Origin of the sequence: Eubacterium ruminantium, from assembly GCF_900167085.1 — a bacterium.
Taxonomy (GTDB): domain Bacteria; phylum Bacillota; class Clostridia; order Lachnospirales; family Lachnospiraceae; genus Eubacterium_Q; species Eubacterium_Q ruminantium.
Window position 1 is genome coordinate 1 of the sequence record NZ_FUXA01000016.1, and the last position, 47,707, is coordinate 47,707.

Genomic DNA, 47,707 nt, shown 5'->3' on the forward strand with positions numbered 1-47,707 from the left:
TGAAGTGCTGTGGAATCAACTTCTTTAAGCCACTCTAGTTCTGTTTTAAGTTGTTTCATATCGTTTGCACATTGAACATATGAGAAAGTTATTTTACTTTGCTCATACATCTCGATTCTTTTAGCAAGATACTTATTGTATACAAAACGACAACATCCAAATGTTTTAGTTATTATTTCTTTCTGTTTTTTATTTGGATATATTCTATATTTGTAAGCCTTTTCCACATTTTTCACCTCGCTTATCACATATTATTATGGCGATTCATCTCACTACTAAAGTGGTGAGTGTTCTCGCTTAATCTATAAAAAAAAGAAGCCGTTAGGCTTCTTCAAAAATACGGTTAGACATAAAATTCTTTCATATCTTCCAATCTTAAACATGCTAATCTAGCATTAACATATGTTTTTTTATACACACATCCACAATCAATATTTATATAAGTACTGTTTAATTTACCATTATATTTCTTATAGATATATCCATTATTAAATGAAAATGAATCTTTTAAAATTGTCGGAGTATGTCCTGCTATAATTATGCTATTATTTACAAATGTCGCTTTTCTTGAATATATATAACAATCAATACTACTAACATCACAACCCGCATGTGTAATAATATGCTTGATGCCATTAATCTGCTTTTTATATATATAAGGCATTTTCCTCATAATATCTGACCAACATTTTAACTGGTAAAGATTTGTGAGATTGTTATGTATTAAATCAAAAATAGTATTATAATAATCAAAATATGCGTTTTTTATTTGTGGAATTGTAACAATTGTTTGATATAATAGTTTTGTACTATAAATATCAGTTTTATCAATGTTCAACTCATTTGCAAAACTATCTAATATCTCTATATTTGCAATAAATTCATCCTCATGATTTCCTCTAATTAACAAAATATTATAGGGATAATCTTCAATCCATCTTAACATTTCATAATTCTGACTTCCACGATCAATATAATCTCCAACGCATATAATTTCATCATTATTATTATAATTTATTACATTTAACATTTGTAAAAAATCTTCAAAACAACCGTGTATATCACCAACAATATATGTTCCCATACAATATTTACCTCCGCAATGTATATATACCATTGATAGAAATAAATAACAATATATACGGTTTCGAATAGTAACTATTATAATTTATTTATTTCTGCAATCCAATATTTACTAAAAATATCATCAATATGTTTGTGTGTTTTTATTTTACTAAACATGCTTTTAAATTCTTTCTCTGGAGAAGGACGCGTATTTGTAGGAAATCTTCTATAATTCCAACTGACTTCATACTCAGTTCCATTTCTCCTTTTCTTTCTTTTAAACCTTCGATTATTTTTATTTATACCATGAATACCCAAATGCCACGTTCTATTAAATACCCAATCCGTATCTGCGCGATATGGATCTCCCCTATTAGATTGTATATTTGCTGGATCTATATTTATTCCTGCTTGATACTGCAAGTCACCCAAATATGTACTCCATGATTCATAATTTCTATATCCGCTAGAAGCCCACCACGTTGAATTAGTTCTCTCATATAGAATAGGAGTATAATCATTATAAAATCTTGTTATTTGTGACTCATAAGCTTTTTCAATTTCTTTTCCTATTTTTTGAGCAGTTTTTTCAAGCGCAGTTTTATAAGATTTTTTAAATATTTCTATATCAATAATATTATTATCACTCATAAATTTCTCCTTTCAGAAATCTTTAATAACTTATTACCTCCGATAAGCTTACTCCAAACATTTCAAATATAAGTTGTGCCTCATTAGGAGTGGGAGATAAGTCGCGTAAAACAATATCTTCAACTCTTTCAATATTACAACCAGTAATATTAACTACATCACTGATAGTTTTTTCATGTTCTATCATTAAATCTCTTATTAAATCATTTATAATCATAATAATTTCCTCCATAATGAAATACATAACCTGTTCAGTTATGCTATGGTAAATATGCTACAAACAACATATTTTTTAATACCTTGTAAAAATATGCTCTTGGTGACATATTTAAAAAAAGCCCTCGAGTGACTAAATCACGCAAGGGCTATAATCACTTATTATTTAATTGTTTATCTCATTTCCATCTGTTCAATAAGTCGCATAACGGCTTTTCTATCTTTTTCGTCCATCGCCATATCAGCTACTTCTTGAAGATGATTAATCATTGTATTTTTACTTTCATCCCGAGAATATCCTCCGGTCATACTACGTCCGTAAGATCCACGTCCGTACATACCCATTGTTCTCCCAAAACGATTGCGACCATAGGAAGCTCCATTACCATAACTTCTTCCGTTTCCTTGCGAAAATCCACCCATATCATCCATAGAATCTATTTCGTTAATATCTTTGATAATATCTACAAATTTATCTACAAGTTCAACGTCCTTACTATCTAATTTTTCTTTGTTTGAAATCTCCTCTAATTCACAATACATTTTGTCATAGATTTTATCTAATGTATCCATAGTGTTCCCCCTTTCTTACGCCACTCTAACCAAATCTATAATTGAATTGGTTAATATAATTGGTTGCGACGATGTATTAGTAATTGAAATATATTGCGGAACCCCACGATATATAGGTACTTCTATGCTTCGAGAAACATTCTCATATACATTAACAGCAGTAGGAGTAATTCTGATTGTAGACGCTGGCTCTACCGCACCACCTACAGACACCGCTAAAGTTATTTCTTCAACAGTACCACCGGTAGGTATCGCCACATTTGCGCCAAAATCAACCTGAAGTCTACCTATTGCTGCATATGGATTCTTAACAACACCTCTAGCTATAAACACACTAGATTCGTCTTGATGAATAATACTTCCGTTTCCACACGGAAAACCATCGTTTGAAAATATAACAGAAGCTCCGGGAGCTACTGTTTGCTCATTAATAAATCTATACTCTGACATAGTTTTATCCTCCAATCTAAATAAGTCGCCCCACCTTCAGAACGAAAGTGAAGCGACCGGTATCAAAATCAATTTATAATTTAAATTGAAAATTATTATTTCTAAAATGTTACCAAATAGGAGATTTAATTAACCTACAAAACCATTGGCACCATATCCATAGCCATAGCCCGATCCATAATTTCCATAGAAATTAGGAAGAAAATATGCAGGAACTGGTGTAGGAACAATTTTGTTGATTAAATACTGTGTCTGAGCATTATTGTCAGCTACAAGTGCAGCCGTCTGCGCATTCTGAGAAGCAGCAAGGTTTGAAAGATTAATCTGAGTTCTAAGATTTGCTATTTCTTCATTCTTCTGCTCGAGAGTCTGTGCATTAAGCTGATCCTTAAGAGACTGAATACCAATATTAATTGTATTTGTTACGCTTTGAAGAGCGTCTGTAACCGCAGATCTATCTGCACATGCTTCAGTAGCCACTGTGTATTTAAGATCCGCTATATTTGCATTTGTGTTACAAGCGTTAGTGGCTTGGTTAAGTGCGAGAGCAGAAAGCTGTCCTGTAAGATTTGCCGTCTGATTACACTGTGAGATTTCGGAATTCGAAAATCCATTACTAATTGACGCCTGAATTCCGGCAATACCACTCATAACTGCACTCTGGTCAAACCCACGCTGAACATCGTTTACCATATAAGGAACTCCGTTGTTTCCACCGCCGAAGCCGTTTCCCCAACCCCCATTAAAAGCAAACAGAAATAAAACAAGGAGCCAAAAGGCTCCACCGTCATTTCCAAATCCAAAACCATTTCCACCTGTAACTGCTGCAATATCTGCAGCTGATAAATTTCCATCACTAATAGCCATAATTTTTCTCCTTTCATAAATAAAATAATTGACGCGTCCGTCAACCTTACGTAAGGGATTTATTTTCAAATGACACTAAGTCATATTGAACAAATTAAAAACCACCTAAAAACTTTTGATAATAGGTGGCAAGTTGTGAGAGTTTATTGAATTGTTCTTGAGTCATCTGTCCTGACTGCAACATTTGCTTTACTTGCTGTTCAGGATTTCCTTGAAAATTTTGTTTGAAATTTTGAAATTCCTTTAACAAATTTGCTACACCATTATTAGATGAAGATTGATTCCCAAATGAATTAAATAGTGAACTTCTTTTCATTTATATCCTTCTCCTTTCTAGTATTGTTAAAAGTGTTACCAGTAAAATTTAGAGAAGGTTTTGTCTCAAGATCTAGTATTCGAGTTTCCAATTCAGTGTATTTTTTATGCAACTCATCGTATCTTTCTTTAGTTACATATTCACTCATATCTGTCTTTGGGATTTCTACCGGTTCTTCTTTTGGATCGCTAAGAATTTTAGTAACTAATGGAAGTGGTACTCCATTATTATCTACCGATTTGATATACACAAAATCACCCTCAGTATCAAATAGTGGAAGAGTAGTTCCACGAGCTACGGGATATGATTGTGCCCCGGCTTTTCCTTGTACCCATACCATATATGAGTCTATCGAATTTGTTTGTCCATTTTGAACATTGTAGTTTTGTAATGTTCCCGACATTTGTGTCGGTAACATCTGTGTTTGTTCAATTAACTGTTGCTGAGGATACATTGGCATTATTGGTTGCGAGTATCCAAAATTGTAATTATAAGGTGTTGAATAGTATGCCATTACGCATACCTCCTTTCATATTAATATATTATACGCTCATAGTAATAAATAGGAACTTCCCTCCCAGAATCCCATGAGTCATAATAATCTCCATTAATTACGGCGACAACATGGCTACCTGTCGCCAAAATAAACTCTCCATCCGGATTATCAAAACAAAAATCTTTAATTGTATAACAATCAGGACAAGTATTGGGTATGACTTTTCTAGTAAATCCTTTTCCTCGCAAATAAGCATCCCAAACATTATTGGAATTTCCCCACTCTTTCATGAGAAAACCTTGTATACATAATTCTATATATGTTTGATCCCATGAAAAATTAAGAACTTTCGAAATAGCGCGAATAACACAATCGCCACGAGATTGATAAGTCGGATTAGAATTATATCTTTTCCAAGCCATACTCAATACCCCCTTTTTATCAGTTTTTATTATCTTCAAGAATCTCTTTAATGGCAGATTCTATAATTTCCTCTGATATATCTAAACTATTTTTCAGATTATAAAGTAGAGCAGTAATAGAATATTCATTATCTCTAAGATCATTGAGTTTCATATTTAAAAGAATGTTAAATTCTTCAAGTTCTGTTTCCGGAATTGCTCCAATAAGAACTTCAATTGCTCCAATTTCATTTAACTCATCATACTGTTCCAAAAACTTTGTACCTTCAAAAACAATGTCAATGTCTGTATATAAATTTATAATTGTCATCGTAAAACATATATGTCTGGCAACAGTATTCATTTTAACAATCTTTTTATCTCCGACTGTAGTATAACAAGTGGAAGAGATAATAGAATCGCACCACGCATCTTTTTCTGAGAGTTTTACATACTGAACAGTAATATGTTTCTTTATAAAATCTTCAAATGTTTTATCTTTAGCTTTTAAGTTTGCCTTATATACTTTTATGAAATTTTCGACAGTTATTCCCATATTTAAACCTCCTGAATTAATTCATACATAACTAAAAGATCATCAGCCGAAAGACCGGCGTTCATAACTTCTTCTGGTGTAAATTTAGTCATATTAACACTTACATCTGACTCTAATATTTCAGTTATATCATCAGTAAAACCTTTAAGTTTTTCTTCGTAAACTTTCTGAGCAGCTTTGAATTCCTCATCATTCTTATAATCATCTTTAACTGGATTTAGAATTCCAATTATGCCACCACCATTTGGAGTAGAATACTGTCGAACTTTTTCCTCTCGGATTGTTTCAAAATTATTAACCACCGATTCAAACTGTTTACACATAGTAAGTAATTTAAATTTTACAAGTGCCGTTACATCTACATCTTTGTCATTTATAATGTTTTTAAATAACTTATTATAATTTAAAATATCCTTTACTTTCATTAATAATCACTAATCCTTTCTTTTTATTCCTTGACTTGAAACATGAAATAATATCCATCATTTGTTTCAACTGAATAACTCCCATCTGAGTCCATATATTTAATTCTGACTATCTGAGGATTTTCTCGCATATTCATTATTTCCGAACCCTCTTTAGGAGTTAATACATAATTTTTTTCTCTTATATACATATCTATTTCCCAAGAATACACGAAACACACCTCCCAAATTGTTATTATGAATTATCCTTATAGTAATTTAAAAATTCTTCAAATTTAACAATAGCCTTTTCTTGGTTTTTATTTGGTTTATCACTTTTTTTAGAGTAATTTAAATGCTTATTAAATAGATTTGCTATTTCTCTACTAGCATTTTTTCGACCTTGAACAAGTCCATCTCTATAACCTTTTGTAGGACGATATTCGTCTATTTGATTCTTTCCAATTCCCTGTCCACCACTTGTTTTATTACGTAACTGATATCCATTATCGGCATATTGTTTTATAAAAAACTGTTCTTTATTATCCAATTCGGATTCTGGAAATTTTAAATAATTTATTTTCCACCCCTCAGGATTTTCGTCACTATACATTCCATATTTCCGAAGCGATAAATCGATATGCTGATACCCCGTAAAATGTTGGACTAAACGAGAGAGAATATGTTTGGCTTGCCCTACATAAGCATATTTAAAACCATTTGAATCCTCTCTGATAAAAAAATAGATTCCACTATCATCATCCAAAGTAGAATCTATTTTTAATAATTTTTTTTTATAATTATTTTCTATAGCTATACGTTGTTTATAGTTCCTATAAACCATTTAATCATTCCTTACTCAATTTAGTAGTCCATGCACGACGTTCTAATAATTCAAAATATTCTTTCTTTATATGTGCCGTACTTGCACTTGTAATATTATTTTTAAATTTTGGGTGACTCTGGGTATATTCTTCATATCTCTGAATATCATCCAACACCTGATCCCAAGAGTCTTTACTTGGCTGTTTCCCAAGCTGAAGTTCATCCTCAAAATGTAAAATACGCACCCGTATTGTTGTTGCTTGATTCTCGTCTACCTTTTTTTCAAGCGCGTCTAATTTATTTGAAAGAGCAGTAATACCCAAAAATTTCCCAAATATTTTTCCTATAGCTGTCCACGGATTAATCTTAATTTTTGATACCTCCACCAATGATAATAATGTAATTAAAATAATTGTTGATATTTTCGGATTTTCTGCGATTATCTTCCAAATACTATTTAGAGTCATTCGTTACATCCTTGTCTTTAAATAATTGCTTGTAAATTTGATTTATTCCGGTAGACGCAGCACCAGAAACAATTCCTAAAGCACAAGCTTGATACGAGAATCCTTTTAAAAGAATTCCCGAAATTCCTCCCAAGAAAATCATGATCAGGGGAATATATTTGTCATTTATGAATGAAGCCTTTTTAATTGCATAACCAATACAGTAGCAAACTGCCACAATAATGGGAACGCAATATTCTGAGAGTATAACATTAATATCCATAATAATTCCTCCTATTTTAATAAGCTAATAATGCTCTTAAGCATTCTTTTTGTATATTCAATTTCTTGTTCTGTGGTTTCTTCACATATTGTAAACCTTACACATTCCAATGCTTCTTCGGAAGATAAACCATAAGCCAAAGCGACATGACTTGGTTCGTCAGAATCCGTAGAACATGCAGATCCGGTTCCTATATATATATTCACATCATTTAAAAGATTAACTAAATCTAATCCTTTAATTCCCGGAAACCTGCAAAATATATTATTTGGAAGTCTATTTTTTCCAATCTTACCTATTACTTTTCCGCCAATGTCACGTATAAAATACAATAGAGAATCTCTTTTATTTTCAAGAGTGGAAGAGTTGTATTCTATTATATTAAACGCTTCTCCCAAACTTGCTATGAGCGGAGTTGACGGAGTACCGCCAATTAATCCTTGTTCTCCAAATATTATTGGAGTTATTTTATTTTGTATGGAATTTCTTATATATAACAATCCCGTTCCTTTTAGTCCATTTATTTTTTGTCCCGACATTGACATTGCATCTATTCGAAAATCCTGCACATCGATAGGATAATAAGGTATAAACTGAGTTGCATCTACATGTAAATATCCTTTGTTATATTCATGAACTATTTTCGAGATAAGCTTTATGGGTTGTATAATTCCTGTTTCAGAATTAGCCATTTGTATACTCACTAAACAAGGAATATTTAATCGAGAACATTTTGAAATATGACGAGATAATTCAGAAATATCTATTATTCCATTTTTATTTACATTAATTAATTGTTTTGCATAAGGAAGCCAATCATATAATCTTATAATGTCGTTATGTTCAACAACCGATGTTATAAATACAGTTTCAGGTTGATTTCGCAACATACCTTGAATCAATACATTGTTAGACATGGTTGCTCCGTTAGTGAAGAATACTTCTTCGGACTTACAATTAATTTTTTTTCCAATAATATTTTTAGCCTTTTCTATTTCTTCACGAGCTAAAATACCCGCCATATGTTCTGAACTTGGATTACCATATAATGTTTCAGCAATATTATTAAATTTCGCCAAAACTCTTTTGTCTACTTTTGTGCTGGCAGCATTGTCTAAATATACTTCCATAAATCACCGCCTGTCTTGCCATTCTCTCCAAGCTTCCTTTGTAGCGCTTCTCTTAAATACGAATACAATAATCGGATCATTAGTATTTATATCTCGAGATGGGAATATATGTACCGGTTTAATTCCTTTCGCTTCCCAATAAAACGCCGCCTGTTTCGGATTGACAATAATTATATTATCTTCAAAATCTATATTTGACGATTGAAACATTTTCCTTTTCCTCCTATAATCACTATTCTATTGATTTATTACGTCTTCGTCTGGATCTTTTAGGTTTTATTTCTTCTATGGGTTGTTCTATAGATTCCTCTACTGTTTCAACAACAGAAGATTTATACTCCATTATTTTTCGAACAGTATCAGCAACCGACTTCTGAATATCCTTGCCAATATATAATTTGCTTAAACCTTCCTTAGCTTCTTCTATTGATATTAATTTTCCTTCAAATTTACTACATATTCGAAATATTTCTCGACAGTTTTCCGAACAATAATTTAACTTCCATGTATTATTTGATGCCTGTTTGTCGCAATGTCCACAATACTCATATGAATTTCCGCAAACACAACATTTTCTTTTACTTGACAATTAATCACTTCCTTTCATTTTTAACGAATTTTACAAGCCCAAAGTCGGAATTGAACCAACGTTTGGAGATTACAAATCACCCGTTCTACCGTTAAACTATTTGGGCAAAAAAGGGAGAGGTATATCCCCTCCCCATAAAATTATTCAGTTACAATAATATTACATGTGTCAGTATAATCTACGCCGTCCACAGTAATCTTAGCTGTTATTGTAGCAGTACCCGCAGAGACACCAGTAACAACACCATCCACAATAGTAGCTACTTCATCATCGCTAGATGTCCAAGTAACCACAGAATTTGCAGGCACAGTTGTTGCTACAAGAGTAAGAGTTTCTCCTACGGAAACATTATCCTCAGCCCTGCCGAGGTTGATACTAGGGTGTATCGTCAGCTTCTGTTACAACTGTTTCAACAATATTTTCATCTGGGTAGAAGATATAGTAAAGAACTTTTGTTCCTGAACAATAATCTACCTGAAGTGTTCCGTTGAAATCCATTTCCTGATTTTCGCTAGAAAGGTTAATTGTAACAGATGGATCTGCCATGAAGTTAGGGATAACAACATACGCAGGTCTAAGCTCTTCCTTACAAGGATCTACATAAGAAACGTAGAGTGTAAGTCTACAAGCACTTGGGAATTTATCAGCAGTATTTGTAAGTTTAATACCACTTTCAACTTCTCTTGTATACATTACAAGGTAATTAACTGGATAATCAACTCCGGCTGTTGTGCCTGTAGAAGGAAGAGTAATAGTATCTCCGGCAACCTTAAATGTACCATCATCAAAAGAAGCAGCAGAAGTACTCTTTGTAAGTGGCTCAGAGTTTGCACCATTACCATAAATACCAATAACCTTAACTGTGTCAAGGTCTGCTGTTGTATCTTCGATTTCTGCACCCGGTGCAACGATAATAATCTTTGGCATATCGATCTTCTTTGTAGAAGTTGCCTTCTCGATTGTTGAACCTGAAGCTGCGTTCATAATAGCTGGATGGAGAAATGCGTTAGTTGCATTGAACTCACCGTTCTTTGAAGTATAGATACGTCTAACGATATTTCCCTTCTTATCTGTGATTTCTCTTGGATCCGAAGTAATTGCGATACTTGCGTTTGAAAGCTGATCTACTGTGTAATAGATTTCTGACTCATCAAATGAAGTTGCAACGGCTTCAAGAATCTCATCTATTGTATGGTTTCCTAAAATAAATGCCATAATTCTTTTCTCCTTTACAAAAAAAATAAAAGCAATCATTTAAGATTGCTTATGTTAAATAGGTTTCATAAAATTGTAATCTTCCGGTTTTATTTTGGACGAATCCATAAAGCCGGAATATAAACCGTGACTAAGAGCATTGGTTGACTCGTATATTTGAAGTCTTTTCACGCTATCAAAAAATTGATATACACCTAATTCTCTAAGTTCAGACGACTTGTATTTGAATCCGGGGTGATTGCAACAACCAGATATGATAGGAAGTAATCCTGAATCTTCTTCAGAACCACTCTTTTTTTTATTCTCTCTATTACGAAGTTCATTTTGGTCTTTGCGAATATACCATTTCTTCATAATTTTATCACTCGTCATTTTTTCCTCCGGAAAAATATTAAATACATTTCTTAAATACTGAGACAAATGAAAATAAACTTCCTCGTTTATTTCAACTTCATTTTCCATATCCCTTAATATAGGAGTTTTAGTTCCATCCTTTGCAACTTTTTCAAAAGCCCCAAACTTTTCAAGATCTATATTAGGAAGGAACGTTTGATAAACCTCTTTATCCGCACCTCGAATTAACATTATGAAAAGTTGAAAATCGGAAATTTCATTCCAATCTATATTTTGCTCCCAAAGTTGTAATCTGAAACTTGTAGTATTTGATGTGAACAAACTTAATGTTGAATAATATCTTTTTTCGCCCAATCTAACGATATCGCCTATTTTGGGTTGGGTAAGAACAATATTCCCATCCACACCCTCCAAATCAATAACGTAGGGGTCTCCAAAAAACAAAGATAGTTTATCAAACTCAATTATAGGATTTCGAGATTTGATTTTTTTTATTGCCCCAACGTTTAACTGTTGCTTTGCCATTAATAAGTTATTTCCTTATTTGCTATTCTTGTAGGTTTACCATATTGGGTTTTAGTAACATTATTATCAGTTACCTGACTAAATATTAAAGTTCGACACAAATACTTTGCATCCACAACAGATTCATTATCTGAAATAAGTTGTATGGTTCGTCCAAAGAAATTGCTATAATTAAATTGGTCTTGAATAAGAGCAGCCAACAGATCGTGTCTTGCAATTCCCGTATCTTCATCTTTAATATTTTTCTGTTCACACAAAATTACAAATACTACATGTAAATGTTTTTGAAGGTCATTATACATACGAGAAGAATTTGTAAAATTTCGTTCCACATTTTCATACCCAACAGTAAAACAAATATAATTCTGAACATCCGTTTGTGTTTCGGGAATTATGTAATATGGACGAATATTTACACCGAAATACTCATCGTTTTCGGCTTCTTCACTCTGAAGTTTTTTATTATTCAAAACGTGAATAATATCATCGTTTTCAAGCAACTTCTGTTTTATAATTTCCTTAATCCTAATATTATCATTGTCTGTAACGTATTTAAGACTTGCGAGGCGTTTTGAATCTTCTTTATTCCATTTCTTCATAACACGCCTCCTTTATAATGAGACTATTTGAAGTGGCAATTCTGCCACCAAACCATCTCGATTATTTTTAACTGTCAGTACTTTGCCTATATATTCTTCATCTCCTAAGAATTTTATTTTAATAGTATTTGAAGAATTTCCTTCAATTACCTTAACCAACTCTGAAGCGTCAGTATCATCTATATAGTATGACCATTCACCCGGAGTTTGATCATTAATAAGTTCATTGGAATTGTAATAAGCAATGGTTACTGCTTTATAACTACCTTTAACTTTAATATGCGGTTCTGCACCGGCATATGTAATCTCGGCATAATTACCGGAAAGCGTTGGATCTATTTCCGCCGGTATATAAGATGGAAGATTGGATTCATTAATAAGGTCTGCCCACATACCAATAATTCTCCCACTATCATCACGTTCAATCACATCATGATGTTGATCATAATTATCTTCTTTAAATGTATAGAGAATATTTCCCCTATTAGCAAATGGCTCAACCTTAGAAACTCTCCATGCAAGAGGTTCTGGTAAATCCACACTTATAATTATTCTTTTATTGTAGAAGAGAGTCTTTGTAGTTTCATTGTACGGTAATATACATTTTGTTATATTATCTGTACTTTCGAATACATGATCATGCCACACTCCTGACGTGTATGAACTTTGACTTCTTTCTACTCCCCACATTTCTTTTTTCTTACCACCGTCTACCCATTGAAATTTATGACCACATGGTAATACCGACCATGTAGGGAATTCACTATTATTTGCACTAGCAGTAGAAACCACTAACCATCTATTATATATACCATCTTTGTTTTTTAAATCCACAAATAACCCTGTTGGAAAAACACTGTTTGTAGGTATTTCATATTTATCCTTATAATAAGGAATATTGCACTTATAACTAGGCTTAAACATGATTCTGTTATCTACCTCATCTTTATTTAGTGTTCTATAGGAATTAACCATGAATTTTATTTCAATTGGAATCTTTGTTCCTGATCCTTCCGGACGAAGATCAGTATTCTCGTTCGGCTGATCATCATGTTCAGCATCATAGAACCAACCAACAGTGTGAGTAGGATCGCTATACCAAGTTTCCTCAATTATATTTCTAGCCTCATATCTATGACGCTGTCCATCCGTATGCACTCTACCCACACCAAGTTTTGTTTTGTATTCATTAAAATTCATACAACACCTCCGTTCTTTTTAGAAGGTGTTATTTTCATTACTTCAGCACCGGCATCCAAAATTAATTTGCGATATTTTGAAAAATTAAAGTCGGTTTGTAAATTATTTAAGGCTTCTTCTAAAAGGCTCAATACCATTACTAATTCTGTGGGACACCCCAATAATTCGTTGAGTCCAGAAATCCCCCACATAAGTGTTGTATGAGCAACTGCTAGATTTACGTTCGGAAATTCGTTTGGTTTTTCTGCAACTACTAGCAAAAAGAATATTCTCTTACGAATAATATTAACTATGTCGGAAATTTGCATATCAGCAAATTCCCCGTATTTATGACTAATCATTATCTGTTACCCAAATAAGAGTTATATATATAACCCCTATCTCTAAGCAGAGAACGAACTTTGTTTTTAGAATCAGAAAGCAAATTCCTAAGCTGATCTAAGTGATTAGCTTGAGCAAAAAATCGACTTTCCTTATTATTGGTTACCATTTGATTTACAAGAGAAGTTGTATAAACCTTAGGCTCCAACCAACACACCATCATCTGATATGCCAATAATTCTTCCACAAAATTCTTATCTGAATATTCATTTACAGATTCCGTAAGAGTATATTCCATTTCGGCAATTTCATCATCCGCCGAAAATGTATTAAATATTCTATATATATACGGGACGCTAATAGCAGACTGAAGCCATTCAAGCATCTGCTTTGTAGCGGTAGGTTCTGGAAGTCCCGCAAATTCGTAATCACGAATCTTATTTAAGAAGCGTGAATATATATCATTATAGGAAGAGGTCATGTTCACACCTCCCATATGTTAATTTGACAGAAGTTCATTTAACAGACTAAGGTCAGTACCAAAGGCTTCATCAAGAGCCTTTATCTTTCTGATACTATCTATTTCACCTGTCGTAATCTGATTAACCGCCATTGACTTTAAAGTATCAATAGCACCCTTTGGAAGTTTACTAATAGCTTCTTTCATTTGAGACTCTGGCATATCAAGTATTTCCTTAAGATTCTTTACGGCAAAATGCTCGTCATAGAATTTCTTGAGAGTAGGATATTCGTTAATAAAATCTTCATCCATAACAATTATCCTTGGCTTATATATAGCCTTATCCTTTGAACGAATAAGAGCAACTAAATCTCTATACTCAATATCCGACTCATCATCATAATCCGAAAACATATATGTCATTCCTGTCTTTGTACCATTAATAAACAACTTGCCATATGTTACTGAACGACATGGAATACCATCGTTTGGATCAAACTCTCTCTTTGCAGGCTTAGTATCCATCTGCTTTACCTCTTCATTCTTTACTTCTGTCTCAACAACAGATTCATCTGTATTTACAACCTTTTTAGGCATAACTTTTCTTGGCATAATTCTTTCTCCTTTTATTCATAAAATAGGAGAGGACAGAGCCTCTCCTTACAGTTTGTTTATTAGATATCCCAATAACCGAACATACGTCCAATGTACAGTCCGAAACCAAGTCTTCTCTGTACTTCATATGTCTGAAGGTCAGATACATACTTCTCGTTTCTCTCGAGTACTTCGAAAATTTCAGTATCGCCTTCGTCAACCATCTTAATAAACTTTCCTTCATCACCAATTACTGGAATAATATAAAGCTTATCTGTGTCGAATACATACTGACTATATGTCTTATCCTTGAATCTATTAGGAATCTCAAGGAGAGTTGTTCCCTCATAAATACCGATGTTACCAGTATTCATAACGTTATCTCTCTGATCCTTTGCAGCCCAGTTAACGTCTGCAAGACCACTAATCTTTGAAAGTGCAGCCTTTGCACCCATGATAACTACATTTGCGCCATTGTTTGCAGCTGAAACAGCCTGAACAATATCATCAAATGATGCCTTTGTTGTAGCATCGAGTGTACCAGTACCCTTGAATCTTCCCGGAAGTGAAGTTACAGCCTGAATAAGCTCTGCGTATGTCTCTTCCTGAATCATTGCAACGAATGAACGTCCAATATTTGCTACCCACTTAGACCAATCTACGTCACCAAGGACATAACGATTGATGTCAGCACCAATTTTAACTACATAGAGTTCTGTAGGAATAGAAATTGTCTGTCTACCCTTAAGTCTCTGTAAAATATGATCGTGATGTGATGTTCCGGCTTTAGCGATTGAGAAGAGTGCATCGTCATCCTCAATAACGAAATCCTGTCTATCACCAAAAGCAATCTGCTTTCTATCAACGAGTGCGTTGAAGAAATCTGACTCCTTGAAGTTTGTATCAATAACAATATTAATTGTATCCTCTACGATATCAAACCACTGACGAGCATTATCTCTAATTGCTCTACGAACAGCCTTTGTATCATGGATATCTGTAATTCCAAGTACCTGACGAGAAAAGTCGAGGATTCTTGCATTAGCTTCTTGCTTTGTAATCTTTCTATCTGTTTCAGCATCATAAATCTCACGACCAAGTGCTACATCTGTCATAAGATTTGAAATAGCTTCATAATCTGTATTCATAGCTGAAAATACAGCCATTGTATGCTCATTAAAATTCTTAGCCATAATTTAATTTCCTCCTTTCCTCAAATTACTGTACAACGTACTTTCCAGCACTGTACTTAACTGTCTTACCTACTGCTGGTGTACCTGTGAAAGCTGCATCACTTAGAGATACAAGATCACCTAAATGAAGTTCCATTCCCTGTGTTACATCGCCAGATGCGTTGTAGAAGAGAGCTTCATCTCTGAGTTCTACTTCTGGATAAGGACTCTTTGGTGTGTTATAAACAAAGAAGATCTGTCCATCGAGCTTTGTAAACTCTACATAGTTTCCACCCTCTGAATTGTTAATTTCTCTGATAACACCTTCAACTTTGTTATCAGCAACTTCTACACGATTATACTGATCGAATGATACATAAGTTCCCTTAGTACCAAGCACAGAATTGTCAACGTTGGCATTCATAACAAAATTAATAACATGTCCATATTGACCCATAGCACTTGCTACCTTTGATGGGAAAGCAACTACGTGAGTTGCGTTCTTTGAAAAATCAATTGCCATGATTTATTTCTCCTTTCTTTTTCACAAAAAAATAAGACCTCATTTGAGGTCTTGATTTATATTACTAATATATTTCTGGTATTCTTCTTTGTTAATTATCCTCCATGTGAGTTTTGTACCATCTGATAGTTTTCCACAATATGTATTATTATTATGAAAATAACTACGCAAAGAAGAAACTCCCATTTTTCTTTCGGCTTCAGATATACTATAAAAAACTTCATTTGTTTGCTCACAAAGAACCGGAAATCCTTTAGATTGAGCCAACTTATTATTTGAAGCCAATCTTATTTGTTTTAAAAAATCGTCATATGAAATATTTAATAATTGTAATTCGATAGCTCTCTTAGCATAACTCCTAACAGTGCTGCGATGATTTACATTCAATACTTTAAAAAATTCATCATAAGATTTTACTCCATTATTCCAACTATTTACAAATTTCAATAAATCATTTTGTTGAGCTATAGTATTGGCTTCTTTAAATATACTTTCAGTCAATATAAATAAATTGCCTAAAATTGATTTTGATATATTATTAGATATATAATCATATCTATTTTCAATTCTATCATAATTACAATCAATCCTTATTAATATATAATTATTCTTATATGCCAATTCATCTTTAGCTTTATCTATTAAAATCTGTTCATCCATAGTGGCATTCGGAGTATCTACATTACCATGTCCATATCCTCCATCCATTTCAATAAGATAATTACGATTATTATAATTAAAATAAAAATCATATTTATAATTTGAATCTTTAAAATGAAATTCTGTACGAAAAGCAACATTACATGATTTTAAAACATTTGCCATAAATTTATTTGGATATTTTATACCGTTAGAACAGTAACAACACACAAAACCATTTTTTAAACCATTGGGTCTGATATTTCTATGTTTATGACAATTTGGGCATACAAAATCTAATTCCTTTAATGTATTAATCCTATATATATAACCGTCATTAGGGTCTCCTAACCATTGTGCAACATATGGATGCGTACTCCACATATCATTAACACCTAAAATGGTTTTATGTGTATCTCCGTTAATATTACATACAGGACACTTACTTGTTCCTTTATCATAATGATTTGGAGTATGACTAATAATATAACCACATTTAGTGCATTGAACATCAACAGGCGTTTGAGCGTTTTTGTAACAACCAACAACTTTAAATCCTGCACTATATTTCATATAAAACTTTTTTTCAAATTCCTCTTGAGTTAATCGCCTACTTATTGCACCCACCTCCCTAATACGACAAAAAGTAGAAAGAAAAAAATATCTCTCTACTTTTTGAAACATCACATCGTTAAAATGTAACAAAGTATTTTAATTTCCTACTTTATTATACAATAAATTAATAAATATTGCAATACTAATTAGGAGGTAGAGTTAAACAAAACGTCTGTAATACTCTTTACGAAACTAACTGTTTCACCATATTAAATTTTACTTATTAAAAATTCCACCATATCTACCCTTGCTAGTAGTTTTTTTCTTTGATGGATCACCAAATAGTTTTACACTAACCGCCTTCTTAGGTTCATTAGCACTAAACTTAAGTTCGTTGTGTTTTGAATACTCAAGCAACATTTTGTCAAGCTTATCAGTTAGCTCATCCGTAGAGAGATCAAAGTAATTCTCTCGCTTTGATAACTCGGCAAACTCTTCAGTTTCTCGAATATTCTTCCAATCCTCTGATTGAAGAATTTCCTTCTTTGCTGGTTCGGACTCGTACTTTGCAAGTTTTTCCTCGATAGCAGAGTAGTTAGCTCTCATATTTTCAAGAGCTTTTTGTTCGTCCTCAGTACACCATACCGCCTTAACCGGCACTCTGTCACCAACAAGTGAGTATATATCCTTCTTTACTTTATAACTCTGTTTGTAAGCATTATTACTCCACCAAGCATGCATGATTATATACTTATCATCATCATAAACATCTATATCATACCAAACACCATCTTGTTCAGAATATGTATCATTAACAAGAGTATACAAAGCTTCAATCTTATCCTGAAGACTAACTGAGAATGTCTGAGTCTTATCATCACGAGTTATAGAAACAGAATATTTCTTCTTAGAATCGCCAGCGGTGTCGTCGTCATCACGCTGACCAAGCGGAATTCCCGATGAATCATCGTTATCATCGTCGTCGTCAGCAGGTGGATCTGTCGGATCGTCAGCAGGTGGATCTGTCGGGTCGTCTGCAGGTGGGTCTGTCGGGTCGTCTGCTGGCGGGTCATCATTATCTCCGCCACCTTCTTCCTCGTAATAATCCGTCTCTTCAGGATTCTCTTCTCCATCAAAAACTTCCGCAGAAGGAGAGTCTTTGATTTCCTCTTCGGTTTTTTCTTCGAAATTATCCTTCATGTCTTCCTCCTTTCGTAAGTTTTGATCTATATTAAGACCGTCTAATTTTTCATTTAATTCAGACAGTAACTTAATAACTTTGTCATTCTGCGAAAATAAGCTATTATTTACTTCGCTAAAATCAACTATGGATATCTTTGAATTTTCCATACCGGGTTGAATTTCTGCTCCGGTTTCCCTATCTTTACCAAGGATAGTCACGCCGGAAAATCTAAATTTGTCGATTACTAATTCCTTAGTTTTGCTATTAAAAGAAAGCTCATCAACAACCAACTCAACTGAAACACTAAGTTCTTTTTCTCTTTCAATAATATCAGCAGCTTTGCTATATGTTCGCCATATTATGCCGACACCTTCAAGATACGATTTGTCATCATTATCATACTTAACCAATTTAAGCCCAGCTGATTCAGGTATAACGCCGGTCGGTTGCTCTTCATATTCTATTTCATTATCTGCATTAACAAAGAATTCGTGTCCCGCAAATTGAAATTCGTCGTTGTCATCCTTATATATATAACTTAAAATTGGCATATTATATGCCGTTGGAATAGCTTCTTTCATAGCTTTATCAGATATGTATGATTTATTTCTGTTACTCAAAGTATGACACAATCGAATAGGTGTATACATTAATAAATCATTATCAACATCCTTATCATAAGTAAGAGGTTCGTCTATATGAACTACAATAGTAGTATCGTTATCTTTAGAACTAAACTTTACATTCTTATTCTGAGTTACATAGAAATTATATAAATCAGAGAGATATAAGATTCTTTTCACTTTCCCATATTCCTCCTTTCTAAAAAATAAATACGGAGCAAACCTTTAACAGTCTGCTCCGCCTATATGCCTCACCGTGGTACGCTTGAATCAGAGGCGTGGTGAAGTCTGTTTGATTTATAACCTAATAGCCCATATAGGATTCGTCTAGACTCGTCCCCGACAGAGGGCTACCTTAGGGCGTTCGGTTAACGAAAATGTCACGAATAACATATATTTTTCGTGACAAAATCTCAGCTCATCCTACACAAAGGATAGGTGAGTAAAAGAACGGTATTAATGCTGGCATCGCTACCGCTGAAAACCAAAGGATTTTCGTTCATAATCCACCGTTATAGCATAGGTCGTGGAACACCTATCGCACCATCCTTGGAATTTTCTTTGTTGTGGGAGTTACCCACTTCATTATTTTTCCTCACATTTCGCCGCCACGCTAAATGACTACTAAAGCTTCTCGGTATTAGTTTTTAAGGTGGACGAGATTTTCCACCAGTAGAGTTATTACGCATTACGGTAACTTCGCTTACCTCGTTACTGTCGGTTGAGGTTGCCGACTCCTATAACTTATTTATTTCGAGATCTTTCTCCTTCAGGAGTTAGTTCTGCCACATCTTTTTCTGGAGCACCACTTTCCGTAGCCCCATCATTACTTGTAGTGTATGAACTCTGGAGAGGATACTGCATCAAATCTTGCAATTTAAGCACTTGAGTCTCAAACATAAGCTGAGCCATTGTTTCGCGTTCTGAAATATCCATAAGTGTTCCATATGCCAACCTATATGAATAACTATATTGATTAGCTTCAAGTAAAGCCTTCTGATAATCTTCTTTGGTATGGATAGTAACTGGCAACAAATTAACTTTACATGGTTTACCAACATTAAGATATAGTTGTAAATTAGCCCATGTTTCAATTTGTGGAAGTATACTATTTAATACATAAGCAGATTCAGATTTAAGAGCAGCTTTTATAAGAGCTGAGTTATTAACCAATTTATTACCATTAAGTAATGCACCTATTCCACCAGACGATCCAAGAATTTGTTGTTGTGAATTTTCAACACGATTTACATCATCAGAAACATTATCCGAAAAATCTATCGTTTTTAATTCTTTACCCGGAATAACTGCACTTGATACTCCTGACGGTATAGCATTATCTGTTGCTATCTTAAAATAATCAATTGCTAAATCAGGTGTTATTTCAAATTCATCCGGATTCTTTGCTCCTGACATAGTTGGAAGTGGAAGATAAATCATACGATAAAAACTAAGTTGATCTGCCGACGCTTGTGTGTCAGAAAGATCATTTAGATTTGCTAATGGTATAAAATTATGAAGTAATGGTGGTATAATAGCGTCCATCATATCTGTATGAAATTTTAATACCATACTATATTCAGCTGGAACATGAATATATTTTATACCAGTAGATTCATATTCTTTCCACATGGATACCAAAGGTTCTCCAAGCCATTCTTTTAACGCCTGTTTTTGTGCGGATCGCCACTTTGACATGTCTATTGCAAATCCATAACACCATCCACCTTTATACATATATATACTGTCAATTATTGCTTCGTTTGGATCTATCTTCCAAAATGTTGACCCTTCATCATCCTTAAAAAATAAATTAAATGATACGTCATCAATCCACGTATTGACCAATACTGGATTCATATTGTTTTGAAGATTTATTATATCCAAAAAGTTAAGCGTATCATCATATTGTTTTAACGCTTGATTAATATCCATTCCTTTGACAAATGAATAATCCGGAGTCAACATTCTTGCATCCAAACAATACATTCCGGCTATTGTATAAATCATCTTATTGTATATAGGCGACCTATAAAAAAGATATCTACTAGCGTTAATTAAATTTTTTGAGTTAGCATATATATTTCCCGTCAGATATCCACGTATCATATCCCTATTGATTGTTGTAATAGATGGAACAGTTGCATTTTGAGCTATATCTCGTATAGTACGCATAACTTTGTCTTCTTTAGCATTTGCATACATTTTTATTTGTCGTTCTTGTTCGAATTTATGTTGCTCTCGAATTGCGGCTACCGATTGATTAGGTTTCCCGACATTATTTTTTACAGTAGCTACTTTTTCTTTTGAGACGCTCTTTGCGTCAATTTCTTTTTTCTGCGCCATTACGCGTCTCCTTTCATTATTTATTTAATCCTATGCCACCATGAATAGTAGCGGTAAGTTTATCAAGTAAATCATTTTTATTTTGTTTCGGTTTTTGAAGCAAAAGTTTTCGACGTTCTTCCATTAAAGCCCACGAACCAAGAGCTAAAGTATAGCTTCTGTCGTCATGAAGAGTACGTGCTTTTTCAGGAGTAAGTTCAAAAGAATCTTTGCCCGATTCTCTTTTCTTTCTTACCATATTGATAACTTCCTCTTTTAAAGCGTCGATATTGGCTAAGGCTATTTTGTCTTTCCAATCTAATTTAATAGTTTTAGTATTAACGGATTGAACCTTATTCAATTCCTCTTGAACTTTTTCTTCAAATTGTTTTTCGTTTAAATTTTTATTTTTTTTAAGTCTTTCTATTATCTTTTCTTTTTCTTTGATTAAATTCTCTTGATCTATATCAAATACAGTTAAATAATCTCTATTGTCATAGGTTGCCGTAAAGCTAATTTTGTCTTGTGTAAGCATTTCAATTAGCGCCTCGTACATTTGAGATTTATACTTAGCCGGACTCATAAGATGGACTTTGTCCACAGCGTTAGGAAATCTGCTAACATAATCTGCAGAAAACTCTTTATCTATAAGTCCCCTATGTACTATGCCATCGGCAGTTTCCCAGTCAGCCATAAGATAGTCAGCAATATTAACTCCGCCGCCACCCGAACCCGCATCAATCCAGACACCAACTATGTTTCCATACCCATCGGCACCAGCATTATAGTCAAGTATCATTTGTTTTAAATAATCAACTTGGTCGGGGGTTCTCATTGGAGATTTTATCTTTTTGCCAACATCAAGAAGATTGACGCCGTTAACAATCTTAGCTCGTTTATCTATTGTTCCATCTTTTTGAACAACGTCATAAAACTCCATAACAAGAATAAAAGAGTTATCCATCTGTCTAGCCGGATCATAAAATAATCCATATTTTTTATCACCAGTTTCATTGCAATGAACCGGTTTACGAGTTTCTTCATTACGTGTAATTACACCACGCTTAATAATTGCATCTGTACCAGCTTCAGTTGTAAATTGGCAATAGTATTCACGTCTCGCCTTTTCAGGGTTTGTCCTCATCTCCGATTCAACGGTAGAACGAGAGAGTAGTGGTGCAATGACTTTGCCATGTATAGTCGGCTTGAACGCAACCTCACAATCAATATGTAATACACAATAATCAGGATCTCCCATAATCTGACGCTTAGACCAATCTCTATAAAGAGAGTAATATTTTGTATCAGTAGAAGACGCTGAACTAATGAGAAACTTTTGATTGGGAATATTGGTTGCAAATGTACGTTGTCTTATAGGATCAATAGACTTACCACTTGCATCTTTGCCCGTTTTAAAACTCTTATTTACAATAGCAAACGCTGAGTATACATTTATCATTTCTTCGGAGAGAAATGCAGATTCATCGAAAATTATAGAACCACGTTCCATTTGTGTTATCCAAAAAGCTTTTTATCTTTTTGTTCTTATAATTATCATTCTTATAAGATCGGCATATCTTTTCACCTTCAACTTAATGGTCAGGTGGCGCTGACTCGTGGGAAGATTATATTCTGCTTGTGCAGGTTCACTTCCTATGCTCTGCGTGTGACTACACTTTTAAATGTAGCCTTCCACTCGGATTGGCATTCCAGCTTTCCCGATTTTTTCAGCACTTTATTAAAATTCCTACCATTTCTGGTAGGCGAGGCTCACGATACTTTAGTTCTATAAATTCGTTTTGCTTTTAAATATTTTTTGTATTTTCTGGCTAAATATACATTCGCATCTTCATACATATAATCAAGTAATGCTAATTTATTTTTTAGAGATGTAGCCTCAGGACGATAAACAATAATATTGTTCTCATTTGAATAATTATAATCTTTAAGATCGATATTATTATTTAAACATATCTCAATTAGTCCATTTTTTAACTTTGATGAAGCTGTGCAAAATTGTACATTGATATGATTATTGGACACACTTATTGTTCCATTACCATCAAAATACCCTCTAATATAATGTCGTTGCAAATTCTCCGGAATACTAGGTATATAACTATCAAAAGATTTATTATTAGTAAACCCTAGATTGACCAATGATTCATACATTGTTCTAGAAAAAATTCTTAAGACGCACATATGATTTTTTTTATTTGGGTCAGAAGATGATATAGCGCAAGGTCTCCATCTGTCTGTAATTCTGTAGTTACCATTTAAAGATTTATTAAATTTCTTTAAATGCCCTATATCCCCATATTGCAATTCCACTCCCGTAGTCCCTGAACCAGTTTCTGTGTTTTTATTTATCCATCCGTCTGCCGTTAAAAAACCTAACCAATACGCTTTTTCTTCGGTATCTATGGTTTCAAAAAACTTATAATCACAATAATACGGATATTTCTTCATTCCAGAACGTTGTGCTTTTAACTTAATAGCACTTGGAGTCCTATTCAAGTATTCCGCAATTTCCTTTGTTGGCATTTCATAATAATTATTTTTCACAAAATCATATTCCCATTGCTCCCAAGGTTTTTCTTTTTTATACAGTCCCATGTCAAAACACTTAGCGTCAACTGCTCCTTCGGTACGCTTTAATATTTTCCCTATTTCTGCATATGACATATTATTATAATTTTCAATTAAAAATGTTTCTTCATCAATAGTCCAATTAGCACTACGTATTAATCCTAAATCATCTCGACGAGCATTTATTGAATGAATAGTTCTGTTTAAAATTTTACTTATTTCAGCAGAAGTCATCTCGATATAATGCTCTTTTAGAAAATTGTCCTCCTCATTAGTCCAAGACTTATGAGGTTGTTTTACCAACTTAAGTTTATTGGCAACATACGCTACAGAGTGATACGTTTTCTGTAACTCGTTTGCAAGTTGTTTATTGGTTTTTGATGCATAGTTTTTTTTTAGATAATTTATTTCTTCGTTATTCCATCCATTTATTTTTATCATTATTTTTTCTCCTTTATGTATAATCAAATAATAAAAAAGAGATGGCAAAAACCATCTCCTAGGGTCGACCTCTTTTGGCGTCTATATTGGAATTTAATGTCTTAGTAGTGGATCCATTATACGTACTATATGTAAATCCATTTGGATTGTGACTAAAACCGTCTCCACTAGCATTTGGAATTACTATTTCATCTTTAAACAGTTTTCCAGTAGAACCTTGCATTTCATCAATATTATCATTGGCTAATTTTTCCAAAGTCATGAATGTCTGTTGTGCCTGATCTCCAGAACCGCTTGCTATATAACACCAGTAATTACAAAATAAACTATCCTTAGACATTAATATAACATCTATGGTTGTACTTTTTCCGATACCACGGCTGGCGGTTACCAAGACATTTGGACAATTCCAAGCACGTTGAATAATCAATGCTTGACAATCCAACATCTCAATATTGTACATCAAATCTATCCACTTCAAAGGATTGCATTGAAAGTATTTTTGCATTTTAGATATTTCTAACAACGCCTCAATCTTTCTCGTGGACATGGGATAATTTATGGGTTTTACAAATATACCATAGTCTTGATAAAAATCCTTATCATATGGTAAATCCATATCACTTGGAAGAAGTATCTTGCTCATCTGCGTCTTCCTCCTCCATATCACCAAATACAGAATAAACTTCTTGTAAATTTATATATTCCATATTTGAATCTAATTTATTCTCTTCAAGATAATCCTTAAGATCGAGATTTTCTCGAAGAAGTATTCTATTTATTTCTTTATATTGGTCACGTTCTTGTCTAAGTTCTTGATTCATAACTCTCATTTCTGCTACCATATCAGACCATTCCGATTCATCAAGAGCCAATTGTTTCATTATTGAAGCATCAGATATTTCTTGAACTTGTCGCATACCACGACATGTATCAATATCAAAACCATTTACTTCCGATCCTCGAAGATTTAAATCTTTAATTTTCTTCAACTTACCAGTCCACGTATTTTCACCCTTAATTGAATTTTTACTATTTTTAAGCGAAATACAACTTTGCTCTGCGAGTTTAGTAACATTCATAGTTATATTCTTTTTCATCTCTTGAAGAGCCTTAACCGTAGCAATGTTTTTTTCAGCATTTCTCGGATCTTGTACTAAATCAGCAACCATATCATCAATCTGATTTATCTGTAAGAATCCACGTACAATACTGATAATAGATGAGGTTCTCATCATATCATCATTACCATTTTCATCAGAATCTAAGAATCCGATTAGCTGAGAATATAAAAACGGTTGGTCGGCTAATTTCTCTTTTTCAAAAGGAAGATAACCTAACAACCGTAATACGTCATTCTTATTCTTTTCAAACTGCTCAAGTATTTCTTGATCTTTTGGAAGAGCATCTTCTGCCAAATTCTCGATACTTAACATACCACCAGTATAATTATCAGACTGCCTATATGTATATGTATAATACTGTGGCATAGCAGCATTTTTTATATAGCTTGTCCACACATTAGACTTTACTTTTCCGGTTGCTTGATTAGCAGCCTCAAGTAATGAAGCATCCCACAATGAATCAAGCATTGGCTTATCGAGAAAATAACAAGCATCGTCAACTGTTTTTTTTGTTGGCTGTTGCTTTTCTCCATGTACCGTCGGCATTGCGATGTCAGCAGCACACTGTTTACATCCATCAGTTATTTGACTTGCACAATTTGGAGCGGTAGAAGAGTAGAAATCACTTTTCTTTTTTACCTTATTACAATGTTGACACGTATAATACTTTGAACCAACACCGAGAATTTCCAAACACTGAAGTTGATCTTTATCTTCTAGCTTTTGAAATAATTTTTCTATCTTATCTATTTGTTCCCTAATATCTTTAAGTCCGGTGATTTTATCACTAGTTGAACCAGTTGACTTTTCACCGATTTTTCTCATGGTCTTCGTAGCCACAATTTCACCATCCTTTTAATCATACTAATATCCCATTAGAGATATTCAACACTTTATAATGACACTCCCCTATGCTAAAGGTTGAGAAGTTTTATGCCTGCTCTATAAAGTGCCAAAAATGACGTGTTAATGCAATAATAGTAGATTAACAAGCCATTTTTGACACCTTAAGTTTCCAATATATCTATCGCCTTTCGCAGTTAAAACTTTCGACACGCATGTCTAATCGTTACACATTAACCATACAAGTCAATGCCGTCTTTCACTAGCCTGTCCGAAGACAGCAGAGGGCATGATATATTTGAGAATCAATTATTTACTATGTATATTTTTTTGCAGTTGTTCTGCTTTGAATTCCAAACATACCATCAACTAAAATTTTTTCTGATGTTTGGAAATTTTTCACGGCGGAAGTTGTTAATTTTCCATAACTTCCATCTATTTCTAAACCGTAGTTTCCATACCAATTTAAAAAGTTTTGTAAGTCTTTTACCTGCAAGCCAACACTACCCGGAACTAAATCTTTCGTCGGAAGAGCGCCAGAATATTTTTTGGAAGCAGAATTCTTTTTATATTTTTTCGCAGCACTTAAAGTGTCTTTACCATACGATCCATCAGCAGTTAAACCAACTTTTCTTTGGAATGACTCAACCGCATTCGTAGTTGCGTTTCCATAATAACCATCCACTTCAAGCTTTGCGTCTATAGCCCAATTAAGATACTGCTGAATTAATTTAATATCATTCTGATAACCAACATATGTGTTATATCCATCACCGGTAAGATAATATCCTCTCTCAGGAAGAGAAGGATATGCTCCCGCCCACATATCACCATTAGGCTTCGGGATAGGTGTCGAACCTAATCTTTCATTTACCTTGTCAGCTATATATTTAAATTTTGTTTTAAGGTAAGATCCCGGACAAGCTGTTGCCATAAAATAGCAGTGCATTGTTAAGTTACCACTTTCGTCGCCTGTAAAGTTTAGCTTCTCAATTCCATTACGCTTGCAAATATCAACACATAAGTCAATACACCTATTAATAACTTTATCAGAAACGTGCCAATTTCCGCCAATCTCATCATTAGCAAGTTCTATATTTATAGCTTGATGGTCATTATCAGGATCGGTTGTTGCCCATGCTCTATCGCACTCATCTACATATAAACCAATTCTTCCATCATTTCCGATTCCGTAATTAGTGGAAGCATCTCTGTTATGAAAAACTTCCCCACACTCTTCAACACTAAGATTTCCTGCCATATGATGAATAGTAATCTTTCTAATCTTATCCATACGAGGACTTGTCTTGTGTGATGTTATGTCTGTATAATCTACCAAACTGCTATTACTCATTTTTGAATATCAGTCCTTTCTATTTGAATTTTATAGGATAAAAGCTAGTAATGCCTTCATCTCCAATTGTTAAAACCATCTGTTGCGGTTTTCCATATATTCGTTTTGAGACTTCATAATCGTTACATGCCCCACAAAGACTTCCACTTCTTACTATGTCCACGTCTGCCACATTCGTAAATTCCGAATGATGTAAGTGCCCCATAATAATAATGTCTGGAATGTACCTAAGCATCATTGTTAGCTTGGCAACTCCAGACTCACTGAATGTATCATAGTCTCCATGTACTATTACGATTTTATTTCCTCTAATTGAAAAGTCTCCAATTGTAGGATCAACATTATACTGATCCATAAATATAATTTTATTTATATGTTCTAATTTTGCTTTCATATACCACGGTATAATATTATCTAATCGCTCATCTCGCAAAACATCATCTTTCAAGCCAATACGACTGTGATTGCCTGCAACATTATTTATATAGACTTTTTCAAAGTTACCGGCAATTTCATAAACAAAATTAGTTATAAGTTCTGCAGCAATCTGTGTCTGTCGAATCGTATTTTCTCTATTCTCTAATCGTGTAGTACTATGAATTGAACCGTTGACTAAGTCCCCAAGAATTACCACATAGACATTCTGACAACACTTGGATTTCTGAATTTTAATTATTTCATCTCTATAATCCCCAAGCCTATCTCGAGCAATATCAATATTATATTCTCCAAAATTATTTGACACGTTTAAGCCTATATGTAAATCTGAAAGTACTACAATCATATCCTCCACCCCCGGAACAATCATAAGATTGTCTTCTATAGGTGGGAGAGAAGAGAGAGCAGAGTTTTTTATAGCGTCTATAAGTATTTCATAATTCGCATCACTACGAGCATTTTCCCTAAGCTGTCGATTTAGTGAAGTACGTTCGTCACTAAGACGCTGACGCTCCATATATAATTCATGTCTCTTTTCGTCTATACTATCTACAAACTCATTGCTAAATATATGTTTCTTATTAGCATTAAGAATTTTTTCAAACGCCTGATATTGTTTTCTATATTTTGATTCGGTATATTCAAAACCAAGTATATTGTTTAATATATCTGCCACCTCAGCCCAAGTGCCAAGTTCATCTTTATCTTGGCAAATACGAAAAACAACTTCCTCATCAGATTCTCCGGTAAGTCTTTTTAATTCGGTCAAGATGTCACTTCCTTCCTATATTTCTGTAAATAATTAATCACCCACGGAATTTCCACAGCATAATAATGTCTTCTATTAACCGTGGAAAAAATTTCTTCGTGCCATCTACAACCTTTACCTTCTAAAAAATTAACTTCTGATTTTGTAACTTCTACCATTATATTTTTATCCTTTCACTCAAAAAAAATCACCCGACCGTTTTTACAGTCGGGCTATATATATGTTATAGGAGGGTTAGCATTCTTTTACTACATCTTTAAGAGACTGGCTAAATTTAGCCTTAATAATTCTTCTCTTTGGAACTTCAGTTGTTCCGCCACTAAACGGATTAGGGATAACATGAGCATCCTGAACATGTGGCACAATTGTAATTCCCTTGATTACTTTTACCTCATCATCAGTCTTTAACTGTTCGATCAGTACTGCCTCCGCAGCCTCAAATACTTCCTTTATACTCCCCTGACTATATCCGGTCTCCGCCGCAATCTTCTTTATAAATTCCTTATTATTCATTTTCCTTTTGTTCCTTTCTTTCCATTAACTCATTATATTCAGCAACAAAATTATGCTGAAAAATATCTATCCATTCTTGTCTAACATTTTCGGGAGTTGACTTTTTCCTTTTTACACGTCTTGCCTCCCACGCTAATTGTGCTTCGCTTTTTAATAGTAAATCCTTTTCCTGTCCAAACTTTCCATGTACACCATCTTTGCCCCTGTGACATTGTGTACACAACCCCACTAAAAGGTGATACTGAGTACTTAGCTTTCGCCAGTCTTTTCCATGAACGCAATGATGAAGATCCACGTTCTCAGTTGCGCCACAAAAATAACATACATTAAGATTGTCAGTCATTATACTTCGCAGCTTAATCACTCCTTTTCAGAGGAAATCCCTCATGTTTCTCAGAAGAAGGTTATGACCATCGTCAAAAAACAAGGGATTTCCATAGGTTTTTTAAGGATTAAATTAATCAAGTAGGGTAGTTTTTAAAGCATTTTAAGAAGGTTTTTGGGCTAATATCATATAAAACTTTAAGCAGAAGCGGTCTGTTTTTATTCAATTTTGTATTTACAATTTTTTTATTTCTTTTTAATTCCGGCGTCATTATGAAGGCTCTGTTTATAAGCCAACTCATTAACCCCTGATATTTTCCAGACAATGTAATTTTTCTAAGATCCGCAATTAATTCATCATAATCATTACGAATAAGAAGCCAATTATCTAAATCATATTCGTTTTCGTTATTCACTTCTTTTCTAAAACCTAATAATTTCAAATTATATTTTTCTATATATTTCTCAATAGCTCTTGATTTTTTTATATCAACACAGTTTTTTGCCGGTGAAAAAAACTCGGAAATTGGAATAGCAGGAGAGTCATATACCCTTTTCTTTGTTTTAATTCTAAACGCTGCATTCATAGGACAAACTATATTTGGATTTACCTTCTTACGTATCTCAGGTTTTATTTCTCCCATAAATGCCGGATAACCAAATTCCTTTATATTCATTTTTTCTTTTATTCGCTGAATTTCAGAATGAATGTTTACATCAAAAGTTTTCTTGGCATTATCTATACTGCACTGCGCCAATACCGCCAATACATCTACAAGGTGTTCGAATTCTTTTCCAAAATCATTATATGTATAACTCAATCCAATTTGTGCGACATTAGAAGATTCGCCTATATCTAATTGAGCTGCCGACAGTTTATTGTCTATAGTAGCAAAATTAATTAGATCTCTACTATAAATATTTTTTTCCATAGGAATATTATTATCTACGGTAGGATAGTGTGAGCAACAATACTTAGCGTGTTCCACAATACTTTTTTCATTTGTTACATAGACTTGGTCGCTATCCTGATCGCTGCCATTGTTTTTCGCTTGGAAATCAGTGCTAATCATATTAACCGCAATAATCTGAGTTCCTAAATTAAAGTATTTAAATAGCAACGGATGATAATGATTATGAACATATCCCAAGTTTGCCCTACTATTAAATGGTGATCTGAATTCCGCCAGATATTCTCCGTCAGCAAATCGCCCGGTATAACACTGTATGCATCCATCTTCATGTTCAAACGTAGGATCACTTAATGCATCCTCACCAACAGAGTGGAGCAGCATACCATACGGATTACCAACAATAACCAAGTTGTCCGCATTCTGTATTACATGCCCAACTTTTATTTCTTTAGTGTAAGAATATATAATATCTGTTCGTCTTTCACGAAAATAATCACAATTTATAAATGCGGGATTTTGCTCACACAATGCCAATAATACCTGATAGTCATTTGAAAAATTTGCATTCTTACGCAGATAGTTAAGAAATTCCTCATCGTTATTTTTAAGTTTAACTATGTACGCTATACTGTCAGACAATACTTCCGGCATTGTGTTGATGTTCAAAGCGTTGACCATCTGATAACTCATTCTTTGTTTGTCTCCGAGTTTACTGGCATGTGCAGTTTTTACTATGCCGAACTTACATCCATTTTCACGAACCTTGTTTGACCAATATTCATACGTAGTATCCTTGAATTTTAGAAATTTACAGGCATTATCAGTTGTTATTAATTTGATCTCTTTTGCCAAATGCTCATTACCCCACATATCTGTAACTGTGGCGGTTTCATATTTATCCCCAAAGTAATCCTTGAAATAATCTTGTATCTTTGTATGAAATGCTGCGGCCTTAAAAAAGTGATGTCTTAACAATATATATCCGTTTCCCCATTCCGGAAATACACTAGTATCTATTAATGCCTGCCCATCGAATAAAGTATTTTTTACTTCATAATTATCTTTTTCAACAGCTTTACAATGCTTGTTTTCATCAAGTTCCACACTTAAAACTTTTGTTTTAAAGAACGAATCAACGTCTTTAAGTATTAATATATTCTCAGGTTCAACCTTTACATATCCTTCTATTGAACTAGTAACGAGAGAGGAATATGCGCCGATTTCAACTATAGGCGCATTCTTTTTTGGGAGTTTCAATCCCATCCATAAAAAATCGTGAGCCTTTTTATAAAGTCCCGAACGAATAAACATACAACTACCTTTCTTTGCTTTTCCCGGGGTTCTATACAACATTTTATATAATACATTCTCATAATCGTAAGAGTTAGTCTTCTTGTTATATTTTGGATATTTTATAGTTACGCCTTTAGTGTAAAAATCTATTCTAAGTTCATCGGCAGATTTTTTTACATATTTATCTTTATTTAATTCAGCCTGTTGGCGAAGTCTGGCAATCTGATGTTTTCTATTTTCCACACTTTCAATCTGATGTTTTATTCCATGAGAACGTATTCTTTTACGTTCGAGTCGATTTTGTACTGCTAGTTTATTTATGTGTTTTATTTCTTCTTCATAGGATCTTGACCCATACTTAAATTCTATACAGATAATGTCACGAGTAGATTCGCCTTTCCATACCTTAAGTCCATTATCTATTAAAAAGTCCTTGAAAAGACTATTTGTTAACATTGCATTTTTGGTGTCATACCTATAACGTACCCCCTGTTCAACTTCAAATATTGAACCGGCAGAGTAGTTCTGGATTTTTAGTCCGTATTCACTCATGGTTAATTTACTCCTTTGTGATAATTATATTCCATAACTCCTGAACCTCACATGACTAAAGTCACATGGTTCCCGGGACTAGCAAACCAACGTCTACTTCATTACCGGGCTATCCCCGTAGTTCCTACGGTTCTTATATTTATTATTATTTATGCTATTTGTTTTAATCCTTCATTCTAATTATACCGTTCGGAGACTCGTGACTTCAGTCATGAGAGGAGAACGGCTTCTCCTTTCTGTTAACATGTTTCTTCTACTTTCTAATCTTTTAAGATATTTATAATTAATACTACCATTATTAACTTTTGTACCATCAAGTTTTCGAATATCAAAATATCCGTTACTTCTTCTTCCGAATATGTAATAAGAATCACCATCATACTTTACCTTATCAAATAGTTGAAATCCCTTTACATACCGTGGAGCTTGATTTAATTTTTTCTTACCTCCTTTTAATATATTTGCTTTATATATCTGTCTATTGTTACGCCTAACCTGTTTTTGATAATAATAGTAATCAAGTTGTTTAGCTTTAGGATGTCCAGATATACACAGCGCATCAATGTAATGTTCTTTTGGTAAACCGTTTTCTATACGAGTATTCTTTGTAATATACCCATATGTCATACTTATATTTGAATATAATTTCTTAAGTCTATTATAGAAACTCCATCTCATGACCCCCATGAAAGTAGCATCCTTAAATGACGCACCTCTTTTTATGGACGATGGCAATTTTAAAGTTCCTTTATGATAACCTGTATGACATGTCTCACATAGCGTAATAAGATTGTTTGGGGCATCACCACCGGTCTTACGGCTTTCTATATGATGCACATTAAGTATTTTGTCTTTGGACTTACCTTTGCAACATTGACAAGTATGATTATCTCTCCATAACACAAATTCTCTTACATTCCAGAATCCTAATTGATCACCTTCTTGATATTGTTTGCTGGAGATTTCTGGATTTTTAATCTTCTGGATATCAAAACTTGCTGTCTCGACTACTATATTTGTTATTGGTAGTATTTTATTTACTTGTGCTATACTCTTAAAGTGAGCATCGATTTTGTTCTCTATAGATGGAGCTAACCATCCTTTATTTTTTGACTTAACTCTATTTAAAAATTTACATTTTCTGTATCTTGTTTTTCGATTTCTACGAGTTCGTCTGTTTTGTCTACGAGTAGATAACAAATCTACAATATCATTTCTAAGTTCTACATCGGCAGCGTACAATTCTTTTATTGGTGTACTTGCTGACAATCCAATATGTTTGCTTCCAGCATCTACTCCAAGAGTAATATTTTGTTTATAACCACTACTTCCATATAATAATTGGATCGTAAATGGTTCAATTCTTAATACTTTTGCTTTATTTTGTTTTAACAATTTTCTTGCCTTTGTTGGATTACAAGGCATTAATGGTTTTTCATTTTTGTTTAGTACATAAACTAACATATAATTTATCTCCTATTCCTGAGTTAGTTGCCCTTCGCCAATGTTATAATCGCTTGCTATAGCCGTACCGAGGTTGACTGTTCCTACCCATCAGAACTGTTTACAGAGCCTCCATAGAGCCGTGAGTTAGAGCAAACGCCCACGGGTATGATAACAAAAATAACGCAGTTCTCGAAGAACTTAGGCTAGTCAATAAAAGCTTTTACAAGCCTGCGACTTTAGTCGTGGGTTATTGACTCTAATGATCTAATGCATTCGGAAAATAATTCTTTAGATATATTCACAATGCACCCTCCTATAACATATTTAATCAAGACCGCCCTTAGCCTTGAAATATTCGCTAAGTGTCGTCACATCACTTAACTTAGTACCCCCGTAATATATTCGAGGATTAACTGCATACATTCTAACGTTCTTGTGATTAATAGCTAGTATTGCAGGTTCGCCAGCAACTTCAATACTCAGCAATTCCGACATCTGCCTTATATAATTCCTAGAGCTTATATGAAGTATTTCATCCATCTGTGCCGAATTCGGTAGTATTAATTTTTCTATATCTTTTTCTTTAATATTTAGACAGATAATATTGTGGAAGACGTTAATGTAGGGCAGTAGCAGCAGAAGTTTCCCCAATGAACGATGTTCTCTAGGATCCGGGGTTTTATTATATAATTCCCTAATACTGTCATTAAATATACGAGTAAAATGATTTTTATATAATTTATTTCCAGAAACATCCCCCTTATAACAATACTCATTATTAACATATATATTATTATTTTCGTCTGTAAATATTAATTCCATTTCGTATAGTTTCTTTTTGATTTTAGTTACTGTATTCTGATTAACATTAAAGATATGTTGCAAACAAGAATTGTTTATTTTTTTATTATTCCAAATTATATATCCATCATTATAATTCATATAGGTACATAAATATACAAATCTAAAAGCAGTAGCAACATCATAATCTAATTTGTCCAATAAAGCCAAATATCTAGTATGTATAAAATTACCATATTCCTCCTGTAGAAAAGTAGGAAATGGTAAAATTTCTTTTTGGACATATTCATATCCCTTTATTTGATTTTCCTTTTTCTTTTGTCTTTTTTTTAATTCTTCTGGGAAAATCAAATCATTTCTCATTTCACCAGTATTATAATTAATCCATGTCTCTTTCAATGAAATCTCCTTTTTAAATTGTCAGACTATTGTTCATAGTTTGTTCATAATCTTCGTCATTTTTTGTGATTTTCGTCATTATCTGTGAATTTTGAGCGATTTTTTCGTCATTTTCTGTGTGGCGTTTTGGCGAAAAATGGGGGATTTTTGGCAAATCCGCCTATCTATATATCGTCTACCTCTCGGAGAAACACCTACGAAGCCCCTGATCTTGTCACCCTTATCTAAGAAAATCACCTCATTTTAATATTAATTTCCTCCTTTCACCCATAATATAACATAGGAGTATAGCCTTGTCAACGACTATACTCCCATCTCAAACATTCCTACTTGTATTATATTATCTTCCGGTAATTCCCGAATCTCCGATTCTTTAATCCATATATCTAAATCACCTGCACCAATGTTAATAACATCTCCCTCCATTACCAATGCATCCACTATCAAATTTGCCTGTAACTGAAAAACATCTCCTTCTCGAATCCTAATCCATATGCTATCTCCATCATTAATCCATTTTATTAATTTATTCATTTCTCCCCATACCTCCAATCGTACATCTGTTCGATTCATACTATACTCTTTCCAACACCCCTTGTCAATCGTATTTCCTTTCTTGTATAATAATATTTAGTTTTCCCCGGTTAGTAAAGTTTAAAAGGAGGTTAAAATTGGTTAATATAAAAAAGCAGGAGTTGATAGAAGAGTTAAAAGCTCTTCGCCTTGAAAAAAATATTACTTATCAGGAGATCGCCACCCGTACCGAAGAAAATGGTGAAGCCGTCTCCCTCAGTACTATTAAATTAGTTTTTTCCACAACCCGCCACCACGACCACGACTATAACAAGGTTCTCCGCCCCATCATCAATGTTCTCTCGCCCCCACCCACAGATGATGATCTCGACACCCGCATCCTCCAAACCCGCCTCGACCTTAAAGAGGAAATCATCACCCAACTCCAAGCCCGCCTCGCCCGCAAGGACGCCCACCACCAAGAAACCGAAGAATTCTACAAGGAGCAGCTCCGCTTCTATAAAGAACAAATTCAGTTTAAAGATTCCCAAATAAAACGCCTCAACGAAGCCATCGACCGCAAAGACGCCATGATCCGCAAACACCTCATCGCCCATAATGATTAGGAATTTCGCCCCATTATTTCGCCCCCGCCCCCTTATACGAAATTTCCCGCCCTACAATATATATTAATATTTTATATGAAAAATCCCCCTTGCTTCGATATTTTCCCCGATTTTCCCCAAGAGTCAGAAATGGCTCTTTTTTTGTGGGTTTGAAAGGGAAAATTTGGGAAGTGTGAATGTGAAATAGCTTGTATGATTAAGGCAAAAAAACAACGTTTTTTCGTGAAAAATACCCCCCTATTTATTATGTCAGCAGCCGGAAAGTTCCCTCTTTAAAGTTTGGTAAAATGGCTATTTTACAAGGGTTTACCGGGTGGTTGCAGTTTATCATGGTTCATCTATTCTAAAGCTACAATCAAACAAGGAACACGAACCACTCACAAGGGCTTGCGGATTGTTTAGAAAATTCCTTGACTGCACATTTTCAACTTAATATCGGTTTGTGGTTTTTATGAAATAACTATATCTATCACTATATCACAAATATTTTGCGCCCACGGCTATCAGTGGGAGAAAAGGGGTCTTTTATGAAAACTACAAAAATTCAATTCAATGCAACTACTTTCAAGGCTACACGTAACGTCATTAGCGCTTATTTTGGTGCGACTTTTGACCGTACTATCGAGCTTGACAAGGCTAAAAAAGCTACAAAGTCATATTCTGACTGTATCCGCACGGATGAAGAAGAACTTATTAAGCTTGCACTCGGACAGACTGAGGGCATTGTGCGCTCAAAGTCTGACATTGAAAAGTCACTTGCTACAAACAAGGCGACTTATAATAAGCTTATTGCGCCATATAATGCTATGGTTACGGCTACAGACAAGGCTATCGCTGACGGTGTGGCACTGTTTAACAACAAGGATAGTGCGCTATATAAGGCTTATGCTGAGTACGTCCTTAATCCAACGGACGACGCTTATCTTGCATACGCTGACGCACTTGCTAAACGTTTTGTTGAGTTTGGGCTTGCTGACGCTACCGCTGAAAACGTTCAGCACTATATGGTCAATGCTGACCGTTTCCGCAAGGGTAGTTCTGCCGTAAAGAGTGGAAAGATTATTGACGCACTTGCACCTAAGGCTTTTTCTGAGGCTATTCTGCGCAAGATTTACGACAACAATAAGTCTGCATTTAATAGCACTAAGTTTGCGGATTATGTCCGCAAGTGTGCCGAAAAGGCTAAAAAGAACGCTTAAACCATAACCACAAACCGATATTTTTAAGTCGTCAGAGCGACTATAAATAGGCTTTAGGCTCTGAGCGTGCCGACCGTCAATAAAAGGCGGTCAGCGGTAGCACATTGAAAACTTTATAGTTTGCGCTTTTGGTGCATAAGAATGGCGAATATCGATGTCTACACGCTTTTGTCGTGCAAGTATCCAAGGCTGTTAGGGATTGCCAAGTGTATGTCTACACGCTTTGACGTGCAAGTATCCTTGACCCGTTTGTGAACGTGCATTATTCGGGCGTAAGCGTTCCCTTTTTAGGGTGAAGTTTGGTGCGATTGTACCTTGAAAAATTCATATTGCGTCGTCATGAGATATTGACGTATGGTGTATTACTACGTGAAGGTCTACCGCTTTTTGTGGTGGCAGTATCGGCAGAGTAATGTCGTGGTCGTGGTAGTTGAATTGGCGAATGTCAGCGCACGTTATAACATGCTTATTTAGGTGTTGTTGCGTATGTATTTGTTGAGGATACGAATCTGACTTTGAGGATAAGCCGTGTATGTAAACGCACGGGATTGCGTCCCTAAGGGCTTTGTTGTGGGTGTATGGTGTACGTTCGGCGTTGGTCTATTTTGCGTGTGTTCGCAAACATGTGCAAAATGTGACACGAGGTGGTAAGTCTCGGAATATGTGAAGTTACCCATAGTGGATCATGTTTTTTTAGCGTGGTTTGGGTGGCGAGATATAAAGCGTGTTGTAGCGAAAACTGGGTGCGGTTACCCTAGATAAACGCTACCTCAAATTGTCCTTTTTCGTAAGGGTTGGTGTATGCCTGAATGAGGTGTAAGACGGTAGTTGGGAACGTACAGATACGACCGTCACGATTGTATGTCCTGAGATATGGGCGACTAAGGCGAATAAAGCAGTGGCGAGGATAATAAGCTGCAATTGCGTGGAAGCGTGGGATACTATTGAACCACGTAGATTTTGTATCCGGGCATGATATAATTATGCCTACGGTGGAAGTCCGTCCGCTATGACCGTAACTGTTGTCGGGGATAGTGGGTTTCAAAGTCGAATGACGTACTTGTATGCGAGTAAAGTGGGTGTATAAGTCACCATAGCGACAATAAACACGATAAAGGTGTGAGATAAAGTGGGATAATAACGACAGTACCAAATGTTGGTGTGGTATAAAACAATGTGCAGACAGTAATTGAGTCTGCATTTTTTGTGGTATACTTGATGAAAGTTTGACGAGTAATCAAATAGGTTCGATTCCTATCACACTAATAAGACAAGATGGTATCGAGCGAAAGCGAGAATACGCTCTGTATATCCTTGACCAGCAACCGTGTAAAGGGTGGTGTTAGGTGTTGCAACCTAATAAAAGGGAATTCTACGGAATTATAACGGTATCTATACAGACATCTTGTCTAATTTTTAAAGGGAAGCGAGGTAATATTATGCAAAAGAAATGGGAATATTCGTGGTGTTATGATGATGTAAGTCCGTATGAGAGAGATGAAGCTATGGATTTTGGGTATGTTTATGCACCAGATAGGGAAACTGCGACAGATTTAGCGTGGAAAGATATCCCATATAATTGCACAATTTATGGGATAATGGAGGTGACATATTGATGTATATTATCAAGGTAAACGGCATGAAAGTAAAATCATGCCGTTCTTTTAATGAAGCTCGGGCGTGGGCATTAAAACATAATGGAAAAGTGTTTTCATATAGTAAGGTAAAACTCCCTAAGTCTACCATGTTAAGTTATAACGATAAAGACTTTATAAAAAGGGAAATGTATAAAGAAATTTATTCTGAAAATAATCATGGTTATCATATAACACAAAGGAGGAAAAAATATGAGTAGAGATCTGAAAATGTATAGGCAATTTGCAAGGACAGCAACAAGGGAACTGTTATGTTGCAAGCCTGAAACTGTGGTGAAAAAATTCATCACACAGATTAACGCAAGCAAAACGGAAGCGGAAGTTTCCCGGATAATGGTTGCGGTAAGAGAAATAATTTAACGTTGACAGAAGGGACGGAATTAATTATGATGAAAAAGAAATGCATAATCTATATAACTTGCTTGATTCCACTTATATGGGTTGGTGCAAGTTATATAGATACTGTGATAAACAACGGAAACGAAAAACCTAAGTATGCTCCATGGAATGTATTTACATGGATTAGGGAAACAGAAACGGAAACAGAAAGTTGTAAGGTGGTTTCTTGTGAAAATGCAAATGGAAATTACCGAATCACTATTGAAGATACAAACGGAAATTTATGGGCTTATTATGATAGTGATAAAAGGGAAATCGGAGAAATGATAATCCCTATATGGAGTGAAAACGGAAACGAAATAATAGGAATCATAGAAGGAGGGAATTAAAATGCCGAAATATAAATTAGATTGTACTGATTTTAAGGGATACAAGGAAAAGGAAATGGACATTGTAGGTTTAATGTCCTATTACGCAACAGAAATCGACAAGTCAGAATATGGCGAATTTGATGATTGGCTGTGCGAAATGAAACGTTGCGGATTAATCACAATTATTAAATAGCTACGAGTGGTAACGAGTTGTTTTGTCTTCATAGGTCGGTAACAAGGAACTGAGAACGCCTTGTTGCCGAAAATGGAAACAAAAACCCAATCAAGAAAGGAGTACATATGACAGAAATCGTAATTGCCTATGGAGTAGGGGCGGAAATGAAAAGGGAAACAATTCGTTGTGTCCATATCCATATTCCGTTTGACCGTCCGAATATGATGTATTGTCGGATGCCGAGCGGATTTATAAAGGTTGTGGACAAGCGAGAAATAATTAGTATGCGAGAAATTGGAGGTGGCGGAAATGGGAAACATTAACAAAGCTACTGTATATCTCAGCGAGGACGAAACACCTTATGTAGTTATGGAAAAGACAAACTATGTGGTGGATAGGCGGAGAAAAGTAACAACGCCCGATTGTATCTATCAAATAACAAGGGCAATGAAAATGCCCGAAAGAGCGCAAGAGGTGGTTACAGTGGTGGTATTTGACGGGGCAAATAAACCGATTTGCGTAAGCGAAATCAGTGCGGGAAGCATAAATAGATCTATTGTGCCGGTAAGGGAAATCGCCCAGTTAATGCTTTTGGTGGGCGGTGTTAGTTGCGCATTAACACACAATCACCCAAGTGGAGATTTAAACCCAAGTGATTATGATATTGTGATAACAAAAAAGTTAAAGGATGCGTTAAAGATGCTGAATTTAGACCTACTAGACCATATCATTGTAAGTCGCAACGGATATTGCAGCATGGTTGAAGTGGGCATTATGTAAAAAGGAGGAAATAAAAAATGAGCGACTTGGCAAGGGAAATTGTGGAATTTATGGAAACGTGGGATTACTACGAATTGTATGATGCGGATATTGAGGACTGCGTGAGGGAAACCACAATGGAACTTTATAACGACCGCAAAGGGTTGGCGGATTATCTGAAAGACTTTGTGGAAAATGCAAACGACGATTGTTGCGCTTCGGAAGCGGGGGCACTTTATAGAAGGGTGGTGGCATTATGATGAATGAGAGAAATAAGGCGTATGCGAAAGGCGGATTTAGAGAACGCTATGCAATGGACAAGGGAACGGAAAAGGAAATCGTGTTTGGTGGTGATAGATGTCTGAGATATGACTATGACATCAATGATGAATATCAGGACGGCAATGGGGCAATTTGGAATGTTGACAAGGGAAAATGGATTTACTAAGGAGGGAAAACATATGAAAAGATGGGTAAATGTGGAATTGGCAAAGGAAACTGCGGGCAGATTTAAAGAATACTGCCGAGATTATCACATCAAATTCGAAACAAGTGACTGCTTCAACCTGATCCATTTTGAATGTCTTATGGATGATATGGAAATTGCAAAGGCAAACGACTTTATAGCTGCAAGATGTTAGAGAAAGGAGAAATTAATATGGTTAGAAAAATATTAGAGTATGCGGCGAAAAATGGTTATACCGCATATGCAATTAAAGGTCACGATTCCTTTGGTTACCTGATTACGCCAAAGGGAGACGTGTTAGCGGTTACAAAAGCACAGTGGGGAAAAGGTGTTAACTTTTCTTTTGAATACAAAGCTAACCGCAAATGTGGTAGAGGCTGCAGTTGTCACAATTCTACAGACGAATGGGATTGGGGTTTGCTGAGTGTTACCGCAAAGGGAATCGAGGAACTTGAAGCTGAGGGATACCTTATAAGATTATAAACGGAGGACAAAATTATGGAAAAGAGATTTTATGCAGAGGAAGTAGCAAAGGCAGTTAATGGACAGGTTAAGGAAGTAACAAAGAACGGAGTTCCTAAGATAGGAATAATGCTTCCTACGGAAACAAAAGTGTCACCGGTGGTTTATATTGATGAGTATTATGAAAACGAAAGAACAATTGAGGAGGCGATTGATATGGTAAGAGGTTTTGAAGGAAGTTGTCCAGCGGGTTATAATGAGGAGATTTTTGATGTGATTAATGATTATGAAAAGGTAAAAGACAAGATTAGAGTCCGCCTATATAACAAGGAAGTAGGAGGCGACATTAAGACTACTGCGAAAAAATACGGATTCCCGGATTTAATTCTAGTTCCTTACATTGAGGGTATTGTGGAAAATGGATCTATTAAGGTAACTAAGGAGTTGCTTGAGAAGTGGGGAATTACAAAAGAGAAATTGATTAGGGATGGAATTAAAAACCTTGATTATGAGGTTATGGGAATGATGGAAATGCTGTTTGGCGTCAAAGAAGAAAATCCGCAGATGTGGGTTGTAACAAATAAAGAAAAGTGTTACGGAGCAGCTTCTATAATCGCTGCAAAAAAGGAACTTGAGAAGAGGTTTCCTGATGGATATATAGTGCTTCCGTCATCAATACATGAAGTAATAATAGTTTCTAAGGACATTGGCGAAGGTTCGGAATTACTGAATATGGTAAAGGAAATCAACGCAACAGTGGTTTCTCCGGAAGATAAACTTTCAGATAATGTTTACGAAATGACAGCATAAAAAACTTTGTGTTTCTACAATGCCCACAAGGTAAAACTTGTGGGTGTTGATAGTAACATAAGGAAAATAAAAGAAAGGTGGTGGCAACTGTGTATAGGCTAATAATTATTTGGTACAACGGAGAGCGTGACGAGTATGATTACCCGACAAGGGAAGAGGCGGAGAAAGCGGAAAACGGATATCATATGGTGTTCGGAAATCAGATTAGTTGGACTGGTATTAATAAGAGATGTGATTGATATGTACAGAAGGGAGCGGTAAGTATGAAGTTAAGCGAAACCACATTTGAGGAGTTTATTGATTGGTGCAAGGAAAACAAAAAGCATTGGTCAACGGAAAGGCAGTATGTAACCATACCAAAGCTAAAGATTATGTATGACCATTTTGTGAAACATGGTTTGGAATGCAAAGACAGAAAATGTACTGTAACAGTAGGAAATAAGTGGGTTAGTTCCCTTACATCTCCGCTTGAGTACAAACCTACAAGGGAAGACTTTGTGTGGAATATGTTCCACGAAGTTTGGTGTAAGACAGAATGGGCGGTAAGATGTGGCAGACATGAAACAGAACTTGGATATGATGCGGTCAAGGGAGAATTCGGATTAAAGATAATTAAAGCGTTAAGGGAGGCGAGTTAATGGTTTATGGATTTTACGATGTTTCCACAAAGGAATTGTGGGAAAAGAGAGTATGGATGGGTAAGGCAAACGGTTTTGTTTGGGGAACAGATTTCCCTAAACATGAACCTACATATGAAGAAGCGAAAACATGGTATCACGGAAATTCAAAGTTGATACTACATCTGATGTATAACAGTATTACATGCAGAAAAGAAATGGTTGTGACGACAATGACAATCATTAAAACGTATCCACAGTACAAAGGAAAGGTAATTGAGGTGATTTAATATGGAGAGATTCTTTAAATTAAACAAACCGGTATATTATAACTCAGATGCAATTAGGGTATCCGATGAATATGATAAGCGAAATGGCGGTTATGTTATTAATTGTGAGGTTGTGGAACTGACACGAACTTATGATGATAGTGGTTGGCTATATGGAAAGGTATTCTGTCCTGAATACTACAACATGGGCGGTGACGGATACACAATGATTGCGGAAAGTAGCAGGCGTAATGCAAAGAAAGCTATGATTGCTAAAGAAGAAGTAGGGGAAAACGCAAGGAAGTATGCAGAGAACTACATAAGGAACATAGCTGATGACTTAGAAATTATAGAGGAGGTTTTTTAAGGAGGGTGAAGAATGGAACTTGAAAAATTATTGGCAAAATTAGATTGGTGCAAAAGTTATATGGCTGAATTTACGGCAAATAATGAATTTGATCCGTATGCAGCGATTATGGGAACGGAAAGCAAAAGTCAGAAACTGTATTGTGAATGTGTTGAATATGTGTCGGATATTGGCAAGTATTTTGCCGAAAGAAGTGAGGAGTTTAACAAACGACGCAAGGAAATTGTTTACGGAAAGTAGAAAGGAGTAAATTGATATGGAAAATAAACAGGAAATTTTAACAGCAATTTGTGAGACGCTCAGACTTACGAGAAATGCGGGAACAGGCAACGCACTAAAGGAAATCCGCTATGTAAAAGACGACTATGGAGAATATGCGATTCCGATTTTTGAAAACGGAAACGGCGAACCTGACGAATATTGTCCACATGGTTATTACGCAGTGAATATAACCGGAGATAGCGGAACGGCAATATTTAAAGATATTACAGATCAGTTTATTAGAAAAGTGTGGTAGGAGGGGTGAACGTATGTATTATTACAAAGTATATTATGATTCTACGGAACTGCGAGATTCAAGAGATGTAGAGGATTATTTCGATGATGAAGAAGAGGCGGAAATCGAAGCAAAGGAGTTTATAGAAGACAGAATTGAACAGTACAAGGCAGATGATGCGTGGCATGAATACGACAGCAGAGATTTATTTGATGTAATAATCGAAGAGGGAGATGATTAATATGTTTTTGAGCGAATTTTTAAATGAGTTTGATTTTTGTTATGAAACATCAAGGGATAGAGAAGGTAGCAAGGTATATCAACTTATAGATAACCAAGGTGCAGATCTTGGCGGAATTGAAGGTGAAGATTTTTATTCAATAGAACAGATCGTTGATAGACTTGGTATATATTATCACGACTATATATACGAAGATATATGTGAAGAATTTGGGTATGAGGGAAAAGAAAATTATGACGAAATACTTGAGTGGTTAAGGGAAAATCATCCTGAGCTAAAGTATTTCAGAGAACTTGTGGAATGTATCGTAGATTACAGTAATATTGAAGAGTAAAAAGGAATAAATTATAAAATGCACAGTCAACCAAATATAAGATAGGAGGACGAATATGGTAGTAGCATATACGGACAGTAACGATTGTAATTTTGCCGTTAAATTTGAGAATGAGGCGGATTTACACAAGGTAGAAGAGGCGGTGACCGCAGGAATTAGGGCATGGTATTCGGCAACAGATGACGAAATTGAGGGAAACGAATATTTAATGGAGGTAAATAATATGAATGGAATAGATTTAATAAACAATCTTATTGATGAATTAAATAGGGCGAGGAATTACATATCAGAAATGAGTGATTATTCAAGTAATTCTATATTAGAAGATGAACTCGTAGATGATATCAGAAGAGATTTGGATAGATATTATGATTATGCAGATTCATTTGATGAAGTATTACAAGATATAGAAATTGAAGAATAAATAAAACGAACATTTGATAAGCGAAAGGAGATTAAAATATGATGACGGCGTTAGAAATGAAAAAGCTTGCGGATCAGAATGGCAGAAAGGAACACGAAGAGAAAGCATATGCGTATTTTGATAATAAAATAAAAAAGGCTGCAATGGAAGGACGTAATAGTATCTTCTTTGAATTTAACGGTGGTTATATTGACGAAGATACTGGAAAATGGGTTGGGGGAGAGATTACTCATATTACACGAGAAGATGGAAAAGAACGATATAAAGCATTAGGCTATAAGTTCAGACACGTTGGTGTTATTGGTGGTGTAATGCAAGATAGAGACCAAGAAGATATATGTTGGTAAATAAAACCAAGATTTTTAAAGGAATATAGTGATTGGCTAAAGGAATAAATTAAAACACATAGTCAACCAAGTATAAGATAGGAGGACGAATAATGATTAAAGTCGGAGATTTTATAAGGGTAACTAATTGGGGACTTTCATTTGTTGCGTGTAAGGAGTGGTTTGAAGAACGTAAAAATGAATTAGATTTTATGTGGGTAATACGTTATGCATACAGTGATGATGGTAATTTTCGTAGGTGTTGTTTTACTGATGAACAAAAATATATAGTTCTTTATATAGATTCTGTTTATAAACGTGCTTTGATTTCAAATTGGTGGGAAAATGGAAAAGTATATCTTATAAAACTTGATGGTATTGAACTATATGATAAGCCAACTGAAATGACTATATCAGAAATAGAAGAGAAACTAGGTGTTAAGAATCTAAGGATAATAAAGGAGGACAAATAATGGTTATAGGTTATACAGACGAAAACGAATGTAATTTTGTCATAAAGTTTGATGACGAAACTAAGGCAGATGAAGTGAAAAAAGCAATTCAAATTGGCATAGGTGCTTGGTATGAAGCTGCTCACGATGATATACAACCTAATGAGTATTGGGATAAGGAAGATATAGAGGGATTTTATGACTGTGGATATGCCGAACCAACAATGGAATTACTAGATATGTGGGGAATTAAACACGAAGTTGTAGACATAGAAAATGATGACAATGGAAATGTAATTTGTGACGAATTAGTTTAAGGAGGAAAAAATATGACAGATTTTCAGAGAGATATGGAGATAATTACACAGAATGTAAAGGTAGTTAATAATGGAAAGTTGAGATTTAGTTTTAGACATCTCAACAGAATCGTTCAGGATAGTGTTAAGGAACTTGAGTTAAAACAGAGAACGGAAAATGTGTTGATGAGAAACGGAATTATGACAGTCGGCGACTTGTTTAAGAATTTATCAAAGGTAAAGAATTTGAGAGGTGGTGGAGAAGTTACGGCAAAGAACGTAAACACTATGTTTATGTCTTATTACTATGACAGTTTAAATGATGCTGAAAGAAATGAATTTTGGACAGATATGTATGAAAATACATTCACAATGGCGATGTAAACTGGAGGTGTGATTATGCTGAGTATAAAATTAAACATGATTCATAACGAAACCGCGGATTTAATAACCTATGCGAAAGAAGTGTTGGCAGCAAGTGTTGAACCGGTAAATTACGACGATTTATATATTATGGAACAGAAAATGGAAAGAATAGAGCGTATGGCGGGTGAAATAAGGGAAATAATACAGAAAACATACGATGATCTGGAAATCGAGGACGATTAATTACAAAAAGAGTGTACTGTCATGACTTTGGGAAATGAAGTTGACAGTACACTCAGGTAAGTAACGTCTAAGTTGATTATATCGCAAAATCCACAAAATAAAAAGAGGCAGTTAATGGAAAGTGGTTTAGAAAAGGAGAAATATATGGACAAGGAATTGTTAGAATGGGTAAGAAAAACAGTATATGACTCTACATATGATTTTGAAGAATACTGGTGTTGGACAACAGATAGATTGGAAAAAGAAATTAAAAAGGAACCATTAAAATATATCAAGATTTTAAGAAATATAATTGAGGAGGAAAAACATTATGAAGACATTTAAAGGATTTAAAAAAGATATGACATGTCGAGATTTTCAGTATGAAGTTGGAAAGGAATATAAAACAGAAAAAGCGGTGGCTTGTGAAACCGGATTTCATGCTTGTGAATATCCGTTGGATTGTTTCGACTATTATAGTCCAAACGATAGTGTTTATTGTGAAGTGGAACAGGATGGGGAAATTTCAAGACATTCTGATGATTCAAAAATAGCAAGTACGAAAA

General features: G+C 34.6%; 72 protein-coding genes and 1 tRNA gene. 28 read left to right on the top strand and 45 right to left on the bottom strand.

The features are described 5' to 3' along the window. The 45 genes from B5D25_RS10960 to B5D25_RS11180 form a co-directional block, all read right to left on the bottom strand. A partial coding sequence (locus B5D25_RS10960; RefSeq protein ID WP_159444160.1) for a helix-turn-helix domain-containing protein occupies positions 1 to 227 on the bottom strand: 227 nt, incomplete at its 3' end. Between the two features lie 116 nt (positions 228 to 343). Continuing rightward, positions 344 to 1,084 (bottom strand): metallophosphoesterase, encoded by a 741-nt coding sequence (locus B5D25_RS10965; RefSeq protein WP_159444161.1) that lies wholly within the window; start codon positions 1,082 to 1,084, stop codon positions 344 to 346. A gap of 77 nt (positions 1,085 to 1,161) precedes the next feature. Beyond that, entirely contained in the window at positions 1,162 to 1,716 is a 555-nt protein-coding gene (locus B5D25_RS10970) for a hypothetical protein (RefSeq protein ID WP_078788011.1), read from the bottom strand. Positions 1,717 to 1,738: 22 nt separating this feature from the next. After that, entirely contained in the window at positions 1,739 to 1,933 is a 195-nt protein-coding gene (locus tag B5D25_RS10975) for a hypothetical protein (protein ID WP_078788012.1), read from the bottom strand. Between the two features lie 173 nt (positions 1,934 to 2,106). Then, positions 2,107 to 2,505 carry a hypothetical protein gene (locus B5D25_RS10980; RefSeq protein WP_078788013.1) on the bottom strand — a complete coding sequence of 133 codons (399 nt, stop codon included), beginning with the start codon at positions 2,503 to 2,505 and terminating at the stop codon, positions 2,107 to 2,109. Between the two features lie 15 nt (positions 2,506 to 2,520). Next, complete coding sequence (locus B5D25_RS10985) at positions 2,521 to 2,955, bottom strand: hypothetical protein (RefSeq protein WP_078788014.1); 435 nt, start codon at positions 2,953 to 2,955, stop codon at positions 2,521 to 2,523. 129 nt (positions 2,956 to 3,084) lie between these two features. After that, a complete protein-coding gene (locus tag B5D25_RS10990) occupies positions 3,085 to 3,822 on the bottom strand; it encodes a hypothetical protein (protein ID WP_078788015.1) in 738 nt (245 codons plus the stop codon). Between the two features lie 94 nt (positions 3,823 to 3,916). Continuing rightward, a complete protein-coding gene (locus B5D25_RS10995) occupies positions 3,917 to 4,138 on the bottom strand; it encodes a hypothetical protein (RefSeq protein ID WP_078788016.1) in 222 nt (73 codons plus the stop codon). Then, the gene (locus B5D25_RS11000) at positions 4,116 to 4,652 is read right to left on the bottom strand and encodes a hypothetical protein (protein WP_078788017.1); all 537 of its coding nucleotides are present in this window, start codon (positions 4,650 to 4,652) and stop codon (positions 4,116 to 4,118) included. Before B5D25_RS11000 ends, B5D25_RS10995 begins: the two co-directional genes overlap by 23 nt. A 20-nt stretch (positions 4,653 to 4,672) precedes the next feature. Continuing rightward, entirely contained in the window at positions 4,673 to 5,056 is a 384-nt protein-coding gene (locus B5D25_RS11005; RefSeq protein WP_078788018.1) for a hypothetical protein, read from the bottom strand. A gap of 19 nt (positions 5,057 to 5,075) precedes the next feature. Beyond that, positions 5,076 to 5,591, bottom strand: a complete 516-nt coding sequence (locus B5D25_RS11010) for a hypothetical protein (protein ID WP_078788019.1) — start codon at positions 5,589 to 5,591, stop codon at positions 5,076 to 5,078. 2 nt (positions 5,592 to 5,593) lie between these two features. Beyond that, positions 5,594 to 6,016 carry a hypothetical protein gene (locus tag B5D25_RS11015; RefSeq protein ID WP_078788020.1) on the bottom strand — a complete coding sequence of 141 codons (423 nt, stop codon included), beginning with the start codon at positions 6,014 to 6,016 and terminating at the stop codon, positions 5,594 to 5,596. A 23-nt stretch (positions 6,017 to 6,039) separates the two neighbouring features. Beyond that, positions 6,040 to 6,228, bottom strand: coding sequence for a hypothetical protein (locus B5D25_RS11020; RefSeq protein ID WP_078788021.1), 189 nt, complete (start codon positions 6,226 to 6,228; stop codon positions 6,040 to 6,042). 23 nt (positions 6,229 to 6,251) lie between these two features. Next, positions 6,252 to 6,839 (bottom strand): GIY-YIG nuclease family protein, encoded by a 588-nt coding sequence (locus tag B5D25_RS11025; protein WP_078788022.1) that lies wholly within the window; start codon positions 6,837 to 6,839, stop codon positions 6,252 to 6,254. 4 nt (positions 6,840 to 6,843) lie between these two features. Further along, on the bottom strand, positions 6,844 to 7,287 hold the full coding sequence (locus tag B5D25_RS11030; RefSeq protein ID WP_078788023.1) for a hypothetical protein: 444 nt from the start codon (positions 7,285 to 7,287) through the stop codon (positions 6,844 to 6,846). Further along, a complete protein-coding gene (locus tag B5D25_RS11035) occupies positions 7,274 to 7,549 on the bottom strand; it encodes a phage holin family protein (RefSeq protein WP_078788024.1) in 276 nt (91 codons plus the stop codon). The genes B5D25_RS11030 and B5D25_RS11035 overlap by 14 nt, the downstream gene beginning before the upstream one ends. An 11-nt stretch (positions 7,550 to 7,560) precedes the next feature. After that, the gene (locus tag B5D25_RS11040) at positions 7,561 to 8,679 is read right to left on the bottom strand and encodes a cysteine desulfurase family protein (RefSeq protein WP_078788025.1); all 1,119 of its coding nucleotides are present in this window, start codon (positions 8,677 to 8,679) and stop codon (positions 7,561 to 7,563) included. 3 nt (positions 8,680 to 8,682) lie between these two features. Continuing rightward, positions 8,683 to 8,889, bottom strand: coding sequence for a hypothetical protein (locus B5D25_RS11045; protein WP_078788026.1), 207 nt, complete (start codon positions 8,887 to 8,889; stop codon positions 8,683 to 8,685). 22 nt (positions 8,890 to 8,911) lie between these two features. Next, positions 8,912 to 9,268, bottom strand: coding sequence for a hypothetical protein (locus B5D25_RS11050; RefSeq protein WP_078788027.1), 357 nt, complete (start codon positions 9,266 to 9,268; stop codon positions 8,912 to 8,914). Positions 9,269 to 9,303: 35 nt separating this feature from the next. Next, positions 9,304 to 9,374: transfer RNA gene (locus B5D25_RS11055), tRNA-Thr, on the bottom strand. 34 nt (positions 9,375 to 9,408) lie between these two features. Continuing rightward, positions 9,409 to 9,660, bottom strand: a complete 252-nt coding sequence (locus B5D25_RS13300) for an Ig-like domain-containing protein (RefSeq protein ID WP_078788028.1) — start codon at positions 9,658 to 9,660, stop codon at positions 9,409 to 9,411. Next, positions 9,644 to 10,483, bottom strand: coding sequence for a hypothetical protein (locus B5D25_RS11065; protein ID WP_078788029.1), 840 nt, complete (start codon positions 10,481 to 10,483; stop codon positions 9,644 to 9,646). Before B5D25_RS11065 ends, B5D25_RS13300 begins: the two co-directional genes overlap by 17 nt. A 54-nt stretch (positions 10,484 to 10,537) precedes the next feature. Continuing rightward, complete coding sequence (locus B5D25_RS11070) at positions 10,538 to 11,362, bottom strand: hypothetical protein (protein ID WP_078788030.1); 825 nt, start codon at positions 11,360 to 11,362, stop codon at positions 10,538 to 10,540. Continuing rightward, positions 11,362 to 11,961, bottom strand: coding sequence for a hypothetical protein (locus B5D25_RS11075; protein ID WP_078788031.1), 600 nt, complete (start codon positions 11,959 to 11,961; stop codon positions 11,362 to 11,364). The genes B5D25_RS11070 and B5D25_RS11075 overlap by 1 nt, the downstream gene beginning before the upstream one ends. A 12-nt stretch (positions 11,962 to 11,973) precedes the next feature. Then, complete coding sequence (locus tag B5D25_RS11080; RefSeq protein WP_078788032.1) at positions 11,974 to 13,161, bottom strand: hypothetical protein; 1,188 nt, start codon at positions 13,159 to 13,161, stop codon at positions 11,974 to 11,976. Next, on the bottom strand, positions 13,158 to 13,502 hold the full coding sequence (locus tag B5D25_RS11085) for a hypothetical protein (protein WP_078788033.1): 345 nt from the start codon (positions 13,500 to 13,502) through the stop codon (positions 13,158 to 13,160). Before B5D25_RS11085 ends, B5D25_RS11080 begins: the two co-directional genes overlap by 4 nt. After that, on the bottom strand, positions 13,502 to 13,963 hold the full coding sequence (locus tag B5D25_RS11090) for a hypothetical protein (RefSeq protein WP_078788034.1): 462 nt from the start codon (positions 13,961 to 13,963) through the stop codon (positions 13,502 to 13,504). The genes B5D25_RS11085 and B5D25_RS11090 overlap by 1 nt, the downstream gene beginning before the upstream one ends. 18 nt (positions 13,964 to 13,981) lie before the next feature. Further along, positions 13,982 to 14,554 (bottom strand): hypothetical protein, encoded by a 573-nt coding sequence (locus B5D25_RS11095; RefSeq protein ID WP_078788035.1) that lies wholly within the window; start codon positions 14,552 to 14,554, stop codon positions 13,982 to 13,984. Positions 14,555 to 14,616: 62 nt separating this feature from the next. Next, positions 14,617 to 15,729, bottom strand: coding sequence for a hypothetical protein (locus tag B5D25_RS11100; protein WP_078788036.1), 1,113 nt, complete (start codon positions 15,727 to 15,729; stop codon positions 14,617 to 14,619). A gap of 25 nt (positions 15,730 to 15,754) precedes the next feature. Continuing rightward, positions 15,755 to 16,231 carry a hypothetical protein gene (locus B5D25_RS11105; protein ID WP_078788037.1) on the bottom strand — a complete coding sequence of 159 codons (477 nt, stop codon included), beginning with the start codon at positions 16,229 to 16,231 and terminating at the stop codon, positions 15,755 to 15,757. Positions 16,232 to 16,270: 39 nt separating this feature from the next. Then, positions 16,271 to 17,575: a hypothetical protein gene (locus B5D25_RS11110; protein ID WP_143000676.1), complete on the bottom strand. Its 1,305-nt coding sequence runs from the start codon at positions 17,573 to 17,575 to the stop codon at positions 16,271 to 16,273. Positions 17,576 to 17,701: 126 nt separating this feature from the next. Next, entirely contained in the window at positions 17,702 to 19,411 is a 1,710-nt protein-coding gene (locus B5D25_RS11115; RefSeq protein WP_078788039.1) for a hypothetical protein, read from the bottom strand. 564 nt (positions 19,412 to 19,975) lie between these two features. After that, the gene (locus B5D25_RS11120; protein WP_078788040.1) at positions 19,976 to 21,577 is read right to left on the bottom strand and encodes a hypothetical protein; all 1,602 of its coding nucleotides are present in this window, start codon (positions 21,575 to 21,577) and stop codon (positions 19,976 to 19,978) included. Between the two features lie 16 nt (positions 21,578 to 21,593). Then, positions 21,594 to 23,066 (bottom strand): hypothetical protein, encoded by a 1,473-nt coding sequence (locus tag B5D25_RS11125; protein ID WP_078788041.1) that lies wholly within the window; start codon positions 23,064 to 23,066, stop codon positions 21,594 to 21,596. A gap of 260 nt (positions 23,067 to 23,326) precedes the next feature. Next, on the bottom strand, positions 23,327 to 24,586 hold the full coding sequence (locus B5D25_RS11130) for an LAGLIDADG family homing endonuclease (protein WP_078788042.1): 1,260 nt from the start codon (positions 24,584 to 24,586) through the stop codon (positions 23,327 to 23,329). A 58-nt stretch (positions 24,587 to 24,644) separates the two neighbouring features. Beyond that, entirely contained in the window at positions 24,645 to 25,232 is a 588-nt protein-coding gene (locus B5D25_RS11135) for a hypothetical protein (protein WP_078788043.1), read from the bottom strand. After that, the gene (locus B5D25_RS11140; protein ID WP_078788044.1) at positions 25,207 to 26,550 is read right to left on the bottom strand and encodes a hypothetical protein; all 1,344 of its coding nucleotides are present in this window, start codon (positions 26,548 to 26,550) and stop codon (positions 25,207 to 25,209) included. Before B5D25_RS11140 ends, B5D25_RS11135 begins: the two co-directional genes overlap by 26 nt. A 319-nt stretch (positions 26,551 to 26,869) precedes the next feature. Next, on the bottom strand, positions 26,870 to 27,907 hold the full coding sequence (locus B5D25_RS11145; RefSeq protein ID WP_078788045.1) for a peptidoglycan recognition protein family protein: 1,038 nt from the start codon (positions 27,905 to 27,907) through the stop codon (positions 26,870 to 26,872). Between the two features lie 19 nt (positions 27,908 to 27,926). After that, positions 27,927 to 29,114: a metallophosphoesterase gene (locus B5D25_RS11150; protein ID WP_078788046.1), complete on the bottom strand. Its 1,188-nt coding sequence runs from the start codon at positions 29,112 to 29,114 to the stop codon at positions 27,927 to 27,929. A 234-nt stretch (positions 29,115 to 29,348) separates the two neighbouring features. Then, positions 29,349 to 29,627: an HU family DNA-binding protein gene (locus B5D25_RS11155; RefSeq protein WP_078788047.1), complete on the bottom strand. Its 279-nt coding sequence runs from the start codon at positions 29,625 to 29,627 to the stop codon at positions 29,349 to 29,351. Then, the gene (locus B5D25_RS11160) at positions 29,620 to 29,970 is read right to left on the bottom strand and encodes a hypothetical protein (protein WP_078788048.1); all 351 of its coding nucleotides are present in this window, start codon (positions 29,968 to 29,970) and stop codon (positions 29,620 to 29,622) included. The genes B5D25_RS11155 and B5D25_RS11160 overlap by 8 nt, the downstream gene beginning before the upstream one ends. Positions 29,971 to 30,088: 118 nt before the next feature. Beyond that, positions 30,089 to 32,710, bottom strand: coding sequence for a hypothetical protein (locus B5D25_RS11165; protein WP_242870245.1), 2,622 nt, complete (start codon positions 32,708 to 32,710; stop codon positions 30,089 to 30,091). Between the two features lie 180 nt (positions 32,711 to 32,890). After that, entirely contained in the window at positions 32,891 to 34,174 is a 1,284-nt protein-coding gene (gene iscB / locus B5D25_RS11170) for an RNA-guided endonuclease IscB (protein WP_078788049.1), read from the bottom strand. 306 nt (positions 34,175 to 34,480) lie between these two features. After that, positions 34,481 to 35,356: a hypothetical protein gene (locus B5D25_RS11175; protein WP_078788050.1), complete on the bottom strand. Its 876-nt coding sequence runs from the start codon at positions 35,354 to 35,356 to the stop codon at positions 34,481 to 34,483. Between the two features lie 303 nt (positions 35,357 to 35,659). Further along, positions 35,660 to 35,890, bottom strand: a complete 231-nt coding sequence (locus B5D25_RS11180) for a hypothetical protein (protein WP_078788051.1) — start codon at positions 35,888 to 35,890, stop codon at positions 35,660 to 35,662. Positions 35,891 to 36,027: 137 nt separating this feature from the next. On the opposite strand from B5D25_RS11180, the gene B5D25_RS12750 reads away from it, so the two are divergent. From B5D25_RS12750 to B5D25_RS11315, 28 genes are all read left to right on the top strand, one after another. Further along, the gene (locus B5D25_RS12750) at positions 36,028 to 36,495 is read left to right on the top strand and encodes a hypothetical protein (RefSeq protein WP_143000675.1); all 468 of its coding nucleotides are present in this window, start codon (positions 36,028 to 36,030) and stop codon (positions 36,493 to 36,495) included. A 488-nt stretch (positions 36,496 to 36,983) separates the two neighbouring features. Then, the gene (locus B5D25_RS11190; protein WP_143000674.1) at positions 36,984 to 37,694 is read left to right on the top strand and encodes a hypothetical protein; all 711 of its coding nucleotides are present in this window, start codon (positions 36,984 to 36,986) and stop codon (positions 37,692 to 37,694) included. 1,439 nt (positions 37,695 to 39,133) lie between these two features. Then, positions 39,134 to 39,310 (top strand): hypothetical protein, encoded by a 177-nt coding sequence (locus B5D25_RS12910; RefSeq protein WP_159444162.1) that lies wholly within the window; start codon positions 39,134 to 39,136, stop codon positions 39,308 to 39,310. Further along, positions 39,310 to 39,549 carry a hypothetical protein gene (locus B5D25_RS11200; RefSeq protein ID WP_078788055.1) on the top strand — a complete coding sequence of 80 codons (240 nt, stop codon included), beginning with the start codon at positions 39,310 to 39,312 and terminating at the stop codon, positions 39,547 to 39,549. Before B5D25_RS12910 ends, B5D25_RS11200 begins: the two co-directional genes overlap by 1 nt. Then, positions 39,542 to 39,709 (top strand): hypothetical protein, encoded by a 168-nt coding sequence (locus tag B5D25_RS12915; protein WP_159444163.1) that lies wholly within the window; start codon positions 39,542 to 39,544, stop codon positions 39,707 to 39,709. Before B5D25_RS11200 ends, B5D25_RS12915 begins: the two co-directional genes overlap by 8 nt. A gap of 26 nt (positions 39,710 to 39,735) precedes the next feature. Next, the gene (locus B5D25_RS11205; RefSeq protein ID WP_078788056.1) at positions 39,736 to 40,077 is read left to right on the top strand and encodes a hypothetical protein; all 342 of its coding nucleotides are present in this window, start codon (positions 39,736 to 39,738) and stop codon (positions 40,075 to 40,077) included. A 1-nt stretch (position 40,078) separates the two neighbouring features. Beyond that, complete coding sequence (locus B5D25_RS12920; RefSeq protein WP_159444164.1) at positions 40,079 to 40,252, top strand: hypothetical protein; 174 nt, start codon at positions 40,079 to 40,081, stop codon at positions 40,250 to 40,252. A 291-nt stretch (positions 40,253 to 40,543) separates the two neighbouring features. After that, on the top strand, positions 40,544 to 41,014 hold the full coding sequence (locus tag B5D25_RS11215) for a JAB domain-containing protein (RefSeq protein WP_078788058.1): 471 nt from the start codon (positions 40,544 to 40,546) through the stop codon (positions 41,012 to 41,014). A gap of 17 nt (positions 41,015 to 41,031) precedes the next feature. Continuing rightward, complete coding sequence (locus B5D25_RS11220) at positions 41,032 to 41,253, top strand: hypothetical protein (RefSeq protein WP_078788059.1); 222 nt, start codon at positions 41,032 to 41,034, stop codon at positions 41,251 to 41,253. Further along, the gene (locus tag B5D25_RS11225; protein ID WP_078788060.1) at positions 41,250 to 41,441 is read left to right on the top strand and encodes a hypothetical protein; all 192 of its coding nucleotides are present in this window, start codon (positions 41,250 to 41,252) and stop codon (positions 41,439 to 41,441) included. Before B5D25_RS11220 ends, B5D25_RS11225 begins: the two co-directional genes overlap by 4 nt. Positions 41,442 to 41,454: 13 nt before the next feature. Then, positions 41,455 to 41,634 carry a hypothetical protein gene (locus B5D25_RS11230; RefSeq protein WP_078788061.1) on the top strand — a complete coding sequence of 60 codons (180 nt, stop codon included), beginning with the start codon at positions 41,455 to 41,457 and terminating at the stop codon, positions 41,632 to 41,634. A 17-nt stretch (positions 41,635 to 41,651) separates the two neighbouring features. After that, positions 41,652 to 41,942 carry a hypothetical protein gene (locus tag B5D25_RS11235; RefSeq protein WP_078788062.1) on the top strand — a complete coding sequence of 97 codons (291 nt, stop codon included), beginning with the start codon at positions 41,652 to 41,654 and terminating at the stop codon, positions 41,940 to 41,942. A 15-nt stretch (positions 41,943 to 41,957) separates the two neighbouring features. Next, positions 41,958 to 42,731, top strand: a complete 774-nt coding sequence (locus B5D25_RS11240) for a DUF5688 family protein (RefSeq protein WP_078788063.1) — start codon at positions 41,958 to 41,960, stop codon at positions 42,729 to 42,731. Positions 42,732 to 42,994: 263 nt separating this feature from the next. Further along, the gene (locus tag B5D25_RS11245) at positions 42,995 to 43,369 is read left to right on the top strand and encodes a hypothetical protein (protein WP_078788064.1); all 375 of its coding nucleotides are present in this window, start codon (positions 42,995 to 42,997) and stop codon (positions 43,367 to 43,369) included. Beyond that, positions 43,369 to 43,638 (top strand): hypothetical protein, encoded by a 270-nt coding sequence (locus B5D25_RS11250; protein ID WP_078788065.1) that lies wholly within the window; start codon positions 43,369 to 43,371, stop codon positions 43,636 to 43,638. Before B5D25_RS11245 ends, B5D25_RS11250 begins: the two co-directional genes overlap by 1 nt. 1 nt (position 43,639) lies before the next feature. Beyond that, on the top strand, positions 43,640 to 43,984 hold the full coding sequence (locus tag B5D25_RS11255) for a hypothetical protein (RefSeq protein WP_078788066.1): 345 nt from the start codon (positions 43,640 to 43,642) through the stop codon (positions 43,982 to 43,984). A gap of 12 nt (positions 43,985 to 43,996) precedes the next feature. Continuing rightward, a complete protein-coding gene (locus B5D25_RS11260) occupies positions 43,997 to 44,224 on the top strand; it encodes a hypothetical protein (protein ID WP_078788067.1) in 228 nt (75 codons plus the stop codon). Between the two features lie 16 nt (positions 44,225 to 44,240). Further along, positions 44,241 to 44,501: a hypothetical protein gene (locus B5D25_RS11265; protein ID WP_078788068.1), complete on the top strand. Its 261-nt coding sequence runs from the start codon at positions 44,241 to 44,243 to the stop codon at positions 44,499 to 44,501. Between the two features lie 13 nt (positions 44,502 to 44,514). After that, positions 44,515 to 44,721 carry a hypothetical protein gene (locus B5D25_RS11270; protein WP_078788069.1) on the top strand — a complete coding sequence of 69 codons (207 nt, stop codon included), beginning with the start codon at positions 44,515 to 44,517 and terminating at the stop codon, positions 44,719 to 44,721. A gap of 1 nt (position 44,722) precedes the next feature. Then, positions 44,723 to 45,055 (top strand): hypothetical protein, encoded by a 333-nt coding sequence (locus B5D25_RS11275; RefSeq protein ID WP_078788070.1) that lies wholly within the window; start codon positions 44,723 to 44,725, stop codon positions 45,053 to 45,055. 55 nt (positions 45,056 to 45,110) lie between these two features. Then, a complete protein-coding gene (locus tag B5D25_RS11280) occupies positions 45,111 to 45,479 on the top strand; it encodes a hypothetical protein (RefSeq protein ID WP_078788071.1) in 369 nt (122 codons plus the stop codon). A 38-nt stretch (positions 45,480 to 45,517) separates the two neighbouring features. Beyond that, positions 45,518 to 45,826: a hypothetical protein gene (locus tag B5D25_RS11285; protein ID WP_078788072.1), complete on the top strand. Its 309-nt coding sequence runs from the start codon at positions 45,518 to 45,520 to the stop codon at positions 45,824 to 45,826. Positions 45,827 to 45,918: 92 nt separating this feature from the next. Further along, positions 45,919 to 46,278, top strand: coding sequence for a hypothetical protein (locus B5D25_RS11290; RefSeq protein WP_078788073.1), 360 nt, complete (start codon positions 45,919 to 45,921; stop codon positions 46,276 to 46,278). Continuing rightward, positions 46,278 to 46,574, top strand: coding sequence for a hypothetical protein (locus tag B5D25_RS11295; RefSeq protein ID WP_078788074.1), 297 nt, complete (start codon positions 46,278 to 46,280; stop codon positions 46,572 to 46,574). Before B5D25_RS11290 ends, B5D25_RS11295 begins: the two co-directional genes overlap by 1 nt. A 12-nt stretch (positions 46,575 to 46,586) precedes the next feature. Next, the gene (locus tag B5D25_RS11300) at positions 46,587 to 46,937 is read left to right on the top strand and encodes a DNA-directed RNA polymerase subunit alpha C-terminal domain-containing protein (RefSeq protein WP_078788075.1); all 351 of its coding nucleotides are present in this window, start codon (positions 46,587 to 46,589) and stop codon (positions 46,935 to 46,937) included. Between the two features lie 15 nt (positions 46,938 to 46,952). Continuing rightward, entirely contained in the window at positions 46,953 to 47,162 is a 210-nt protein-coding gene (locus tag B5D25_RS11305) for a hypothetical protein (protein WP_078788076.1), read from the top strand. A 114-nt stretch (positions 47,163 to 47,276) separates the two neighbouring features. Then, the gene (locus B5D25_RS11310; protein ID WP_078788077.1) at positions 47,277 to 47,486 is read left to right on the top strand and encodes a hypothetical protein; all 210 of its coding nucleotides are present in this window, start codon (positions 47,277 to 47,279) and stop codon (positions 47,484 to 47,486) included. After that, positions 47,473 to 47,707, top strand: a 235-nt coding sequence (locus tag B5D25_RS11315) for a DUF7666 domain-containing protein (protein WP_423230470.1), incomplete at its 3' end; no start/stop codon positions are given. The genes B5D25_RS11310 and B5D25_RS11315, both read left to right, overlap by 14 nt.

What these genes read in the sequence shown, in the direction of transcription:
- B5D25_RS11030 (WP_078788023.1), bottom strand. Translation starts at nt 7,287, where the DNA reads ATGACTCTAAATAGTATTTGGAAGATAATCGCAGAAAATCCGAAAATA.
- B5D25_RS12920 (WP_159444164.1), top strand. Translation starts at nt 40,079, where the DNA reads ATGCCGAAATATAAATTAGATTGTACTGATTTTAAGGGATACAAGGAA.
- B5D25_RS11125 (WP_078788041.1), bottom strand. Translation starts at nt 23,066, where the DNA reads ATGGAACGTGGTTCTATAATTTTCGATGAATCTGCATTTCTCTCCGAA.
- B5D25_RS11245 (WP_078788064.1), top strand. Translation starts at nt 42,995, where the DNA reads ATGAAGTTAAGCGAAACCACATTTGAGGAGTTTATTGATTGGTGCAAG.
- B5D25_RS11310 (WP_078788077.1), top strand. Translation starts at nt 47,277, where the DNA reads ATGGAAAGTGGTTTAGAAAAGGAGAAATATATGGACAAGGAATTGTTA.
- B5D25_RS11075 (WP_078788031.1), bottom strand. Translation starts at nt 11,961, where the DNA reads ATGAAGAAATGGAATAAAGAAGATTCAAAACGCCTCGCAAGTCTTAAA.
- B5D25_RS12910 (WP_159444162.1), top strand. Translation starts at nt 39,134, where the DNA reads ATGCAAAAGAAATGGGAATATTCGTGGTGTTATGATGATGTAAGTCCG.
- B5D25_RS11215 (WP_078788058.1), top strand. Translation starts at nt 40,544, where the DNA reads ATGGGAAACATTAACAAAGCTACTGTATATCTCAGCGAGGACGAAACA.
- B5D25_RS10990 (WP_078788015.1), bottom strand. Translation starts at nt 3,822, where the DNA reads ATGGCTATTAGTGATGGAAATTTATCAGCTGCAGATATTGCAGCAGTT.
- B5D25_RS11160 (WP_078788048.1), bottom strand. Translation starts at nt 29,970, where the DNA reads ATGACTGACAATCTTAATGTATGTTATTTTTGTGGCGCAACTGAGAAC.
- B5D25_RS11285 (WP_078788072.1), top strand. Translation starts at nt 45,518, where the DNA reads ATGATGACGGCGTTAGAAATGAAAAAGCTTGCGGATCAGAATGGCAGA.
- B5D25_RS11105 (WP_078788037.1), bottom strand. Translation starts at nt 16,231, where the DNA reads ATGGCAATTGATTTTTCAAAGAACGCAACTCACGTAGTTGCTTTCCCA.
- B5D25_RS11300 (WP_078788075.1), top strand. Translation starts at nt 46,587, where the DNA reads ATGACAGATTTTCAGAGAGATATGGAGATAATTACACAGAATGTAAAG.
- B5D25_RS11130 (WP_078788042.1), bottom strand. Translation starts at nt 24,586, where the DNA reads ATGATAAAAATAAATGGATGGAATAACGAAGAAATAAATTATCTAAAA.
- B5D25_RS11265 (WP_078788068.1), top strand. Translation starts at nt 44,241, where the DNA reads ATGGAAAATAAACAGGAAATTTTAACAGCAATTTGTGAGACGCTCAGA.
- B5D25_RS11035 (WP_078788024.1), bottom strand. Translation starts at nt 7,549, where the DNA reads ATGGATATTAATGTTATACTCTCAGAATATTGCGTTCCCATTATTGTG.
- B5D25_RS11155 (WP_078788047.1), bottom strand. Translation starts at nt 29,627, where the DNA reads ATGAATAATAAGGAATTTATAAAGAAGATTGCGGCGGAGACCGGATAT.
- B5D25_RS11235 (WP_078788062.1), top strand. Translation starts at nt 41,652, where the DNA reads ATGGTTAGAAAAATATTAGAGTATGCGGCGAAAAATGGTTATACCGCA.
- B5D25_RS11225 (WP_078788060.1), top strand. Translation starts at nt 41,250, where the DNA reads ATGATGAATGAGAGAAATAAGGCGTATGCGAAAGGCGGATTTAGAGAA.
- B5D25_RS10995 (WP_078788016.1), bottom strand. Translation starts at nt 4,138, where the DNA reads ATGAAAAGAAGTTCACTATTTAATTCATTTGGGAATCAATCTTCATCT.
- B5D25_RS11045 (WP_078788026.1), bottom strand. Translation starts at nt 8,889, where the DNA reads ATGTTTCAATCGTCAAATATAGATTTTGAAGATAATATAATTATTGTC.
- B5D25_RS11085 (WP_078788033.1), bottom strand. Translation starts at nt 13,502, where the DNA reads ATGATTAGTCATAAATACGGGGAATTTGCTGATATGCAAATTTCCGAC.
- B5D25_RS11205 (WP_078788056.1), top strand. Translation starts at nt 39,736, where the DNA reads ATGATGAAAAAGAAATGCATAATCTATATAACTTGCTTGATTCCACTT.
- B5D25_RS11230 (WP_078788061.1), top strand. Translation starts at nt 41,455, where the DNA reads ATGAAAAGATGGGTAAATGTGGAATTGGCAAAGGAAACTGCGGGCAGA.
- B5D25_RS11025 (WP_078788022.1), bottom strand. Translation starts at nt 6,839, where the DNA reads ATGGTTTATAGGAACTATAAACAACGTATAGCTATAGAAAATAATTAT.
- B5D25_RS11100 (WP_078788036.1), bottom strand. Translation starts at nt 15,729, where the DNA reads ATGGCTAAGAATTTTAATGAGCATACAATGGCTGTATTTTCAGCTATG.
- B5D25_RS10965 (WP_159444161.1), bottom strand. Translation starts at nt 1,084, where the DNA reads ATGGGAACATATATTGTTGGTGATATACACGGTTGTTTTGAAGATTTT.
- B5D25_RS11080 (WP_078788032.1), bottom strand. Translation starts at nt 13,161, where the DNA reads ATGAATTTTAATGAATACAAAACAAAACTTGGTGTGGGTAGAGTGCAT.
- B5D25_RS11145 (WP_078788045.1), bottom strand. Translation starts at nt 27,907, where the DNA reads ATGAGTAATAGCAGTTTGGTAGATTATACAGACATAACATCACACAAG.
- B5D25_RS11305 (WP_078788076.1), top strand. Translation starts at nt 46,953, where the DNA reads ATGCTGAGTATAAAATTAAACATGATTCATAACGAAACCGCGGATTTA.
- B5D25_RS11000 (WP_078788017.1), bottom strand. Translation starts at nt 4,652, where the DNA reads ATGGCATACTATTCAACACCTTATAATTACAATTTTGGATACTCGCAA.
- B5D25_RS11180 (WP_078788051.1), bottom strand. Translation starts at nt 35,890, where the DNA reads ATGAATAAATTAATAAAATGGATTAATGATGGAGATAGCATATGGATT.
- B5D25_RS11005 (WP_078788018.1), bottom strand. Translation starts at nt 5,056, where the DNA reads ATGGCTTGGAAAAGATATAATTCTAATCCGACTTATCAATCTCGTGGC.
- iscB (WP_078788049.1), bottom strand. Translation starts at nt 34,174, where the DNA reads ATGTTAGTTTATGTACTAAACAAAAATGAAAAACCATTAATGCCTTGT.
- B5D25_RS11015 (WP_078788020.1), bottom strand. Translation starts at nt 6,016, where the DNA reads ATGAAAGTAAAGGATATTTTAAATTATAATAAGTTATTTAAAAACATT.
- B5D25_RS11095 (WP_078788035.1), bottom strand. Translation starts at nt 14,554, where the DNA reads ATGCCAAGAAAAGTTATGCCTAAAAAGGTTGTAAATACAGATGAATCT.
- B5D25_RS11280 (WP_078788071.1), top strand. Translation starts at nt 45,111, where the DNA reads ATGGTAGTAGCATATACGGACAGTAACGATTGTAATTTTGCCGTTAAA.
- B5D25_RS11220 (WP_078788059.1), top strand. Translation starts at nt 41,032, where the DNA reads ATGAGCGACTTGGCAAGGGAAATTGTGGAATTTATGGAAACGTGGGAT.
- B5D25_RS11200 (WP_078788055.1), top strand. Translation starts at nt 39,310, where the DNA reads ATGTATATTATCAAGGTAAACGGCATGAAAGTAAAATCATGCCGTTCT.
- B5D25_RS11260 (WP_078788067.1), top strand. Translation starts at nt 43,997, where the DNA reads ATGGAACTTGAAAAATTATTGGCAAAATTAGATTGGTGCAAAAGTTAT.
- B5D25_RS11040 (WP_078788025.1), bottom strand. Translation starts at nt 8,679, where the DNA reads ATGGAAGTATATTTAGACAATGCTGCCAGCACAAAAGTAGACAAAAGA.
- B5D25_RS11120 (WP_078788040.1), bottom strand. Translation starts at nt 21,577, where the DNA reads ATGGCGCAGAAAAAAGAAATTGACGCAAAGAGCGTCTCAAAAGAAAAA.
- B5D25_RS11010 (WP_078788019.1), bottom strand. Translation starts at nt 5,591, where the DNA reads ATGGGAATAACTGTCGAAAATTTCATAAAAGTATATAAGGCAAACTTA.
- B5D25_RS11255 (WP_078788066.1), top strand. Translation starts at nt 43,640, where the DNA reads ATGGAGAGATTCTTTAAATTAAACAAACCGGTATATTATAACTCAGAT.
- B5D25_RS11290 (WP_078788073.1), top strand. Translation starts at nt 45,919, where the DNA reads ATGATTAAAGTCGGAGATTTTATAAGGGTAACTAATTGGGGACTTTCA.
- B5D25_RS11270 (WP_078788069.1), top strand. Translation starts at nt 44,515, where the DNA reads ATGTATTATTACAAAGTATATTATGATTCTACGGAACTGCGAGATTCA.
- B5D25_RS11240 (WP_078788063.1), top strand. Translation starts at nt 41,958, where the DNA reads ATGGAAAAGAGATTTTATGCAGAGGAAGTAGCAAAGGCAGTTAATGGA.
- B5D25_RS12915 (WP_159444163.1), top strand. Translation starts at nt 39,542, where the DNA reads ATGAGTAGAGATCTGAAAATGTATAGGCAATTTGCAAGGACAGCAACA.
- B5D25_RS10980 (WP_078788013.1), bottom strand. Translation starts at nt 2,505, where the DNA reads ATGGATACATTAGATAAAATCTATGACAAAATGTATTGTGAATTAGAG.
- B5D25_RS11070 (WP_078788030.1), bottom strand. Translation starts at nt 11,362, where the DNA reads ATGGCAAAGCAACAGTTAAACGTTGGGGCAATAAAAAAAATCAAATCT.
- B5D25_RS10985 (WP_078788014.1), bottom strand. Translation starts at nt 2,955, where the DNA reads ATGTCAGAGTATAGATTTATTAATGAGCAAACAGTAGCTCCCGGAGCT.
- B5D25_RS11250 (WP_078788065.1), top strand. Translation starts at nt 43,369, where the DNA reads ATGGTTTATGGATTTTACGATGTTTCCACAAAGGAATTGTGGGAAAAG.
- B5D25_RS11065 (WP_078788029.1), bottom strand. Translation starts at nt 10,483, where the DNA reads ATGGCATTTATTTTAGGAAACCATACAATAGATGAGATTCTTGAAGCC.
- B5D25_RS10975 (WP_078788012.1), bottom strand. Translation starts at nt 1,933, where the DNA reads ATGATTATAAATGATTTAATAAGAGATTTAATGATAGAACATGAAAAA.
- B5D25_RS11275 (WP_078788070.1), top strand. Translation starts at nt 44,723, where the DNA reads ATGTTTTTGAGCGAATTTTTAAATGAGTTTGATTTTTGTTATGAAACA.
- B5D25_RS11295 (WP_078788074.1), top strand. Translation starts at nt 46,278, where the DNA reads ATGGTTATAGGTTATACAGACGAAAACGAATGTAATTTTGTCATAAAG.
- B5D25_RS11135 (WP_078788043.1), bottom strand. Translation starts at nt 25,232, where the DNA reads ATGAGCAAGATACTTCTTCCAAGTGATATGGATTTACCATATGATAAG.
- B5D25_RS11165 (WP_242870245.1), bottom strand. Translation starts at nt 32,710, where the DNA reads ATGAGTGAATACGGACTAAAAATCCAGAACTACTCTGCCGGTTCAATA.
- B5D25_RS11090 (WP_078788034.1), bottom strand. Translation starts at nt 13,963, where the DNA reads ATGACCTCTTCCTATAATGATATATATTCACGCTTCTTAAATAAGATT.
- B5D25_RS10970 (WP_078788011.1), bottom strand. Translation starts at nt 1,716, where the DNA reads ATGAGTGATAATAATATTATTGATATAGAAATATTTAAAAAATCTTAT.